We start from the raw sequence: 57,671 nt of genomic DNA, 5'->3' as shown, positions 1-57,671 counted from the left end.
TGTCAAAGATGGATACTGAAGCAGAAATAATTAGTCAACAAACTATTGATATCAATGGCGCACCACCTTATACGGTAGAGCTTAGCTACGACGCGAGCAAAATGGATCAACGTCATCGCTATAGCGTAATTGCACGTATCACTAATCAAGATCAGTTATTGTACGTTAGTACTACACATAACAATCCATTTGAGCAATCACAACAAGCACCTTATGAAGTAGTCGTGTCTAAAGTTGCGCCGCAAAAGCCTAATGTCGATTTAGTAAATACGTATTTTAAAGCTGTTACTATAAATGGCGTGCAAGTCACTGTTGAAACAAAAGAACCCTTTATTCAATTTAGTAAAGATAACAAAAGCCATGGCTTTTTAGGCTGCAATAATTTTGCTGGTAGTTATCAAGTAGATCAACAAGCACTGACATTCAGCCCGCAAGCTAGTACTAGAAAAATGTGCTCTCAAGGTATGGAACAAGAAACTGCAATGTCTGGCGTACTAGAAAATACTGCGACGTGGAATATTAATGGTGAATCACTCACCTTAAAAGATAAGCAAGGTAAAGTACTGGCAACCTTTAAAGCCGTGTATTTTAATTAACTCTAATCACTCTCTGTAATTAAACGCCCAGTGAGCTGGGCGTTTCAATGTTTATTCGGCAACTAATTGCTCGCTGCGATAAAAGCCTGATGAATCGCTTAATAAGGTAACTAGTTCAGGTAATACCTTATCCATAGTTTGTTTTAACTTCCACGGTGGATTAATTACTATCATCCCCGATGCAGTCATGCCATGCACGTCAGTATCGGCTTCAGTCGCTAATTCAAATAACTGAATATTACGCATACCTGAAGCAATCAATCCCTCTTCCATACGCTCAATTCTTTCTCTGTCGACCACCGGATACCAAATCATGTAAGTACCAGTAGCAAAGCGTTGATAAGCCTTCGTTAATGTTTTTACCACAGTGTCGTAATCGTCTTTAATTTCATAAGGTGGATCAATGAGTACACATGCTCTGCGCGAAGCGGGGGGTAATAACCCCACTAGACCCGTAAAGCCATCCTCGCCGCGGACACGAATTGAGCGCTTACCGCTCATGTTTTCTTGTAGTAATGCCAAATCTCGCGGATGTAGCTCAAAAAACCAACCTTTGTCTTGGCGACGCAAGAAATGCTCAGCAATTTTCGGCGAGCCCGGATAAAAAGCTAATTGTTCTGTGTCATTAAATGATTTAATTAAATCAATATAATCATTTAGTTCCTGATGCTCACTGCGATGTTGATAAAGCTTAGCAATGCCATTTAGGTATTCTTGCGTTTTTTGTGCATCAGCACTGGCTAATTCAAAAAAGCCAGCTCCTGAGTGAGTATCGATATAGTCCAATGGCTTATCTTTGAGCGTCTGGTAACTTAATACCTGAGCTAATACCAAATGTTTAACGACATCGGCTGGGTTTCCAGCATGAAATGAGTGTCTGTAACTGAGCATAATATAATTTCGCTTAAATAAACTCATTGAAGTTAGTTATATTCTACAACATAAAACGCCAAGGGTCATAAATTGCTGGCCATTAAGTGAACCACTTATGAACAAATTAGTCGCTAGCCTGAACAGCTTATTAACATTAAATAAAAATCAGCCAAAACACACGTAAATGCTGGCATATAAAGCAACTTTGCTTTACATTTGCATGACAATAATCACAGTTTTATGAGCGCCTTTATGAATAACGATACCCTTTCTCAACTAGAACAATTGATCGACCAATTAATTAGCCAAAATTCACAGCTACAAACTCAGGTTAGCGAGCTTAAAGATAAAAATAGTAAGCTAATCGATGAAAATGAAATTCTTCAACTTGAAGTACTTGAAAGTGAAGAAAAACAAAAAGACACCAGCACAACTTTAACGGGTTTACTTGAGAAGCTACAAAGCGCCCAACAGGCTAACTAATGTCTGAGCTGCAAAACCAGCGAGTCACAGTTGAGTTGCTTGGTAAAGAGCAGCAATTTGCTTGCCCAGCTGGGCAAGAGGATGCACTCATTGCATCAGCCAAATACTTAAATGATTTGGTTGATCAAATGAAGCAGCGCTCAACAGTGCGCAATGATCAAAAAGCCTTATTAATGGCAGCCTTGAATATTAGCCATGAGTTACTCGAAGCAAAAACACAGCAAAGCGTTACCCAACAGCAGCAGGATCAACTCATCGATAAGCTCAGTGCTTACTTAGGGCAATCGTCAGCCGAATAAAAAAAAGCGCACTCGCGCTTTTTTTATTATCTCGTGGATTCCAGTATCAATTAAAAACAAAATCAGCTAACTTGCCTATTTTATTTTCTCTATTTTGGCAATACTGTTATGACTCACCCTTTTTATATCCCCACTCAGTTAACTGCACTTTTATTGCTAAGCTTTAGTCTTGTTGCACCCCGCTCTGCTGTTGCAGCAACACAGTGGCAAACAATCTCACCTAACGTACAATTTTTAGAGCAGCAACGAGCCCTACGCTTTTATGACTCAAACCAAGTGCTCATTGAAGGTGATAAATGCGCGCTAATGTTTGATGCCAGTGGCGACTTTGCCGCTGTTGAAGCAACCGTTAAGCAACTAAAAAGCACCTTAAAAACCCCCTTGTGTTACTTAGTTGCTAGTCACTTCCACGACGACCATTTACTGGGCATGGCTATTTTGCAGCATCATTTCCCCGATGCTCAATTAATTGTCCATCAACAGCTTGCTACTGAATTTAGTCAACTCCAACAAACCTATACTAATAAACTTGATAGTTATGAAAAAAGTATCGAATTGAGTTTACAGCGTTTAGCCCAGCAGCCCGAAGCGCAACAACAGCACTGGCAAAACAAACTCAACTTAGCTAAGCAGCGATTATTACGATGGCGCCAATATCAACTACAACCACCACAAACTTACGTTGTTGATAGCTTAACCATTGAACTTGGCAACTACCCAGTCACGATTAACGCACACCAAGCCCATACTAATGGTGATTTAACTCTCAGCGCCGAAAATCATCGCATTTTAGTCGGTGCTGATGTGGTTGATTGGCTACCTTATCCCGGCCATGGTAATTTTAATAACTGGTTGCAAATACTCACACAACTTCACTCAGATCAGCGCATCAAGATAATCCTGCCTGGCCACGGAAGCGTACTAAAACGAGACGATTTACAGCAACCATTAAACTTTTTGCACGCGATACAACAGCATGTAACAAACTATCCAGAGCAAGATTTAGTGCAATTACAGCAAAGCTTTAATCAGCAGTTTGCGAAAGACTACCAAGTTGATGAGATAGCACGAAAAGCTTACCCGCTGTTTCTAGAGGCTGGACTTAAACGAGTTAAACAGTCAAAATAGCGCTCGCACGTGGATGTGCTAGACTTTTAAAAGGATATTAATTTAGTGATGTTTATGCGCAGTTACCTCTTAGCCCTGTTTGTGACTTTAATTTTACTATCCGGTTGCCAAACAACTGAGCCATATTCAGCGCCAAGTGATACTGTGCAAGCTCCGGTTATTTTTAATCACGTTAAACCGTCATCAAATAGCTCAGCACAACCCACAGATACCAAGCATAAAAAACAAAAAATAACATTAACAGCTCCAGCGCAACAAGCCGCTACATCACCTCAAGCGCACACTCGCAATAAAGATTTATGGCGACATATAGCCGACAACTTAACCATTCAAATTTACCTAAACAAAGCACTAAATAAACGGATTACCTGGTATACCAAGCAACCAAAATACTTACAGGTTGTCAGTGCCCGGGCTGCGCCTTATCTTTATCATATTGTTAGTAAAATAGAGCAACGTAAGTTACCCATGGAATTAGCTTTATTGCCTTTTGTAGAAAGTGACTTTCGCCCGACTATTAGCTCCTCAGAACAAGCTGTTGGGGTATGGCAATTAGTCGGTGCGACGGCTCATCACTTCGGCATAAAATCAGATCAATGGTATGACGGGCGCAAAGATGTTCTCGCTTCAACAGATGCCGCTTTGGCCTATTTAGAGTATTTACATAAGCGCTTTGATGGCGACTGGCTACATGCATTAGCGGCTTATAATAGTGGCGAAGGACGTGTAAAGCGCGCCATCGCAGAAAATAAAAAGCGCGGCAAAAGCACTGATTACTGGTCGTTGAAATTACCCAAAGAAACCTCTGAATACGTGCCAAAGCTAATGGCATTAAGCTACTTAATACAAAACCCTCAGCGCGGATTATACCGCCCTAAACTTGCCAACAAAGCCCTTACAACTGAGCTTAACGTTGGCCAGCAATTTGATTTTTCGGTGATCGCCAATTTATCTGGTATTGGTCGCAGCCAACTACACAAACTCAACCCTGGCTATTTAAAAAACCAAAGCTCACCTAATGGTCCTCATACTTTATTACTACCACTGCAACAGCAAAGCTTATTAAGCAGCCAGTTCTTTAAAAATAATTTCACTGGCGAATATACAGTGAAAAAAAATGATACTTTGTACTCGATTGCCCGTCGTTTTGGATTATCAGTTAACAAACTAAAAGCGATGAATAACAAAACCTCTAATTTAATCGGTATTGGTGAAGCATTGGTGGTTGGCCAACCTCGCACCATGCCAGACTCGTTAACTATCAATTATAAAATCAGTCCTTACCTTGAACAAACTGAAATAGCGATCCCCACTATCGCAATCCAATACCAGGTAAAGCCTGGTGATACTATCTGGGGAATCAGCCAACTTTATGATGTGCCGCATAGTGATTTAGCCCGGTGGAATAAACTTAGTGCCTCGAGTATTTTAACGCCTGGCACGCAGCTGGTGCTACATTTGCCGCAAGCAACAAAGGCCGTGTCACAATTGCATGACGAAGGTTTACTTTCAGAGCTTGCAAGAACCTTAAAGCAACCACACTAACCGAACCAGTAGTTTATAATCCGGCTTATTTAGCGTAAAATTAGCTTTTCATTACAGTTAAATTAAAGAGATCGGCATGCAAATTAGCAAAAACTCGGCAGTTGAATTTCACTACACATTAAGTGAAGCGGGCGAGCAACTAGAAACAAGTACTGGCAGTGAGCCGCTAACCTATATTCATGGTTTGGAAGGTATGCTTCCTGGTCTTGAAACAGCTCTTGAAGGCAAGGCTGCTGGCGATAGCTTCAGCGTGACACTTACACCGAGTGAATCTTACGGTGAACGTGTTGATGATCTTATTCAACGCATTCCTCTTAAACACCTTCAAGGTGACACTAAAGCATGGAAGCCAGGCATGACAGCAATGGTTAGCTCTAATCAAGGCCGTCATCAAGTAACGATCGTGAAAGTAGGTCGTTTCAATGCTGATTGTGATTTAAATCACCCATTTGCAGGCAAAACTCTAACGTTCGACGTGCAAGTACTTAGCGTACGTGAAGCAACCAGCGAAGAAGTATCACACGGCCATGTCCATAGCGAAGGCGGTTGTGGTCACAACCACTAAGGAAATTCCATGTCAAAGGTTGCTATCGTTACAGGCGGCAGTAAAGGTATAGGTCGTGCTGTTGTTAAGCGTTTTCTAAATAATGGTTACCAAGTACATAACCTTGATCTAGAACCTGCAGATTTAGGCACTTGGCACCACTGCGATGTGAGTAATGTTAGCGCAGTAAAAAAGGTTATTGCAAAGATTGCCAGTAATGGCAAATGTATAGATGTGTTGGTATCGAATGCCGGCCGTCATCTAAGCGCGACAATTGAAGACACTGACGAAGCAACCTTCGATAGCTTGTTTGCACTTAATGTAAAAGGTGCCTACGCGGCAATTCAAAGCGTGTTACCAAGCATGAAAGCGCAACAAAATGGGGTGATTATTTTAATTGCCTCAGATCAAGCCATCATAGCTAAAAACAACTCGTTTGCGTATAACCTGACCAAACATGCGTTAGCCTCAATGGCAAAAACCACCGCATTGGATTATGCCCAGTTTAATATTCGCACCAATGCAGTGTGCCCAGGCACCATAGAAACACCGCTTTTTCATAATGCTATCGACGCATATTGTGCTCGTAGTGGCGCCGATAAAGCCACTATAGTTGCCGAAGAAGGCGCATTACAGCCACTCGGACGATTAGGCCAAGCTGATGAAGTCGCAGCATTAGTTACGTTTTTAGCCAGTGATGATGCCAGCTTTATTACCGGCAGTTTGCAAACTATTGATGGTGGTTATACCGCGCAATGAGTGAACGCATTATTGACCCTCACGTACACTTTTTTAATTTAGTCCAAGGGCAATATGATTGGCTACAAGGTAACAATCCTGTGCCTTGGCCAAATTTAGATACGATTAAAGCGCCCATAAGTGTTAACCAATTACAGCATATAAGTCAGTTTGAAATTGCTGGCCTAGTACACATTGAAGCAGGCTTTGATAACCAGCACCCCATCAATGAACTACACTGGCTAGCTGAGCACTTAGGTGGCCACAATTATAAAGCTATCAGCTTTGCCAATATTAATAGTCATCCCGACGATTTTAATAATGCAATTACCGCTTTATCACACCCAAGCTTAGTGGGCATTAGAGATATCACTGAAGGCGCTGATGCCATGCGCTTAAGCCATGCTACATGCCATGATAACTTAGCGCTATTAGCCAGTAAGCAGCTGATATTTGAAGCTCAATTTGAAGTTGAAAAGCTCACGATTACCCAACAGCTAATCAACTACTGCCAACAACTTCCGCATTTACAATTAATAATAAACCATGCGGGTTTACCCAATAATCTGTCAATTTGGCAGCAGGGGATCAGCCAATTAGCGCAACTACCTAACTGCTGGATTAAATTTTCAGGCTTTGAGCTACTCACCGCGCAGCTGCAAACTCAGCAACAGCAGTGTTTTAACTTTATCCTGCAACACTTTGGTCAGCACCGCGTTATGTTTGCTAGTAATTTCCCTGTGTGTCAAATCAACGCGAGTTATCAACAGCGTTGGTCAAACCATTTTGAGCTGTGTAATACTCATAGTGTATGGCAACAACTTAGCTACAAAAATGCGCAGCACTGCTACCAAGTTTAATTAAAAACCGCTATATTGAGTTTATATTGTATAAAAAATAGATCATCACTATGGCTGTTTCCTCTATTCAAAAGCTCACTATTGGGCTTTTCAATGTTTCTTTTCTAGCGCTTCTTTCTGGCTGTGGTGGCGGTAGTACAATGACCGACAACAACAATAACAATAACAATAACAGCACTGGTGATGGCGACACTGGTAACAGAATCAATTGGACACAAGGTGTATTTCAACCCTCAAGTAATTTTTATCAACAATGCCAAGCATTAAACGAAAAGCACTGGCTGCGCTCATGGAGCAATGAAACCTACCTTTGGTATGACGAAATTATCGATCGTGATCCAGCGCTGACCCCTGCTGTAAATGAATATTTTAAATTACTAAAAACCGAGCAAATTACCGAGTCAGGCGCAAACAAAGACAACTTTCACTCTAGCCTGCCAACTGCACAATGGGAAGCCCAAAGCCAATCAGGAGTGACTTTTGGTTATGGTTTTAAAGTTAAATTAATCAGCTCTACAGCACCACGTCAAGGTGTGATCAGCTATACAGAGCCCAACTCACCTGCAAGTGCGCAAAATATTGCCCGCGGCTTTGAGATTTTAGAAATCGATGGTGTTGATTTTATCAATGCCAGCACGCAAGCAGAGGTCGATATCCTCAACGCGGGTTTATATCCAACTCAAACCGGTAAAAGCACTACCTTCGTATTCAAAGATATTAATACCGATGAAACCCGCGAAGTTATTTTAAACTCACAAACGATTACTTCTAGGCCAGTCACAAACGTGAAGACTTTAGCTGATGGCACTGTTGGTTACTTTCAATTTAATAGCCACAATGCAATTGCTGAAAAACCGCTTTATGATGCCTTTAATAATCTCAAAGCAAGTAATGTCACTGATCTGATTATTGATATTCGTTATAATGGCGGTGGTTTTTTACAAATGGCCAGTCAAGTTGCTTATATGATCGCAGGCCCCGCGAACACCAACGGTAAAGTTTTCGAAAAAACCATTTTTAACGATCAACACCCAACCTTTAACCCTGTTACTGGGCAGCGTTTGGAGCCTGTGATGTTCACCGATGAATTTGTTGGCTTTGCCGAGAACCCGGCATTAATACCAGGTACACCATTACCAAGCCTTAACTTAAAACGCGTTTATTTATTAACCACTAGTAGCACTTGCTCTGCCAGCGAAGCGATAATAAATGGCTTACGCGGCGCTGATATTGAAGTTATTCAAATTGGCGCTGGTACTTGCGGCAAACCTTATGGATTTTACGCCACAGATAACTGCGATACGACTTACTTTAGCATTCAATTTACTGGCGAAAACAATAAAGGTTTTGGTGAATATTCAGATGGTTTTGCGCCGCAAAACACCACTGACAATGCCCGCTTACCAGTACGCATAGCCGGTTGCGCCGTTGCTGATGACTTTAGCCACCAGTTAGGCGATCCTGAAGAAGCGGTACTAAAAGCCGCGTTGGGTTATCGTGATAATGGTAGTTGTCCAGCAGCCAGTTCAATAGCCAGTAAGCAAGGTTTTGCACCTGCACGCTTTGGCGATACCCCTGCAGTATTAGATACACGGGCTGGATCTCTTGCTGAGCAAAATAAAATACTGCCTTCGCATTAAGCGTTAGCATTAAACTCAAGGCAGAATTGTTATGCTAAAAGAATGTTCATTATCAATACTAACCGCGCTCTTGATCAGCGGCTGCTCTGTGCAAAGCAGTGAACCAACACCAAAATTACAGCATGCATTACTAACAGAGCCTCAAGGGGAACTGATTGCTCAAGGAATTGCTCGCCTAATGCGCTCAGAGAAGATTGCAGTAGCTAATGATGTGTTTATGAAGCGCAGCTTGATGGTCGTTGATAACGTCACTAAAACCGACGAGCTTGGCAACCCTATTATGGGTAAACAGCTAAACATGCCAGACCGTTTTGAATTACTGATAAAAAACAACCTATGCTTTGTACGTCATCTCGATAGCAAAGCCACCGAGCCGCTACCGGATGTACAATGCAAGGTGAATGATATCTAGGTGCTAGGTGCTAGGAAAATTTTAACGTTTTGAATTAGTAAGAAATAGTTTTAAATTTGCAAAAGCCAAAGTAGATAAACTTAATGAATAGCGAGCTGAAATTAGCTCGCTATTCATAGCTCGTAGCCTATGATTTTATTTGATCTCAACACGCTGAGAGCGCATCACGATTTCGTCGTTAAGTTCAATACCAATACCCGGCTCTTCAGACACTTCAAAGAAACCATTTTTAGGCTGTGGATCTTGCAAGCATAACTCACGGTTCCACTTTTTAATTGCATAAGTGTGATGCTCATGAATTAAGAAATTTGGAATAGCCGTTTCTAAATGTAATGATGCTGCGGTTGCAACGGGGCCGCCACAGACGTGAGCCTGAATACGCACATCAAAAATATCAGCGTAATCACACACTTTTTTAGTTTCAGTAAAACCACCACATAAACCGATATCTGGCTGTAATACATTAATACTTTGATCTTCTAAGTAAGGGCGCACACCCCAACGATTATATAAACGCTCGCCACCGGCAATTGGCACTGATACTTTATCTGCCACTTTGGCATGTAACGAATGATTTAAGTAGTTAACTGGTTCTTCATAAAACATACAGTCAAATTCTTTAGCGATTTCACCGATTTGAATAGCAGAGGTAACACCCGGTAAACTGTGGCATTCAAAAATGATATCCACTTCATCACCAACAGCTTCACGAATTGCCTGCATACGGGCGCGATATAGCTTCATTTCAGCACGTGAAATAATGTTAGTGCGGTCGTAATAAGTATTGCCGTCTTTATCATATTGGATCGGATCAACTTTAACGGCATCGTAGCCTTCAGCCACTGCTTTTAACGCCGCTTCTGCGTATTCTTGTGGATGTACCAGAGCTTTAAACTCAGTGTCCCAGTCAAACTGTAATTGCGAAGCATAAGTACGCAGCTTGTCGTTAACTTTACCGCCTAACAACTGATACACAGGTAAACCTAATGCTTTGCCCTTAATGTCCCATAAAGCGGTGTCTATCGCGCTCATTGCTGCATAGACTACTGGGCCCCCACCTAAACCCCAAAAGCTTTCACGCAGCATACGCGACCATAACTTTTCGGTTTGAAATGGGTCATGACCAATTAAGAAAGCATCAGCCATTTCTTTGATCATAGCAGCGGCAGCACTGTGTCCTAAATCATAAGCAAGGCCAGCTTCGCCAACCCCGCTAATACCTTCGTCAGTATGAATACGGACAAATACAGGAGTCCAAGCAGGTCTGTCTGGACAGTGGATATCAAAAACTTCAACGCGATTAACTTTCATGACAATTCCTTATTAACCAAGGCTTAGGTTATTTTGCAAAACTAGGGTCAAGACGATGGGCCTTACGTAACATCGCAGGCCAAGCTAATTGCCCACCGGTACTACCGCTGTGCACTACATTCGCTTGATTATAAATATTATCGATTATGGCTTGAGGTACTGGTGTAACAGCTTGGCCACTGGCTTGTAAAGCCAGCTGTATTTCACAAGCACGCTGTAAATCATAAAAACGCATAAATGCATCACCCACCGTTGGCCCCACAGTTAAACCACCATGGTTTACTAACAACATATGATTAGTATTAGCGAGATCATCTTGTAAACGTTTTTTCTCATCGCTATTAACTGCTAAGCCTTCATAGCCGTGATAAGACAATGACGGCAGTGAAAACATTGAATACTGACTAAGTGGCAGCAGACCATTTTGCTGCGTGGCAACGGCAATCGTTTCTTTAGTATGTAAGTGAATAACACAATGAGCGTCATCACGCACTTCGTGAATCGCGCTGTGAATCGTAAAACCAGCAGGGTTGATTGCAAATGGCGTGTCATCCAAAATATTTCCGGCCAAGTCCACTTTGACTAGGTTAGAAGCTGTTACTTCATCAAATGTGAGGCCAAACGCATTCACTAAATAATGGTCAGTCCCCGGCAAACGCGCCGATAAATGTGTGTAAATCAAATCACCCCAACGAAAATGCTCAACCAACCGATAACAGGCGGCTAAATCAACTCGTAACTGCCATTCTTGTGCAGAGACTTTATTTTTTAAATCAAGTTGTGGTAATTCAAACATTATGGGGCCTTATTTAAACGCGTTAAAAACAAAACACGAAATAGATGGATAGAAGTCTAAAGTAGTGTGCGTGGATGATCAATATTTAAAACAAAACAGCCACACCAAATTGGTGTGGCTGTTTTCGGTGAGCCCATTGATAACTCACACTCAGCAAAAATTATTTTACGTTTGCTAAGTAATCGGCAATAGCGACCATTTCTTCTTCAGTAACAGTCGCAACCATCGCTTTCATCGCTGCAGTCATGCCATTATTGCGCGCACCTGATTTAATGTCTTTCATTTGCGCCACTAAGTAGTCTTTATTCTGACCATTTAGTTTAGGATACATTGCCATGATCGGTGCCTTACCTTCAGGGCCATGACATGTTTGGCACATTTTTGCTGTATAAAGCGCAGCACCATCGGCAGCCATGCTGTTAAATGACATACTAGCAACCATAGAGAGGCTTGCACCTAAGAGTAATTTTGTTATCTTGCTCATTGTATTTTCTCTTCTTTTTGACGGTTTATAAAAATTGTTAGCTTAATTGTAGACCATAATAACGGATCTTTGTACATTACATATGTACGTAATTTATACACCAAGTAGATCACCAAACACGCTGTTCAAGTCATCTCTTAGGCTACCATACTAAATCATCTGGTACTTCAAAATCAGCGTATGGGTCATCAGCATCTTTGCCTTTGTCTTCTGGCTCTACATGAAACACGATGTACTTTTCATCAACTTCTGCCACTTTACGGGCTGGCTCATCTTCAAGTACAAAAAACTGCCCTTCCAACACACAAATTGCCAGTCGGCCACCTGATAAGGCTTTTTGCGTTTGTTCATTTACGTCGAGCTCTTTGACTTTATTTTCGTAAGTAAAATTGAAAGTCCGCTCACCACGTATCGAATCTTGATTATGATGTTCTAATATCTGCTTTACGCGGGCAACTTGCTCACGTTGCTTTAACTCACCTTGGCGAGCTTGATTTAATTCTTCTGCTTTTTTCTGCTGTTCTAACTTTGTTTGCTGAATATGCTTTTGCAGATCACTAGGGTTACTGGTCGCCCCTTTTTTTGGTTTTTTTTGTTGCTTACGCTTTTCACTTTTAGCAACTTTAGCTTTATGTGATGTGGTTAATCCTGCTTGTAGCAATTGGTCTTGTAATGAACCCATAGCTTTGTTCCATTAAAAACTGATATTAGCTTTATTTTATACCCAAACCACCCCAAGATGCGAGTTTCAGTTGGAATTAAAAGCGATTTAGGCAAGGCATTGATTGCAAGTAATAGTGGGTCTATTGCTAAAATCAATAACGTAGTATAAATCGCTTTTAAACCAACCCGTTGGGCGTTTCACAGGAACTTACTCTCAGCGTTGTTACTTCTTAAAAGGGACTGCCATTCTTGCAAAGTAACGCCTTGATATTAAGCCCCTGTGAAACGCTGAATTCTGCATCTTGAGGTGGTTTGGGTATAATCACCAATTAAAACAAATCATAGTGCTGTGACCATTAATCTAGCAAAGTGTTGTGATTGAAAACCTGATTTAGCGCAATAAATACTTATTTCTAGAATAAAAGTAACCACTTAAAGAACGCGTTGAGGTTGAATTTAATATCAATCAGGTTAAGCTGTGGTTTTTGTAGTAGGGCCAATAAAATGCGTTTCGGTCATTTATTAGTTTGCTCGCTGTTTATCTTTTTCGTGCTCTATGCACCGCAGCCATTATTAAGCTTATTTGCAGAGCAATTTTCAGTTAGTCCTGCAACCGCAGGTAGCTTGATGACGGCAACTATGCTCCCTTTGGCGATTGCCCCTTTGGTATACGGCTTATTACTGGCTAAACGTAACCCTTTAACAATTCTTCGCTACGCGATGCTAGTACTAGCTGTTACCTGTGTTGCTTTTGCCTATGCCCCCAGTTTTGAGTTATTACTGTTACTACGATTTTTACAAGGTTTAACCTTGCCTGCCGCACTCACCGCAATGACCACTTACATAGGCAGCACTTATCAAGCTGATAGTTTGCAAAAGAATATGACCTTCTATATTGGCAGTACAATTGCTGGGGGTTACTTTGGCCGAGTGTTAGCGGCTATTTTTGCTGATTTATGGACTTGGCAAAGCTTCTATTTTGTTATTGCCGCAGGTTTAATTAGCTTTGCACTGAGTATTCCACGTAATCAAACAGCCATTGTTAACAGCACTCTTTCCCCATTAAATTATTTAAAACAGCTCGCGAATGCTGCGGTATTAAAATTATATGGTGCGGTGTTTTGTATGTTTTTTTGCTTTGCTGCGTTATTAAATTATTTACCGTTCATTTTACAAGACACTTTTTTAATTACTAATACCCGTGATATTGGCTTAGTTTATAGCGGTTACTTGATTGGCGCCCTCGCCTCTATTGCGACTCCTTGGTTATTAAAAAAGAGTATTTCACCGTGGCATTTATTGTCTGCTATATTTGCTTTTTACAGCACTACACTAGTATTTTTGATGAGCTCACAATTAGTGATTTTTTTACTGGCATTCACTGGTTTTTGCGGCGCGATGTTTATTATTCATTCAACCGCAGCGCCGCTGGTTAATAAAATAAGCAGTGCACCACCGAGTGTCACTAATGGTGCTTATGTGTCATTTTATTATAGTGGCGGGGCTTTAGGCTCTTTTGTACCAGGCTTGGTATATCAACAACTTGGCCATATCGCATTTATGGCCTCGTTATTATTAGTCTGTATATGCGGATTAATTTTAGTAAGTTCGGCTTATCTAGCGGGTAAAAAAACCACTTTAGGTTGATGCCCTGTGGTGGCAAAAAAAGCGTCTAAATCGGCTTTTTTTAATAACCATGTTTGGGTGTTCTCAAATGGATGACAATGAAATAGATCACCAAACCATATGTCTTGGTCAAGCCATAAAGTGACATCATTTTGCTTATCATTCATCAAAGCAAGCATAGATACACATCCAGGTGCGACTTTTAAAAAGCGTGCTAAGCGCTCATCGGAGGCAAACCCTAAGCGTGACAAGCCTTGATATTTAGCCAGTGATTTTAAGTCTAACTGCTTGTCATGTGCGGTGATCACCAAAAAATGCTTTTTACCTTCGTTATCACGCAAAAATAAGTTTTTTAATCGCGTTCCGGGCCGTTCCACCATTAATTCATCTGCAGCAAGACTACTATGTAATGCAGGGTGTTCGATAACGTCATAATTGATATTTAAATGCGCTAACAGCGCCGCTAATTTACTTTTATCCGCTAACATTTATAAACAACGCCCCATCAAGCGTACACTTAAATCTCGCCACAATACTTCATTTATCTCATATTTATCGTTGCGACAATATTTTTTGTCATGCAACTCTTGTTTTAATAAGTGCACGGCTTGATCTTCTAATTCTAATTTTAAGCTATTTGATTCTTCAAAATATTCTTGCTCTGCAAAGTTTTTAAATTGCTGGCGTGTCAGTGGTCGATCTAAGTTTAAATTTGCGCGACTATTGGCTTTAACCGATACCACATAAGCAAAAATCTTATTACCTTGCTCATCTAATTTAGTGTGTAACTGTTTATTATTAATTTCAAAAGGCGGCTCATCACTTTGGCTAGCACAACCACAGAGTAAAACGAGTAACATCAACGCGTATTTTTTCATTATTAGTATCATTCCTGTTATCCAGTGACCGTTAGTCTACCAAAAATTCATTGTTTGCGTAAAAATTCAAAAAATATATAAATAATACTTGACCAAATTTAGAAATCTCATTAAAGTTCGTCCCGCTTGAAACGGAACCTCAAGTAGGTTACGAAATTCGTAACTTTAGGAATGTGGGGCTATAGCTCAGCTGGGAGAGCGCCTGCCTTGCACGCAGGAGGTCAGCAGTTCGATCCTGCTTAGCTCCACCACTTTCCTACTCTTCAATTTTTATCACTATGGCTCTGATGCCAAATTCAATTTTTAAATCTTTCTCATTTTAATCAAAAAACTGTTTATTTTATGTTAGTTATTTTTTAGCTATCAGTTGTGCGCTGCATGGTATTTACGATCAAAAATGCCGAGCATAAACTCGGCATTTTAATTTGGTTATTCGACTACCAATTATTCGCGAATTTGACCTACACCATTGACGAGGTATTTCTCCGTCGTTAATGATTCTAAGCCCATTGGGCCGTAAGCGTGTAATTTTGACGTTGCGATACCAATCTCTGCACCTAAACCTAACTGTGAGCCATCAGAGAAGCGTGATGAGGTATTAACCATCACTACTGAGGCATCAACACTGCGCTGGAACAATTCAGCCGCGGCTTGGTTTTTAGTGCAAATAACTTCCGTATGGTTTGAACCAAATTGCGCAATATGCTCAATTGCACCAGCAAAATCTGGTACTACACGAATCGCGATTTCTAAATCTAAATATTCTTCGCCAAATTCCTCTGGCGCAAGCACTGTTGCATCATCAAAATATTGTGCGGCTTGGCTATCTGCATTTATTTTTACACCTTCTTGGCGTAATACAACAGCACATAAATTTAAAAACTCATCGGCAACATCCTGATGAACGACAAGGCCTTCTAATGCATTACATACGCCAGTACGCTGAGTTTTACCGTTCAGTAGCAAGTTAATCGCCACTTCTAAGTCAGCGTCTTTATCTACGTATAAATGACACACACCTTTAAAATGCTGGATCACAGGAATTGTACTGTTATCTGTTACAAAGTTAATTAGCCCTTCGCCGCCGCGTGGAATAATTAAGTCAATGCTGTCACGTTGCTGCATCAATTCCATTAATAATCCGCGGTCTGGATCTGGAATAACGGAGATTAACGCTGCCGGTAAATTATGCTGCTCTAATACTTGATGCATGACACTCGCAATTGCTTGCGAGCTTTTAAGCGCCTCTTTACCACCACGTAAAATAACCCCATTACCTGATTTGAAGCATAACGCTCCAGCATCAGCGGTTACATTTGGACGCGCTTCATAAATCATACATACCACACCAAGTGGTACGCGCATTTTACGAATTTTAATCCCGTTAGGACGTTCAGTAATATCGCGTAATTGACCCACCGGATCATCAAGGCTTACAATCACTTCAATGCCTTCAGCCATCGCTTCAATACGTTCGTCATTGAGCGTTAAACGGTCAATCATAGCGGCTGCTAGATTGTTATCGCGGGCTGCGGCTAAATCACTTTCGTTCTCTTTAATAATAAATGCTTTTTGTTGGCGTAATGCTGCAGCCATATCCAGTAGCACCTGATTTTTGGTCTCGGTATCGAGTAAGGCTAACTGATGTGCCGCTTTTGCTGCCTGACGTGAAATATCTGTAATTAAACTCATGACTTCTCCAATAATGCGATATCTTTCTCTGAAATAACGGGACCAATCGAATCTTGCATCTTGTCGCTAAATTCGCTTTGTTCGTTATCTGCTATAAAATTCAATAAACAACTACTGTAATTTGCAGTTGCTTTGGCTAATCGAGTGCCGTCGCTGCTACGTACCAAAATGGTATCGCCAATTGCAAACTCACCATGCACTGCGACAATTTCATCGCCACGGATACAGCCAGTTTCACCTTCTAAAGACTCATCGTATGAACCTGCGACAACGACTTCACCTTGCTCACTTGCAGTATGAGTCATCCAGTGAACAGCTTCTTGCATCGGTTTTTCGTATGGTAAGAAAATAGTACCTGGGTTCTCACCTTCCAGCAGTTTTGTAAATGTCTGCTCTTTAAAACCATTAATTATATAAGTAGTAATACCATGTGAAGTCGCTTTTTCAGCTGCTTCAATTTTAGTTTTCATACCACCTGTACCAACCGCACTGGTAGCAGATCCTGCCATAGCATAGATTGATTCATCAATTGATTTAATTTCAGGCAGTAATATTGCATCATCGTGCAGATTAGGGTTTTTATCATAAAGCCCATCCACATCTGAAAAAATCATCAATGCATCAGCATCTGCTGCAGCAGCGACCATTGCCGATAAGTTATCATTATCACCGACTTTTAAATCATCAGTTGTCACCGTATCATTTTCATTCATGATTGGCAGCACACCATGATCCAACAAAGTGAAAACAGTTTCTCTAATACTCTCATAACGCTCACGGTCACGTAAGTCACCATGAGTTAATAAAATCTGCGCCGATGGGAAATCAAAAAAGCGGTCCCACATAGCCATCATTTCGGTTTGCCCTGCTGCTGCCATGGCTTTTTTCATTGCCACAGTGCGCTCTTGTGTCTTCGGAAATAAATGCGCGCCAGCGGCAACTGAGCCTGACGAAACTAAAATAACTTCAATTCCTTGACTACGACAACGAACAATAAACTGAGCGATGGTTAATAAATAGCGTGAGCGACAACCATCTTGATCAGGTGCAATCAATGCGCTACCTACTTTTAATACGATACGTCGCCAATTTAACTTTTGCATAAATGTTCAACTTTCCATTTTAACTGTGACTTACCCTAGTTTGGATAAATCTGAAAACAAACCACCTAGTGTTTACCTAGGTTACGAGTTAACAATTTGCACTTGCTTTTACTCACTTTCTTTAGCCAACACTTTTTAATACTCAGCCGGAAACGCTCACTTAGTTAATTAACAAAGTGCGTTAGATATAGCATAACTTTGGCTCAATCATTAAGACTGAACAGTTATAAAGTAAATAAAAAGTGTTGTTTATGCATCGCTGTAAAAAGCTGTGTGAAGCTTTTTTATTAACAACATACATAGAGCCTCTAAAGTCTGATACACCAACAGATAGGGTGATGACTCAAGGACCGAGATTTGCTCACCACGATGGGTGTCAAATATTGAGTAAGTAACAGTTCAACTCAAACAATATGAATCACAAAAAAATGTAATTTATGTTCAAATTAACTAATTACTAAAAATGAGTAAAATTGTACAAACTGCATTCAAAACAATTAACAAATTGATTTTTAAGCATATAAATATAGTAACCTCAATCTAAATTGTTGTAATTTAAAGCAACTTAAAAATAACTATATGTATTCGCTTAGACCTAACAAGTAACTAATTAGATGACTAATTGTTTGAGCACTAACTATATTACGCTACTTTTAGCCTAAAGATCAAGACTATATTTTATTCACTCGGCTTACTATTGCAGCCAATAAATTTTAAAGTCTTTAAGATTCAGTTGGTTAAACAGAGTTTAATTTGTTTCAAATATTTTAAAACCAATAAATTATCATTTCTTCTACAAATAAGTTCGTAAACAGCTAAAATTCTATTAGGAAAAATTAACATACACGTGTATACCCCTGTATTATAAGTATCGAAAGGTTTACTCCTAACTGTTGTAATAAATAAGGAATACTTCATCTATGTCAGCTATTTATATCGCAGGGATCGCTCTATGTTCGGTTCTCGCCCAATGGATAGCATGGGGTTTTCGTGTCCCAGCTATTTTATTTTTGTTACTTACCGGCCTGTTACTTGGCCCTGCTACGGGTTTACTTGATCCAGATGCACTGCTTGGTGATTTACTATTCCCTGTGGTCTCGCTCAGTGTTGCGGTGATCTTATTTGAAGGTTCTTTAACTCTACACTTTCGAGAACTCAAAGGTATTGGCAAGGTAGTCCGTAACTTGTGCTCTATTGGCATGATTACGACTTGTATAGTGATAAGTCTCAGTGCCTATTGGATTTTAGAACTCAACTGGCGTGTAGCAGCGGTGCTCGGTGCGGTATTGGTTGTGACTGGCCCAACAGTTATTGCACCGCTATTAAACTCAATGCGGCCAACCCAAGACATTGATCGCATACTACGCTGGGAGGGCATTGTTATTGACCCAATTGGTGCTTTATTTGCGGTTTTAGTATTTGAAGCGGTAATGCTAGTTGGTCAAGGTGAAGTGTTTATCCATACCGTAATCGCCTTGTTTAAAACCTTAGGAGTCGGTTTATCTATTGGCGTGGTCGCAGGTTGGCTTACAACGTTACTGATCCGCCGCGAATGGCTACCATTTGAATTACATAAATTCGGCATCTTAGCTCTGGTACTTATTAGCTTTACAGTCTCAAATCATTTGAGCCATGAGTCAGGTCTATTAGCGGTTACTGTATTTGGTATTTGGTTAGCGAACCAAGACGATTTAGAAATTGATTCTGTTTTAGAGTTTAAAGAAGATCTGTCTATGATCTTAATTTCAACCTTATTCATTTTGCTTGCTGCGCGTTTAGAATTAGCTGATTTAATGATGCTTGATGCCGATGTGTTTATCTTTTTGGCTATCGTATTATTTATCGCTCGCCCATTGTGTATTGCGATCTCCACTTTCGGTACTGAGCTACCAATTAAATCTCGCTTAGTACTCGCGTGGATTGCTCCGCGCGGTATCGTCGCAGCAGCGGTAGGCTCTGTTTTTGCTATTAGTATGATGGAAGCTGGTGTTGCTGACGCCGAGAAAATGGTGCCACTGATTTTTACCGTTATCATTATCACAGTAGTTCTGCAAAGCTTAACTGCGATCCCGATTGCGAAGCTATTAGGGGTTCGTCAGCCTTCACCTAATACTATTTTGATCATTGGTGCAAACCATGTCGCTCGTGCCATTGCTTGTGGGCTAAAAGAGCAAAATATTCAAGTACACTTATCAGATCCAGCTTGGGAAAACTGCCGCATGGCACGTATGGATGGGCTGCCTTGTTATTATGGTAACCCGCAATCAGAACATGCTGAACGTTACTTACCCCTGACAACTCTACGCAGCGTAATGGCGCTTTCGCCAAACCGCCATCATAATGCGCTAGGCGTGCAGTATTTTTCACATTTATTGAATGAAAAGAACGTCTTTTCATTGCGTTCTTCGACCTCTCACGCCAAAGCAAACAAAGACAGCGCGACGTTTCTATCTCGGCAAATTTTGTTTGGTGACAGCGGCTCTTATGCACGTTTAAGTAGCTTAATTGCCAAAGGCGGCAAGGTCAGTGTAACGCGAATTTCTGAAGAGTTTAACTGGAGTAAATACCAAGAGATGAACAGCGATGCAATTCCGTTATTCATCCTCAATGGTGACAAAGACAGTGATGATGATAGCCCGATCAAACTGCGTCCGTTTACTATTAATATGGAAAAACCGCCGCAAGAAGGTGAACGTGTCGTCGCGATGCTGCCACCAAAAATGTCGGTATTGAAAGATCCTAATAATGGTAAAAACAAAGAACCGAAAGAAATAAAAGAGTAAAACGAAAAAGGCTAGGTATCGCACCTAGCCCTTTTACTTTCAACTTGCTAGTTTTCTAACTCGCTAACTAATCTACTCAAACCTACAATGGCAATCGTGCACGCGCTACTACACTATCGGGCATTTTTTGCGCCAATTGGGCTAGCGAGCGTTCAATCTTTTTATGGGTTGCTTTATCTGCAACCATACTATGAAATAACCAACGATACGCGTCTTCGTAATCACGTGGACTACCATAGCCTTGATTAAATAAATTAACTAACCGCAATTGTGCTTTTAAATTTCCTTGTGATGAAGCTTCACGTAGATAAGTCACAGCAAGCGCTTTATCCTTTTGCACCAATCGACCCGTGTCATAGTATCGCCCGAGTTGCTCTAATGCCGCCGCTAAGCCTTGCTGCGCTGCTTGACGCATATAATACACACCAAGTTCTACATTACGATCAACACATACCGCATACGCCAGCATATCGCCATATAAAAATTGATAAGAAGGCAGTGCCATTTTATTGGCTCGTGCTTCGATATCTTGTACTAACTGGCAGTCATCTGCCTTTACTCGCGCAAGATGTGTATTACTATTGATCAAAGCAAGCAGCTCAGTTTCTGTATATAGTGGCACGGCAGCTATGGTCTCTTCAGACTTGGCGTGGCTTGCCAGCAAAAACGATAACGGCACTAATGATAAACAAGTTAACAAACGCATTTAGGTCACTTTAAATTAAAAACCATCTTGCTAAAGTTTATACAAAGATCGTTCCATAATGAAATTTATAAATAGCTTATTTATTATAAACACTATCCCCAGACACAAAAAAAGCTGCACAAGGCAGCTTTTTTAGTACTATCAGTAATTATGCAAACGGACTGCGTAATACTATAGTTTCTACACGGTCAGGACCTGTAGAAATAATATCAACAGGTACACCGGTGATTTCTTCAATGCGTTTGATGTAATCAAGTGCCGCTTTTGGTAGCTGCTCAACAGTAGTAGCACCCACTGTATTTTCAGTCCAACCAGGCATCTCTTCATATACTGGCGTTACTTTATCATAACCTTCAGCAGCAAGTGGCGTCACATTAGTGATAGTGCCATCTTCTAACTGATAACCAGTACAGATTTTTAGTGTTTCTAGACCATCTAACACGTCTAGTTTAGTTAAACAAAAACCTGAGATAGAGTTAATTTGTACTGCACGGCGCATTGCCACAGCATCTAACCAACCAGTACGACGTAGGCGACCTGTTGTAGCACCAAACTCATGGCCAACAGTACCTAAGTGCTTACCTACTGGGTCTTGTTTTTCAAGGCCATCGTAAAGCTCTGTAGGGAAAGGACCAGAACCAACACGCGTAGTGTAAGCTTTGATAATACCAAGTACGTAATCAAGGTTTAATGGACCAAAACCTGCACCTGTAGCAACGCCACCGGCAGTGGTATTTGAAGACGTTACATATGGATAAGTACCGTGATCGATATCAAGTAATGTACCTTGCGCGCCTTCAAACAAGATGTTGTCGCCCGCTAAACGCGTTTGATCAAGTAACTCAGTTACATCAACAACCATTGCTTTAAGGATATCTGCAACAGCCATTGCATCATCAAACGTCTGTTGGAAATCTACCGCATCTACTTTGTAATAATTTACTAAAGTGAAGTTATGGTATTCCAATACTTCTTTAAGCTTCGCAGCGAATAATTCAGGGTTGAATAAATCACCGATACGCAAACCACGACGGGCTACTTTATCTTCATAAGCAGGACCTATGCCGCGACCTGTTGTACCAATCGCTTTATTACCACGTGCTTTTTCACGAGCTACATCTAATGCGATGTGGAAAGGCAAAATAAGCGGACATGCTTCACTGATCAATAAACGTTCACGTACTGGTACGCCACGTTCTTCAAGCATGCCAATCTCTTTCATTAGCGCTTCTGGTGAAACAACAACACCATTACCAATCACACACTTAACATTGTCACGTAATACACCCGATGGAATAAGGTGTAAAACTGTCTTTTCACCTTCGATTACCAGTGTATGACCAGCGTTATGGCCACCTTGGTAACGAACTACTAAAGATGCTTTGTCTGTAAGGAGGTCAACTACCTTACCCTTACCTTCGTCACCCCATTGGGTGCCTAATACAACAACGTTTTTACCCATTGTAAATTCACTTAGAAAAAATTAGGACGAGATTTTACCAGATAATGAGGGGAAAGATCACCCCCGTTTAGGTTATTTTTTCTGCGCAGTCGTACCACGACCTTTGCAATAAAAATTAACTGGTTGAATAACATTAAGTTACTCATGAAAATTCATCTTACTAAAAGAAAAACCCTGCATACACAGGGTTTGGATTTGTGCTAGATTTAGAAAAAGATTACTGCGCTGCAGCACCTTTCATATATCTAAAGAAGTCACTGTCTGGTGATAATACCATTACGTCTTGCTTATCTTTAAAGGTCTTTTTATAGGCCTCTAATGAACGTACAAAACCAAAGAATTCAGCATCTTTATTGTACGCATTGGCATAAATAGCCGCAGCTTTTGCATCGCCTTCACCGCGAACGGTACGGGCATTACGCTCAGCATCAGCCAGCATTACTGTGACACGACGGTCAATGTCAGCGCGAATCGTTTCGGCTTTTTCTTGACCTTCAGAGCGATGCTCTTTAGCAACAGCAGTACGCTCTGCACGCATACGTTGGTAAATCGAATTACTCACTTCTGACGGTAAATTGATTTGCTTAACACGTACATCAAGTACTTCAATACCAAGCTCTTGAGCACTTTCAGAAGCTTGAACTAATGCTTCTTCCATTAACTCGCTACGCTCACCGGAAACAATCTCACGGATAGTACGTGAACCAAAGTTAGTACGTAGACCATTATTTACTTTTTGCTTAAGTAGTGCTTCAGCGTATTGCTTATCACCACGGGCACGTAAGTAAAAAGCACTAAAATCACTAACACGCCATTTAACGTAAGAATCAACGATTAAGTCTTTTTTCTCGCTAGTAACAAAACGATCTGGCGTACCATCTAAAGTTTGAATACGCGCATCAATACGGCGTACTTGGCTAAAGAAAGGCACTTTGAATTGTAAGCCAGGGCCATAAACAATTGCTTTATCATCACTGTCTTTTTGCACTTTACTGAATAGCATAACAATTGCTTTTTGCCCTTCAGGTACTACGAACACTGACGAAAAAGACAACACAACGGCCGCTAATAATATAACTAAACTAAAGTTTTTCATTGCGCTTATCTCCCGTCGTTAAAGCGATCAGCACCAAAGCGGTCTGAACTTGAGTTCACAGTGCTATTGCGCGATGTATTAACTTTATTGCGTAAGTCGTTAATATCACTTGAGCTCGGTAATGCAACACGGGTTGCGTTCCCTTGCTTATCCATGATTTTATCAAGCGGTAAATACATCATATTATTGCCGCCCTTAACATCAACTAGCACTTTTGAACTGTTACCTAGCACTTCTTCCATGGCATCAATATATAAACGCTCACGGGTTACACGCTTAGCAGCCTGATATTCAGGTAATAGCTTTTCAAAACGCGCGACTTCACCTTGTGCTTCTAAAATAATGCGCTCGCCGTAACCTTCTGCTTCTTGCGTCATACGAGTAACTTGACCACGAGCACGTGGTTCAATTTCACGCGCGTATGCTTCAGCTTCACGAATAAAACGTTGTTCATCTTCTTGTGCGGCAATGGCATCATCAAACGCGTCTTTAACTTCAGCCGGTGGGCGTGAGTCTTTAAAGTTAACGTCAGTTACGATCAAACCTAAGTTATACGGTTCGACGATTTTATTCAGTTCATCCCAGGTATTTTGACGCACAACCTCACGGCCATTCGTTAATACTTGGTCCATTTTTGAATGACCAACAACATAACGCAGTGCACTCTCTAGCGCTTCTTCTAAGCTAGAATCAGCATTAGTTACACTAAATTTGTATAGGAAAGGATCAATAACACGGTATTGCACCTGAAACTCAACGCTTACCACGTTTTCATCTTCAGTGAGCATAAAACCAGACGTCGATAATGAGCGAACGGCTTCAATATCAACCGGAATTACCGTTTCAATAAACGTCATTTTCCAACGCAGACCTGGATCTGCAATGCGGTCAAATTGACCAAAATGTAAAACGATGCCGCGCTCTGCTTCTTTCACGGTATAAATACCGCTCAATGCCCATACAATTGCAGCAATGATCAGTACAAATGAAAGACCAGCTCCACCAAGTCCGCCGCCGCCATTGCCGGATTTTTTACCGCCAAATAAGCCACCAAACTTGCTGCTGAATTTACGAAACACCTCGTCTAAGTCAGGTGGGCCTTGATCACGTCCGCCTTTTTTGTTCCACGGATCTTTGTCATTGCCATTATTACCCGGTTCATTCCAGGCCATAGCTATACTCCATTGTTATCTAAATAATTTAGGTAATTACGTTAAATCTAACAAAAATACCGCAGTTCTCATACTAAAAATGACATTGTGCGGTAGTTTTTTCGAATTACGAAATAAAAGCGTCGATTTCAGGACCAAACTCTTTTCTTAAACGATTCCATTCTACCATAGGCAGTCGAGTAGCAAGTAACCAATGACCCTGTTCATCAAAGTCTTCTTGATGCACGGCATTTAAATTGAACAACGCAGCACGTAAACGACCATATTGCGGAGCTAATTTAAGCGTATGAACAAACATTTTCTTTGCTAACAGCTCGCTGATAGCTTCAGACAATAGTTCACACCCTGCGCCACTGTGTGCCGACAACCATACTCTAATAGGCATGCCTTCATCGTCACGGTCAATACGTGGTTCAATATCTTCAAGCGCATCAATTTTGTTGTAAACCAACAATTGCGGCACTTCATCAGCTTCTATTTCTTTAAGAACCGATTGTACCTGTTCAATATTCTCTTTACGACGATGATCCGCAACATCGACCACATGAAGTTGTAAATCAGCTTCACGAGTTTCGGTTAGCGTCGCTTTAAATGCGGCAACTAAGTCATGGGGTAAATGACGAATAAAGCCAACGGTATCGGCTAAAATTATCGAACCAACATCTTCTATTTCGAGTTTGCGTAAGGTTGGATCAAGCGTCGCGAACAGTTGGTCAGCAGCATACACATTAGAGTTAGTAATGCGATTAAATAGCGTCGACTTACCCGCATTGGTATACCCTACCAACGACACCGTAGGAATTTCATTGCGGTTACGAGCACGTCTACCTTGCTCACGCTGCACTGCCACTTTCTCTAAACGCGCGCGAATACTTTGAATACGAACTCGCAATAAACGTCGATCTGTTTCTAGCTGAGTTTCACCAGGCCCGCGCAAACCGATCCCGCCTTTTTGGCGTTCAAGATGCGTCCAGCCTCGGATCAAACGCGTCGACATATGACGCAATTGTGCTAGCTCAACCTGCAACTTACCTTCATGGGTACGTGCACGTTGCGCAAAAATATCAAGAATAAGCGTCGTTCTATCAAGCACACGACATTGGCAAACGCGTTCTAAATTGCGTTCCTGTGACGGTCTGAGTTGATGATTAAAAATGACGACATCTGCGTTGTGGATTTTGACAATCTCAGCGATTTCTTCAGCCTTTCCGGTACCGACGAATAGTTTCGGATGTGGTGCTTGACGGCTGCCTTGCACAACCGCCAAACTGCTAACACCAGCAGAAGATACCAACATTTCCAATTCATGAAGATCTTCACGATCCCCTTCTTTTGGAAAGTCGATATGAACTAAGACTGCCTGTTCGCCGGCTTCATAACGGTCAAACAAACATTATGCTCCTAATTTAAAAATTTCCAGCTTCAGGCTCTTCACCGTCTTCGCTTCCTTGAATACCTTGGAAGTTAACAGCACGAGCAGGAACTACGGTAGAAATCGCATGTTTATACACCATTTGATTCACGGTGTTTTCTAGTAAAATAACAAATTGATCAAATGACTGGATCTTACCTTGTAGTTTGATGCCATTAACCAAAAAGATTGATACTGGAATACGCTCACGACGTAGCGCATTCAAAAATGGGTCTTGTAACGATTGGCCTTTTGCCATGTTATTTTCCTTCGTTCTAGGTGTTATTATAATTAAGTGGCTGAACTCATTTAACAAAGCTAAAAAATTTCAACTACTACTAGCTTAGCGAACTTACAACACGTTGCAAGTTTTCTTCATCACCCGTTGTTAACCACGTTACATCGGGCCAACCTCTTAGCCACGTCAATTGACGCTTAGCAAGCTGTCGTGTTGCTGCAATACCGCGAAAGACCATTTCATCGTAATCAATCTCGCCAGCAATGTAATCCCACATTTGTCTATAACCCACGCAACGAATGGAAGGTAAGTTAGGGTGTAAATCCTTACGTTGATATAGGGATGAAACTTCATTTTCAAACCCCTGCTCAAGCATTATTTTAAACCTTTGTTCAATTCGCTGGTGTAAATCGGCGCGATCATCAGGCGCAATAGCAAATTGATGAAAAGTATACGGTAAACTCGGCTGCTTACTTTTTTGTAATTCAGTCATTGTTTTACCCGTTAATCGGTAAACTTCAAGGGCGCGGTTAATACGTTGCGAGTCATTCTCGCTCATTTTTTGTGCCGCTTGCGGATCAATTATCTCAAGCTCTTTATAAAGTGCCGGCCAGCCATGTTGCTTGGCTTGTTGCTCAAGCTCTGCTCGTACTACCGGGCATGCTTCAGGTAATGGCGATAATCCATCAATTAACGCTTTAAAGTACATCATTGTACCACCAACTAATACAGGCACTTTACCTTGTTGGTGAAATTGGTCAATCTTTTCAATTGCATCACGACGAAAATCAGCTACTGAGTAACTTTCGCTAGGGTCGATTAGATCAATTAAATGGTGTGGCGCAAGCGCTAACTCATGTTGATCTGGTTTTGCCGTACCTATGTTCATATCTTTATACACTAAGGCTGAATCGACGCTGATTATTTCAGTTTTTAAATGTTGGCATAAGGCGATTGCTAATGCAGTTTTGCCTGCAGCGGTTGGGCCCATTAAAAAAATGACCGGTAAATTACTCAACTCGATAACCTTAATCTAACTGTGCTAAAAAATAACTTAAATCTATTTTAACTGCTTTTGCAGATAAACGCTGGATTGTTTGCGGATTATTTTGCATTCGCGTAACCGCCAAGGCAAAAGCTTGGCTGGCAAAAAAGCGCTCGGGCACTTGGCTAAGCTGCCAGTTTAGCCATTGCTCCACACTATTAAGCTCAGCCTTAGTGGCTTTTAATAGCGCATCTACGGCTTGGCTCACATCAAGCAGATACAAACTCTGTGGTAACTTTTTAACCATCACAAATTGCTTTTCAATCAATAACTCAAAGCCCAGCAAGGTAAACCATGATTGTTGCTGTGTTAAGCTTTGGCTGTCTTCTTTACTGATATTAACTCGCACAGGCAATAGTAAGGCTTTTCCTTCTAAGCTGCCTTGCTCAGCAATAAGCTCAAGCCAATCATTGACTAATAAATATTTAAAGTGTGAGCAATATAATTGCTGTTGCAGGCTAAATACACAACCGCCATCACTTTGTACCAGCAACGGCTGCGCACTTTGCGTCTGTAACAATGGTGCTACTTCTTGAGTAACGCCAATAGGTTGATCAAAATGGCTGGCGTGTTGCTCATTGACCCCTTGATAAAACGCACTCACATCTTGATGATTTGTCCGGCTCGCTTGCTTGCTTCGCTCGCTTGAACCTGCGTATCCACCACCACTAGGTGCTGGATTAGCACCGTAGCGAGCTTGCTCCGCTGGTTGTAAGTGCGACTTAGGATAATCAAACAAACTGCCTGCTGTATTGCTGGAGTGAGCGGGTGTTGCTGTATGCGCTGCTTTAGCATCGCTATGTTGCGAATCAACATGCTGAGTAACACCAGCAAACTCATCTTGAAGCGGCACCACGACTTGTTTAATTGCCTGCAGAATAAAATCATGCACTAAGCGACCTTGATGAAAACGCACTTCGTGTTTCGCAGGATGTACGTTTACATCCACTTGACGCGGATCAATGTCGATATAAATAACAAAGCCCGGTAGCTCTTCTTGGCCTGCGACTTCTTCGAACGCTTGGCGAATGGCATGAGAAATAAGCTTATCGCGCATCATACGATTATTTACATAGGTATATTGCGTAGTATTACTCGAGCCAACTGGTAGCACCCAACCATGTAGCTGCAAGCCTGTATCGCCTGACTCAATATATAACCCCTGCTCAGCAAAGGCTTTACCTGCAACCTGAGCGACCCGAGCAATAGCCTGTGCAGGGTCGGTTTTAGCACGATATTGACGCACTACTTTATCGTTATGGGTGAGGGTAATTGACACATCAAAACGGCTCAGGGCAATACGCTTTATTAACTCATCAATGTGAGTAAATTCGGTTTTTTCGGTGCGTAAAAATTTACGTCTAGCGGGCGTATTAAAAAATAAGTCTTTAACTTCAATGGTGGTCCCGTCAGGGTGAGCAGTGGGTTTAATCTGCACCGCCATATCTCGCCCCTGTGCAAATGCTTGCCAAGCCGCCTCTTGCTGTTTGGTTTTTGAGCTAAGTGTCAAACGCGATACCGAACTAATAGACGCCAATGCTTCGCCGCGAAAGCCCAAAGAACAAATATTTTCTAAATCATCAAGGGACTTTAATTTACTAGTAGCATGACGAGAAAGCGCCAACGTGAGCTCGTCTTTATCAATGCCTGAGCCGTTATCACGAATGCGAATAAGCTTATGACCGCCGCGCTCAATATCAATTTGAATACGTGTTGCGCCTGCATCTAGGCTATTTTCAACGAGTTCTTTGACCACAGATGCGGGTCTCTCAACCACTTCGCCCGCAGCAATTTGGTTAGCTAATCGCGCGGGTAATATTTCAATGCTCATACTGATCCTAACGATTTTAACTTTGCGGAATGTCTAACTCTTGACCAATAAACAAGGTATTAGATTTTAATTGATTGACTTGCTTAAGCTTACCTACTGATACCCCATAGCGACTAGCTAACAAACTTAACGACTCACCAGGGCGAACTTTATGTTTAGTGGGATATTGCGATTTTAACGACGCAAACAGCGAATCATCCGGAGGATTTTTCAGATAATAGCTTTTGATAGAAGTAAATATTGCTTTCGCTAAGCGCTCTTGGTGATTAGCACTTTTTAATAGTTTTTCTTCTCGCGGGTTTGAAATAAACCCAGTTTCGACCAAAATAGATGGAATATCTGGTGACTTTAATACCGCTAGGCTAGCCGCTTGCGGCTCTTTTTTATGTAACTTAGCGACCTTTTTAAGCTCATGAACCATGCCTTCAGCAACGCTGAAACCGGTTTTCATCGAATGATCCATCGACATATCCAACAGCGCCTGCGCCAAGTACTTTTCACTGGCCGTGTCTTTAATCACTCCAGCAGCACCACCGAGTAGCTCTGAATGTTTTTCTTTATCTTCTATCCATTTACCAATTTCTGAATTAGCACGACGAAGTGATAACACCCAAACAGAGGCGCCATTTGGTTGCGGGCTAGTAAATGCATCCGCATGAATTGAAACTAAAAAGTCAGCCTTTTTCTGCCTTGCACGGCTAGTGCGGGTATTAAGTTTGACAAAGTAATCTCCACTTCGCACCATTCGCGAAATCATCCCGCGCTCGGCATCAATCATCCGCTCTAAGCGTTTGGCAATTTGTAATGTGATATCTTTTTCATAAGTACCAGAAGGACCAATTGACCCAGGGTCTTCGCCGCCATGGCCCGCATCAATAGCAATAATAATATCGCGTTGTTGATTAAGCTCACGCTTTTTAACCCCAGTATTACTCGTTGCAGCTACTGGCTCTGCTTGATTTTTGTCATATAAGTCGACCACTAAACGATTTTTATAAGGTCCCGTTGGCGCCAATGCAAAAATCACCGGTTTAACGGCCCCTGTAAGCTCAAAAACAAATCGTACCCCCTGGCTGCTTTTCGCTTTCGAGTAACGTAGTTTACTGACGATTTGATGCTTACTGGGAATAGTTGGTAGGTCTTTTATTTTATCTGTATTTTCTAAATCGACCACTAAGCGCAGTGGATTTTTTAGCATAAAATAACTGAAGTCGGGCTTATCCGTTAAGTCGAATACTACCCGCGTACTATCTGGCGATGGCCACACCCGTACACTATTGATAGTATTTTGTGCATAGAGATTAGCACTGATTGCTAACAGCAAAAAAGCACCCATCCACTTTATGACAACTCGACTCATCGGTATCTTCACACCCTTGTTATTTGTTGTTATTCACTATGGTTTTTGAGTTTATCCACGATACTGTGACCACGCGGGCTAATACTTTGGATCTCAATTGCTCGTGCATCGCCGACATAACGTAAAGTAATATCTAAGTCTGGTGTTGGGATAAACTCGCCGCCTTTTTCAGGCCATTCCACCACACAAATAGCTGTTGGCGAAAAATAATCTCGAATACCCATGTATTCTAATTCTTCTGGGTCGCCTAAACGATATAAATCAAAATGATAAACATTGGCCGTTGCCAACTCATAAGGCTCCACCAGCGTATAAGTTGGACTCTTAACTTTGCCTTGATGACCAAAGCCTTGGATCACACCACGTGTTAAGGTGGTTTTGCCTGCTCCCAAATCACCGTGTAAGTAAATAACTGCCCCTTGCTCCATTAGCATAGCAAGTTGATTGCCCATTTTAACCGTTGCAGCTTCATCAGCGAGTTGAAAACCAACACAGTGCGTCATTCTAACCTCATGGATAGTATTAAAAACGATAACTTGTTAATCATACCAGATTATTTTACTAAGGCGAGAATCGACACTTATAGACACAAAAAAACCGGCAAAGTTGCCGGTTTTTTTTGTAATTAGGATTATAGACCTAATTTTTTCTCAAGATAGTGGATATTAGTACCACCATTTTGGAAATTTTCATCCGCTAAGATGCGCTTATGTAATGACGTATTAGTTTTAATACCGTCAATCACAAGCTCATTCAATGCATTACGTGCACGGGCAATTGCTACATTACGGTTTTCACCGTAAGTAATTAATTTACCGATCATTGAATCATAGTGTGGTGGCACTGTGTAGTCAGCATAAATATGGCTGTCCCAACGAATACCTAAACCACCTGCTGGGTGGAAACGCGTAATTTTTCCCGGTGACGGGATAAACGTTTCAGGGTCTTCAGCATTAATACGACACTCAATTGCATGACCACGGATAACGACATCGTCTTGCGTGAATGATAGTGGTTGGCCCGCTGCAATTTTTAACTGCTCTTTGATCAAATCAACACCGGTAACCATTTCTGTCACTGGATGCTCAACCTGAATACGAGTGTTCATTTCAATGAAATAGAACTCACCATTTTCGTATAAGAACTCAAATGTACCCGCACCACGATAACCGATTTCGATACATGCACGCGTACAACGCTCACCGATAAACTTACGCACTTCAGCAGTAATACCTGGTGCTGGCGCTTCTTCGACTACTTTTTGATGACGACGTTGCATAGAACAATCACGTTCACCTAAGTGAACAGCATTACCTTGCCCGTCAGCCAATACTTGAACTTCGATATGACGTGGGTTTTCAAGGAATTTTTCCATGTAAACCATGCTATTACCAAAGAACTGTTTTGCTTCTTGTTGCGTTAAAGCGATTGAGTCAATTAACTCAGCTTCACTGCGAACAACCCGCATACCACGACCACCACCGCCACCAGCGGCTTTGATGATCACTGGGTAACCGATACGTTTAGCGATTTGCATGTTGCGGTCTTTATCATCCGATACCGGACCATCTGAACCTGGTACACATGGTACGCCAGCTTTACGCATTGCTTCGATTGCAGATACTTTATCGCCCATTAGACGAATCGTGTCGCCGCGCGGACCAATAAACACAAAACCACTTTGTTCAACTTGATCAGCAAAATCAGCGTTTTCTGCAAGGAAACCATAACCCGGGTGGATAGCAACTGCATCGGTTACTTCAGCTGCCGCAATAATGCGCGGAATGTCTAAGTAACTTTCAGTGGCAGAAGGTCTACCAATACATATTGTTTCATCTGCAAGCAATACATGCTTAAGATCGCGATCCGCCGTTGAATGCACAGCAACCGTTTTGATCCCAAGCTCTTTGCAGGCGCGCAATATACGAAGTGCAATTTCACCTCGGTTTGCAATGACTACTTTATCTAACATTAGAGTTGGCCTTTTAGGTTGCGCTATTATTCAATGATGAATAAAGGTTGATCAAATTCTACTGGCTCGCCATTTTCAACTAAAATCGCTTTCACTGTGCCCGCTTTATCTGACTCAATTTGGTTCATCATTTTCATCGCTTCGATGATGCAAAGCGTATCACCTACTTTAACTTGTGAACCCACTTCTACATATGAAGGCGCTTCAGGAGAAGCTGCTTTATAGAAAGAACCTACCATTGGCGATAATACTTGATGGCCAGTAGGACCGGCAGGTGCTGCCGCTTCTACGTTTGCAGCTGTAGGGGCTGGAGCCGGTGCTGGAGCGTACTGTGGTGCATAATGTGGAGCGTAAGCAGGACCTGCACTCATATTATTACGATTGATACGTACTGATTCTTCACCTTCGGTGATTTCTAATTCAGCAATACCTGATTCTTCTACTAGTTCAATTAGTTTTTTGATCTTGCGAATATCCATGAACGACCCGCCTGTTAGTTTGTTAGTTTAAAATTAATTCGAGTTTTGCAACCGATTGACAGCAGCTTCAAGTGCTGCGCGATAACCCATTGCGCCTAATCCACATATCACGCCCTGCGCCACATCAGAAAAATATGAATGATGACGAAACGCTTCCCGCGTGTGCACATTAGTTAAGTGCACTTCAAAAAACGGGATATCAACAGCCAGTAACGCATCACGTAAAGCCACGCTTGTATGCGTAAATGCCGCTGGGTTGATAATAATGTAATCAATGACCTGCCATGCACTATGTATGTGCTCAATTAAAGCTTGCTCACTATTACTTTGAAAATGCGTTAGCTCAACATCTAGACCATGCGCAAACTCAGTTAGTTCGCTCATAATCTCACTCAGTGTTTGTAAACCGTATTTTTCTGGTTCACGCTTACCCAGCATGTTTAAGTTAGGGCCATTTATAACTAAAAGTTTAAATTTTGCAGCCATAATACGCGATAATCCTATAAATAATGAGTTAAGCCATTTTGATTAGAAATCCCCGCAAAATGTAGAGGGGAAAAACTAAAATAGCAAGTATTTCTCACGTTAACCACCTATTATAGCCAGTTCGATGTAAATAGCAGCAAAATACTGGTCTAATCACTAGTAGCCACCACAAAAACAAAAACGCCACTCATATAAAGTGGCGTTTAAAATAGCGGTGCGAAAAATGTTTATTTAGCGCTATTTCTCACTTTTGCTAAATGCTCAGCAAAGTCCTTGGCATTTAAAAAGCCCGTCACACGCTGTGCTGCAAGCTCTTCACCTTGTGTATCAAAAAACAAAATACTGGGTAAACCAAATACCGAAAACTCTTCCATTACAGCAATTGTTTTATCATCACTTTCGGTCAAATCAATTTTTAACAACTCAAAGTTTGCAAACTCACCTTGTACTTTAGCGTCAGGAAAAGTGTATTTCTCGAACTCTTTACACGCAACACACCAATCTGCATATAAATCGACCATCACTAAACGACCATCACTGTTTGCATCATTTATTGCTTGTTTGAGCTCAGCTAAGTCAGCAACTAATTTAAAGCCGCGCTCTTGTTGCTCGCCATTTGCGGCACTAACAACTTGCGCTGTTGGCCATATATAGTTTTTAGTTAAGCTCACACCGCTAACAACTAATAACGTTGCAACAAACCACAATGCAGTTTTTAACTTACCTTGTGTTTGAGCGCTCTGCCAATGATGTAAATACAAGGCCGTTGCTAATGCTAATAAGCCCGCCATAAGTAATATGATGTCTGCATCGACAATACGTTCAAGCAAGATCAATGGCACTACCAGCATGATAAAACCAAACAGGGTTTTAACTTGTTCCATCCAGCCGCCTGCTTTTGGCAATAATTTACCGCCGGAGGTGCCTAATAACAGCAGCGGAATACCCATCCCTAAACTCAGCACATACAAAGTTAAGCCGCCAACTAAATAATCGCCGCTTTGCGCAACAAACAATAGCGCAGCTGATAACGGTGCAGTGGTACAAGGTGACGCAATTAAACCCGATAAAACCCCCATTAAAAACACGCCAATGTAGTTGCCGCCTTTTTGATTATTACTTACTTGTGTGAGCTTATTCATCATGCCGCTAGGGAGCTTTATTTCGTACCAACCAAACATCGACATAGCGAGTAAAACGAATAATAAACTAAAACTAATCAATACATATGGGTGCTGCAAATAACCTTGCACTTGACCACCAAGTGATGCAACCACAAGGCCCAGCGCCGCATACGTAACGGCCATACCCTGCACATAAACAAAAGAAAGCGCAAAAGCTTTTTTAGTGGAAAGATTTTTTTGTCCTGCAATTAGGCTCGACAAAATAGGAAACATCGGAAATACACATGGCGTAAATGCCAAGCCAATACCGACCAAAAAGAAAATCGCTAAGTTCGCTAACAAACCTTGCGAGGCCAGTTTTTCAGTAAAGTTTAATTCTTTTTCTAAGTCATCTTCTTGCGTTACAACATCTTCTGTAGCAGCCGCTGATTCAGCGCTAAGCGCAGCTAATGCATTGCCTGCTGTTGCATTATCAGTTGCAGGGATTTCACCGGCAATCATACTCAATGGAATGGTGATGATTTCTGGCGGGTAACATAGCCCTGCTTCAGCACAGCCTTGATAACGTACTTTAATTACGCCACCTTCAGCTATATTACTTAGCTTGCTGATCACACTCAGTGAATCAAAAAACACTGCTGTTTTGCCAAAGAACTCATCTTCAATGATCACGCCTTTACCAAGATCAGGCACTTCAATATCAGCACCTTTACCAATAATTTCTAGCTTCTTTTTATATAGGTAATAACCTGGCGCAATATCCCAACCAATAAAAAGAGTGCTGCCTTGCTGATCAAAATCAAATGAAAATGCCTGATCAACAGGTAAAAATGTTTGCTCTGCGGGCTGCAGCAAATCACTTAATAAATTATTAGTTGCAGCCTGTGCTGGCATTAACGACAGCGCACAAAGCAATAAAAGAAAACAACGCATTAATTAAGTACCTCATCCATCCAATTAAAATAGGCTAAATTGCCAGTGGCCACATCAATAACCTGTATTTCAGGAATTTCATAACTATGTAATTGCTTGATAGTTTGAATCAATTCATTCATTTTTTCTGACTTTGTTTTAATTAATAATTTACACTCGGTTGCATAAGCAACCTCTCCTTGCCACATATAAACAGATTCCACATTTGGAAGAATGTTCACACACGCAGCTAATTTAAGCTTAACTAATTGCTCAGCCATGGAGCGTGCCTCACTTACATCTGCGCAAGTGGTAAAAATAAGTCGAAAATGAGTCGTCATATTGAACCTTTGATTGATTGCTCTGCCCAATGCCATAGTAGCTGATAGCTAAGGCAAAGTGTAGTTAACCTAAACTGCGGATAATAAATCGCTTAATCAGAGTTCAGGCTATTTAGCCAACACAGCTTTACCACTAGCCTTGAAAAAAGACCTGATAACCCACATTTATATTTCATCAACTCAACTGAGTGATCACTATTTAGAGAGCCTTATGTTTAGATTTTTGTTTTTATTATTTATTCTCGTGCCAATTATTGAAATTGCGTTGTTAATTCAAGTAGCTGATGTAATTGGTGGATTCGCCACTATTGCACTGGTTATTGTAACCGCAATATTCGGCGCAAAATTAGTTAGAACACAAGGTATGGGCGCACTGCAAAATGTGCAAACACAAATGGCGCAAGGGCAAATGCCAGCCAAAGAATTATTTACCGGTTTATGTGTGATTATCGCCGGCATATTATTGCTAACTCCAGGCATTATGACCGACGTATTCGGTTTTTTATTATTGACCCCGGCCATTCGCAATAAACTAGCTGCAGGCCTTGCTAGTCAAGCAACGGTGCGTATGAGTGCAGGCATGCAACAAGGTCCAACAGCATTTAATCAGCACACTCATGCAGAGCCAGAACCTCGCAAAATGAGTGAGCCGACCACTATTGATGGTGAGTACGAGAGAAAAGATTAAAAATTTTAATTTTTATCACTTGGGTTTTGAAGCAATACCCCCATTACTGAGTACAACTAAATCAATTGCCTTGAACCACAGGGTTTAATGCAAACTGGTACATATAAAGCTTTTTTCTGTCCTGTTCAGAAACTGTTAGGAGAACTAAATAAAATGAACATTCGTCCTTTACATGATCGCGTGATCGTTGAGCGCCTAGAAGAAGAAACCAAATCTGCTGGCGGTATTGTATTAACTGGTTCTGCGGCTGAGAAATCAACCCGCGGTAAAGTTATTGCAGTGGGTAATGGCCGTACTCTAGATAACGGTGATGTGAGAGCATTAGAAGTTAAAGTCGGTGACACTGTGTTATTCGGCTCATATGTTGAAAAAGCTGAAAAGATCGAAGGTCAAGAGTACCTGATCATGCGTGAAGACAATATTTTAGGCATTGTAGGCTAAAGCTACTTTTCGTTTAACAAACATTCAGAATTCAGAGGAAATTAATCATGGCAGCAAAAGAAGTACTTTTTGCAGGTGACGCACGCGCTAAAATGCTAGCTGGCGTAAACATCTTAGCAAACGCAGTTCGTGTAACTTTAGGTCCTAAAGGCCGTAACGTAATCCTAGACAAATCATTTGGCTCTCCAGTGATCACTAAAGATGGTGTATCAGTGGCAAAAGAAATCGAACTTGAAGACAAGTTTGAAAATATGGGCGCACAAATGGTTAAAGAAGTTGCATCTAAAGCAAACGATGCAGCCGGTGACGGTACAACTACTGCAACAGTATTAGCACAGTCAATTGTAAACGAAGGCTTAAAAGCGGTTGCTGCGGGCATGAACCCAATGGACCTTAAGCGCGGTATTGATAAAGCAATCATCGCAGCTGTTGCTGAGCTAAAAGAACTTTCAGTACCATGTGCCGATGCAAAAGCAATCGCTCAAGTGGGTACTATTTCAGCTAACTCTGATAAAGAAATTGGCGACATCATTGCAGAAGCAATGGAAAAAGTAGGCCGTAATTCAGGTGTAATCACTGTTGAAGAAGGTCAATCACTTGAAAACGAACTAGATGTTGTTGAAGGCATGCAGTTTGACCGTGGTTACTTATCTCCATACTTCATCAACAACGCAGAAAAAGGCGCTGTTGAATTAGATAACCCATTTATTCTACTTGTAGATAAAAAAATCTCTAATATTCGTGAGTTGCTACCTACATTAGAAGCCGTTGCTAAAGCAAGCAAACCATTACTTATCATTGCTGAAGACCTTGAAGGCGAAGCACTAGCTACTTTAGTTGTTAACAACATGCGCGGTATCGTTAAAGTATCAGCAGTTAAAGCACCTGGTTTTGGCGACCGTCGTAAAGCAATGCTACAAGATATCGCAGTATTAACTGGTGGTACGGTTATCTCTGAAGAAATCGGCCTGGAACTTGAAAAAGCAACAGTTGAAGATTTAGGTACTGCAAAGCGCGTAGTTATCACTAAAGATGATACAACTATCATCGATGGTGCAGGCGAAGAAGCTGGCATCAACGGTCGCGTTGCGCAAATCAAAGCACAAATCGAAGAAGCAACATCAGACTACGATAAAGAGAAACTACAAGAGCGCATGGCTAAACTTGCCGGCGGTGTTGCGGTAATCAAAGTAGGTGCTGCTACTGAAATCGAAATGAAAGAGAAAAAAGACCGCGTTGAAGATGCACTTCATGCAACTCGCGCTGCGGTTGAAGAAGGCGTAGTGCCTGGTGGTGGTGTTGCACTAGTACGTGCAGCAAGCAAACTTGTTGATTTAGTTGGTGACAACGAAGATCAAAGCCACGGTATCAAAGTAGCACTACGTGCTATGGAAGCACCACTTCGTCAAATCGTTACCAACGCAGGTGACGAAGCGTCTGTTGTTATTAACGCAGTTAAAGGCGGCACGGGTAACTTCGGTTACAACGCAGCAACTGGCGAATACAACGACATGATTGAAATGGGTATCCTAGATCCAACAAAAGTAACGCGCTCTGCACTACAATTTGCAGGCTCGATTGCTGGCCTTATGATCACCACTGAAGCAATGGTAGCTGAAATCCCAAAGGATGAAGCTGGCGGCGCTGATATGGGAGGCATGGGCGGCATGGGTGGTATGGGCGGCATGATGTAATTCATCTCCTAACCATCTAGCTAAAATAAAAACCCAGCTTCGGCTGGGTTTTTAGCTTTAAGAGCAACGATAAAGTAGCAAATAAAATGACTCCAGCGTATTGCAGTGCTTTTTAACTGTATGCCAAAACCATACTCAGAGTTAATTTTATTTATAAGACATAATTAAGGATATTAAGATGAATAAAAAGCCTGAACTGATCATCTCGTCACTCGATGCTGATAGATTGTATGATTTAATGGAATCATTACCAGCAGGAAGCTTTGCTGGCGAAAAAGAACTTGAAGCTGAACTTGGCCGCGCAACAATCGTTGAGCCAAAAGATGTGCCTTCGACAGTGGTTACTATGAACTCAACGGTAAACTTTATCGTTGAATCGACCCAAGAAGAATTCACTAAGACCTTAGTGTATCCAAAAAATGCTGATGCAAGTGCTGATAAAATATCAATTTTAGCCCCTGTTGGTAGCGCCTTACTTGGTCTATCGCAAGGTGATGAAATTGAATGGCCAAAACCAAGTGGCGGTCTCATAAAAGTAAAAATAAAAGCAATCACTTATCAGCCAGAACGAGCCGGTGAGTTACATCGATAATATTTAGTGTTATTAAAAACCCAGTGAAAGCTGGGTTTTGTTTTTAAAGATAATAAGTTTAAAACCTAGCGCCAGCCACACGTAAGTCCAGATTTATCGGGAAAAGCTTTCTGACTGAAGTCAGATCTACTGATAAATCTAGCACCGCACTTAACGTACCAGTCTTTTGTCCTCGGGTTATATTTTCTTATATGCTAAAAAGCATCTTTAAGCACTGCATTATTTCAAGTTAGGACAATGACAAACATAAAACAGCATATAGGTAGCATGGCATTAGTTGTAGGGAATTATGATGATGCGATTGCATTTTACACTCAAAAACTGGGGTTTGATTTAATCGAAGATACTGATCAGGGTAATGGTAAACGCTGGGTATTAGTATCACCACCGAACTCTAATGGCACTAATTTATTACTCGCACAAGCAAGTACTCAACAGCAGTTAGAGGCTGTGGGCAACCAAACTGGCGGCCGAGTGTTTTTATTTTTACATACCAATGACTTTTGGCGAGATTATGAATTAATGCAAAAAAATGGCGTTAACTTTAATGAACAGCCCCGCGTAGAAGAATACGGCACCGTTGTGGTATTTGAAGATTTGTATGGTAATAAATGGGACTTACTACAATTAAATTAAAAGCAGTCAGTGAGAGGTCACTAATCGCGATAAATCACAACCTACTGGCTTAATATGGAACCTCTGGTTGACTTGATATTGCTCAATTAACCCTCATTAACTAACTATTAGTAACCATATTAAACACAAATGGATTTATTAGATAAGGTCAGTCTTGGAACATTACTGCTGCATTGGCTTGTAGTGAGCATATTATTGCTGATTGTGTTTTGGGCCATGATGAAAATTATTGCTGATTGTGTTTTGGGCCATGATGAAAATTGTCGCTTGGGGTAAAACCATGTCACGAGGGGCTTTTTTATTTTTGTCGTTCTTTGCGCTTATTTCGTTATTCCCTATTCCACCCCCGCAACTTGAGAATGTACAAAAAGCCAAACAAGAGCAACGTAAACGCAAAGAAGACTCCGGCGATCCACCAGAAGAGGACGAAGGTGAAGCATCGCGCTGAGATTCTCAGCTAACGATGCTTGAAAAACACTATCAATGAATCACATTATTGCTGACTAATTTGATATAAACGCTGTGCTTGGCTATTTGAATCTTTGCTGACGCTACGAAATTCTTCAGCATCACTGGCATTTTGCACAGAGATCTCACGAATTCGCTCTGCCAAGTTTTTCACATTTTCGGTTACTTGTGATTGCTCTTCAGTCGCTACAGCAATGCTTGATGAACGCTCTTTAATATCATTAAACGCGGTAACAATACTTTCATACTGTGCACGTGTTGTTGCTGAGCGCTCGTTCACCACCTCAGAGTATTCACGGCATTGCCCAATAACGTTAACCCCTCGACTAGCGGCTTCTTGCAATTGGCTGATCATGGTTTCAATCTCGCCAGCCGATTGCTGAGTACGATGTGCCAAGGTTCTAACTTCATCAGCCACTACCGCGAAACCACGTCCTGATTCACCTGCTCGAGCGGCTTCAATGGCAGCATTAAGCGCAAGTAGATTAGTTTGTTCTGAAATATTCATGATCACATCAAGCACCGAGCCCACTTGTTTTGAGTCTTGTGCAATCCGTGAAATGGCATCTGATGATTCCGTTAATTTATCAAATAATAACTGGATTGATTCGGCATTCTTCTCAATAACATCAAAACCAGAATTCACTAAATCAGCTGATTGCGTAGTAATATCTGCAACGCTCAAAACATCTTGTGAGGCTGATGAGGCTGCTATCGACATTTCATGAATTGCCTCAGCCAACATGTTGTTTTCTTCCATCAACTCTTGGGTACGAATTTGGCTGTTATTACTTAAGGTATCCATCGCTTCAGCGTTGTTTTTAACCGCAGCGGCTTCTGCTTGGATCTGTTCTAAAATCTTAATCAGATGATCGCCATAATCATTAATCGCTTCGCATAAGTGGCTCATTTCATCACTTCCGCGCACCGCCAGTTTTGAATTCGTGCGACCTTGCACCAACATTCTAACTTGCTCTGTGGTGGTGTTAATTTGCTGCACCAGGCGATTACCAAAAATCAGTAATACTGATACAAAAGCGAGAATAAGGGCGATAAATGAACTGTATAAATAATAAGTGAGGGTGTTAACGGTTTTCTTGGCAATTGCGGCAGGAATAATAACCCCGGAGCGCCAATTTTGCTCTGCCAATGAGTAAGTTACTAAAATAGATTGGTCATTATTAACCACACCACTGGCAAATTCAGCAACAGTTGTATTACTGTTTTGCAAGGCGCTGACCAACGGCTTTAAGCTACTGTCTTTACTGGCAACCTGAGTAAGGCTCATCATTGCTAAATTAGTATTGCGTATCGATGGAATCGATACCAGTTGCTCGGCGCTATCTAAAATAAAGTTATAGGTGCCCGTAGCATTGTTCTCTGCGATCAATGAGCTTTCGATAGATGCCAGTTCAACGTCTAAAGTGGCAACCCCCCAAAATTGGTTATCACGGATTATTTTCACGGAACAGGTAACCATCGGTACATTCGATACCGTGTCTACATAAGCTTCGGACCAAACGCACTCACCCCGATTAGCGTTAATGGCATTTTTATACCAGGTTTCTTGTTGATACGCGCTGCTGTCGGGCTGGTTATAATCATCTAAAAGTTTATATTGGCCATTACCTGTTTTCGCCCAGAAAAGAGATGCCTTTGCTGCTGAAGGCAGCATTTTATTCGGCTCAGGCCAAATACCACCACCCGCAATACCTTTGCCACTTGCAATCAAAGGAGCAATATTTTCAATAAAGGCCGCTTGCTGCAATGGCAAAGTCTCGGCTACCACGGCTAAGCTTTGCGTTAAGGTGGCACTTTTAGCTAAATCTTTTGCTAACGATTCGCCGATCACCTTTGCTTGTAATTTTGCGCTGGATATAGCGTCATTTTTAATGATTGGCGTAACAACTAGCTGCATTATTCCTGACAGAATAATTAAAGCAAACAACAGCAGCAGAAAACTCCCTAGGTACATTTTTTTTTGTATCAACATCTTCTTTTTACCTCAGTAGTAAATAATAGCCGCGCAAATTAGAGTATAGGGACTGTGCTGTATTTAGCAAAACGAGTTCCTAAAAATAGTGACCAAAAAGTATATTTAACCGCTATTTACCATTAATGAGCTGCCTGACAATCGCAAATAAATCACTTGGCAACATGCCGCGCTCCCCTTCGCGTTCTGCCAAAATATCGGCTGCTTTAGCGTGCAATGTCACACCGTAACATGCGGCTTGATCAACAGCGAAACCTTGAGCAAGTAACGCACCTATGATGCCGGTAAGCACATCACCACTGCCACCAACGGCAAGCGCTGGATTACCATTTTCGCACAACCAAGTTTGCTGCCCGTTGGCGATCAGGCTACCCGCGCCTTTCAGCACACTGGTACTGGTATAACGTTTAGCTAAATCCGTAGCAGATTGAAAGCGATTTGCTTCAATCTCAGCAATTGAAACTTTCATTAGCCGTGAGGCTTCACCAGCATGCGGGGTTATTATGCAATTTTTAAGGCGATACTCTAAAACATGCTTAGCCAACAAATTTAAGCCATCAGCATCAATAACTAATGGTAAATTATTTGCTAAGCAATATTGTATAACCTGCTCAAATGCGATTTGCGCCCAACTATCCTGACCAAGACCTGGACCAATAATGACACAATTTGCCCATGCAAGGGCTGCGGATAAACTGTCGCAACTGACCATTAATTCAGGGCGACCACGACTAACGACTTGTACACTGCTTTGATGAGTATAAACACGCACCATTGCAGCACCTGTACGAAGTGCTGCTTCACTTGATAAACGAATGGCCCCGCTAGTACCTTGATTCCCACCGACGCATAACAGCTTGCCGTGGTTCCCTTTATGGCTATTGCGACTTCGTGCAGCAAGTGGTTTGAAACTAGTGATATTGATAAGTGTTGCGCTAGCATCCACTAACTTGGTAAATGATTCTGCGATCCCTAAATCATTAAAAATGATTTTTCCTGCAGCACTTCGCCCGGCACCGGTTACTAAGCCTTGTTTAATCCCCACAAAAGTAACGGTAATAGTAGCCTGAATAGCGATGCCAAGTGGCTGCCCGGTGTCGGCGTCTATGCCTGAAGGTAAATCAATTGCCACTATTGCGCTAGGTTGCGCGTTGGCATCTTCAATCATCGTTAAAAATGGCCGACGAACTTGACTATTAATTCCGGTACCTAACAAACCATCAATAATAATATCGGCATTATTGAGGCGACCTTGCGTGTAACTTTCAACTTCGCCCCCCAATGCTTGCCAACGTTGCTGAGCTGTAAGCGCATCCCCGGTGAGATGTCTACTGGTATCGGCTGCAAGTACAATGACTTCTTTACCGGCTTGCTTGGCAAGGCTTGCCACAATATAGCCATCGCCCGCATTATTACCATAACCGACCAGAATAAAGTAGCGCTGAGCATTCGGAAAATGCTCGATACACTGCGAGAATACCGCATGCCCTGCGCGCTCCATCAAAGTGAACATGCTAACGCCTGCCAAGGTCGCTGCTTTTGCTTCGTGCTCCCTCACCTGCTTTGCCAAAAATAGTTGCTGTGCTAGGCCTTGATTCTGCATATTGATCCATAATAGAAGACGGGCTGTTTACTTAGACTATTAGCCACAGCTGCTAGCGTCAAGGAATGTCGTCACCAACATTTTCAGGCTAATTTAGGAGGTATACTTAGGAAGGATGGTCTTTTCGTTTGCTTTTGTTGCTGCATTTAGCAACTTTAATAAAAAACGGCGCGCAATTTACATTGCGCGCCGTTTTTTAAAACTTACTAATTAAGTGAGTTTATTCTGCTTCCGGCAGGTTACGGCCGTAAAAGATTTCTTGCATTTCACGTGTTAATTTAGAACGAATTGCTTCTTCTTCGTCTTCAGATAAATCACTCGTAGTAACACCAAATAAATAAGTATTTAGGTCTGTTTCTTTTAGCATCATCTTAGTGTGGAACAAGTTTTCTTGATACACATTCACGTCCATCATTTGGTACGCTTCTTTGGTATCTTCGGTCATGTAGTTTTGAATTGAGTTGATCGCGTGATCGATATAGTGCTTAACACCATCTACGTCACGGGTAAAACCACGCACTCGGTAGTCAATTGTTACAACATCTGACTCTAAGCTATGAATTAGGAAGTTTAACGCTTTTAATGGCGAAATAATGCCACAGGTTGATACTTCGATATCGGCACGGAAAGTACAAATACCATCATCAGGGTGAGCTTCAGGATAGGTATGAACGCAGATGTGGCTTTTATCTAAATGAGCAACAACTGTTTCAGGTAATGGTCCTGGTGCTTCATCAACTTCATAAGTTTGCTGCTGCTCAATTGGCTCTTCTGAGATCAGAATTGTTACACTAGCACCTTGAGGATCGTAATCTTGACGCGAAACATTTAAAATATTCGCACCGATAATGTCTACTACTTCACCTAAAATATCGGTTAGTCGATCAGCACTGTACTGTTCGTCGATATATTCAATATATTCTTTACGTTGTTGCTCAGTCTTTGCATAGCAAATATCGTAAATACTAAAGCTTAAACTTTTGGTTAAGTTATTAAAGCCATGAAGTTTAATTTTATCGAAGGGTTTGTTCATGATAAACCAACCTATAAACAAGTGAAATCTGCCAGAGCAGAATGAAAAGTTCGCGGATTTTATACGAATTTCACCTCAGGAAAAAGCGTTATTTTCCCTGTTCTTGTATAACTTCGTGTGTGTGGGTAATTTCTACTGTTTTATCAAGCATTAATGCTACTGAACAATACTTCTCTGCAGATAGTTGAACGGCACGCGCAAGGTGCTTTTCTGAAACGTTATCGCCAGTCACAACAAAGTGTAAGTTAATCTTAGTGAATACTCGCGGAGCGGACTCTGCGCGTTCAGCACTCAGTTGCACTTGCACATCTGAAAACTGTTGTTTAGCTTTTTTTAGAATACTGACTACATCAACCGATGAACAGCAGCCAACTGACATTAATACCATTTCCATTGGGCTTGGTGCGGCGCTATCGCTACCAGCATCAAACACAACATTGTGACCAGAATTAGAACGCCCTAAAAAAGTATCGCCTTCAACCCATTTCACATTCGCTTGCATTTTATTACTCTCAAAGAAGTTATTTCCTTGATTGTAAGGAAGTCACACGCAGTTGCAAATTAAAAACGATAATTGGAATGATCAGGCACTTTCGACAACTGCGCTATCAAAGAGGTTTTTTACCAATGCGGCAAATTCATCGATAAATGCATGTTGCTCTATTGTCACTTGATTACTGGTGACGCTGCTGAGGACTTCTTGTAAGTCGTATACAATGCCATCTACTTCACGCACGATTTGACTACGTTGTTCAGTAGAAAGCTCTGTGTGTTGCTGGCATAACAACATGACATTTTCAGCAATATCATCTTCTATTAGCTCCATAATAGTAGGAGCGCCTGGTTTTATTTCGCCGGACTTCTCAAATAATGCTAAATTTTGAGTAAGATACATGATGAGGTCATCATATCCTTGCCTATCTAAAACCATAATTATCCACACCTAATTAAAACGACTGTATTGATTTAAGCAGAAAGCGCTTTTAATTGCTACCTTTGAGCATTAACCAATACAAAAAAAGCAGCCTTGGCTGCTTTTTTAGTTATTTATTACTATTTGACCAAAATCGATTAATCGATTTTTAAGCCAGGGCTTAATGTTGCTGGCATTGTTACTTTTTCAAGTTCAACAGAGGCAACTGGGTATGCGCAATAATCAGCTGCATAGTAAGCACTTGCACGATGATTACCTGATGCACCAATACCACCAAAAGGAGCTGCACTTGAGGCACCGGTGATTGGGCGGTTCCAGTTAACAATACCAGCACGGATACGACGTAAAAAATGGTCGTAATCTGCCGCATTATCACTGAGTAAACCCGCAGACAAACCAAAGCTGGTATCGTTGGCTTTATCAATCGCACTATCAAAATCTGTAAAGCGGAATACTTTTAATAGTGGACCAAAGTGCTCTTCATCTGGGAAGTTAGCAACATCTGTACACTCAATAATACCAGGCGTTACAAAACCTGTATTTTCAGTATGCTTAAGCTCAACCAATACTTCAGCACCAAGCTCAACGAGTTGTTGCTGTGCTTTTACCATACCAGCGGCCGCAGCTGATGAGATCATCGAGCCCATAAACGGTTGCTCTACATCATCGTAGTTGCCCACTTTGATGGCTTTAGTCGCGGTAATTAAACCGGCTAAAATAGCATCGCCTTGCTCACCTGCTGGTAAAAACAGCTTGCGTGCACAGGTACATCGTTGGCCACTTGAGATAAATGCTGATTGAATAATATCGTGAATAACGGCTTTAGTATCAGCAACATCAGTAATAATCAGTGGATTGTTACCACCCATTTCTAATGCTAAGATTTTACCTGGTTGACCGGCAAACTGCTCATGCAGAATATGGCCTGTGCGTGATGAACCGGTAAAGAATAAGCCATCAATACCTTTGTGAGCAGCAAGAGCCTTACCTGTGGCTACTTCGCCTTGTACTAGGTTAATAACCCCTGCTGGTAAACCTGCTTTTTCCCATAACTTAAGCGTTAGCTCAGCAACAGCTGGAGTTAGCTCCGATGGTTTAAACACCACGGTATTGCCCGCCAAAAGTGCAGGCACAATATGGCCATTAGGTAAATGACCAGGGAAGTTATAAGGGCCAAATACCGCCACTACACCATGTGGTTTATGGCGGATCATTGCACGACCTTGCGGCATTGGGTTTTCTACGTCGCCAGTGCGCTCTAAAAATGCTTTTTCAGAGATAGCTATTTTACCGACCATAGCACCCGCTTCAGTGCGAGTTTCCCATAACGGCTTACCCGTTTCTTGGGCTATTACAACAGCAAGCTCTTCGCTGTGCTCTTTTAGGGTTTCGGCAAAAGTTTTTACAATCGCTAAACGTTCTGCAAATGATTTATCAGCCCAGCTATAAAATGCTGCACGCGCAGAGTTAACAGCGGTGTCTACTTGCTCACTGGTGGCTGAGTTTGCTTGCCAAATAATTTCGTTATTGGCTGGGTTTACTGAATTAAATGCATCGCCTAGGCCTTGCGACCATTGACCATTAATAAATTGTGCAGGATGAGTCATGTACTTTCTCCTAAATTATATACGTGTTGCGGTAACTATATCGCCAGCTTGTAAGTGCAGTGCATCGGCCATTGCCTGTGGCAAAGTCAACTCAGAGCTTGTTTCATCAAGGTTTAGTTGTGCAACGGTTGCTCTAAAATCATTGAGTTTGTCATTCGCTAGCATGATAGCCGTCTCGCCGCTGTTTTCACCGATTTTTACGGTAAAGTTTTTGGCATTACGAATAGTTGCAATATTATCTACTTTTGCTTCTACCGTTGGGCCAGCATCAAAAATGTCAACGTAGCCATTAAAGGTGAAGCCTTCTTTTTTCAGTAGTTCAATCGCAGGGCGCGTATTATTGTGCACCTTGCCGATCACGGCTTGCGCCTCTTTACTTAATAAGTTGACGTAAATTGGGTACTTTGGCATTAGTTCAGCAATAAACACTTTTTGGCCGATACCGGTTAAGTAATCAGCTGTTGGAAAATCCATCGAGAAAAAGTGTTCTTCTAACCATTGCCAAAATGGACTACTGCCGTGTTCGTTAGAAACACCGCGCATTTCTGCAATTACGGTTTCAGCAAAGCGTTCTTGGTGCTGCTTGATAAACATAAAACGTGCTTTTGAAAGCAGCTTACCGTTATTATTTTTACGGTAACCATCTTTTAAAAACAGCGTACAAAGCTCAGTTGCTCCAGTGTAATCATTACACAAGGTTAAAATATCAACCGCTTTATAAACATTCAATGTACGAGATGAATGAATAGCTTTACTTAAATGATAGTGATAAAACGCATCATCTAAACCAACCGCAGCTTCAATTGCTGAAGTACCGACTACTTCACCTGTTTCGCTATCTTCAAGAACAAACAAGTAACCTTCATCACCCGGATGAGATGCACTTTTTGCGAATGAGCTTATTGAATGAGCTATCTTCTTTTGTAATAACTCTTCGTTATTAGGTAAAGAGGTAAAACCATGTCCTGATTCGTGGGCAATTTTCAATAAAGCTGGGTAATCACATTGCTGGATTGGGCGAAGGATCATCATGAGTCCGCTTGCTCCCTTATAAATAACGGTAAATTAAGAATATTAGGGCAAGCTTGCTACTTGCCCTTATTATGATTAGAGGTGTTGATTAACCGTTCACAACGTTGGCTACGGCTTTTTCAAAGCGTGCCATCCCTTCACGGATATCCGCTTCAGGGATCACTAAAGATGGAGTAAAACGCACCACATCGGCACCCGCGACTAACGACATCACACCCTCAGCGGTTCCTGCTACTAAAAACTCTTTAGCACGACCTTTAAACTGCTCATTAACCACAGCACCAATTAATAAACCTTGACCACGAATTTCCGAGAAAACGTTGTACTTATCGTTAATTGCAGTTAGTAATTCATTAAACAATGCTGACTTTGCTTTTACGCCAGCTAATACTTCTGGTGTATTCACAGTATCAAAGGCTGCTTCACCAACAGCACATGCCAACGGATTGCCGCCATAAGTAGAACCATGAGTACCGACTTTAAGGTGCTTAGCAATCTCTGTCGTGGTGATCATTGCACCAATTGGAAAACCGCCGCCAAGTGCTTTTGCAGTAGTTAAAATATCAGGTACTACATTTAACCCTTGGTATGCGTAAAGATCGCCAGTACGACCGACACCAGTTTGTACTTCATCAAAAATAAGCAATGCGTTATGTTTAGTACATAACTGGCGTACACCTTGAGCAAACTCGTCAGTAGCAGAGATAATGCCGCCTTCACCTTGTAATGGCTCCATCATTACCGCACATGTGTTATCAGAGATTAGTGCTTCAAATGCGGCTAAATCGTTATAGTCACAATGTACGATATCTCCCGGCTTAGGACCAAAACCATCAGAGTAAGCAGCTTGACCGCCCACGGTTACAGTAAAGAATGTACGGCCATGGAAACCTTTATTGAAAGCGATGATTTGCGATTTTTGCTCACCAAAATTTTCAAGCGCAACACGACGCGCTAATTTTAGTGCGCCTTCATTTGCTTCTGCGCCTGAGTTGGCGAAATATACTTTTTCAGCAAATGTAGCATCTACCAATTTTTTAGCTAAACGAAGTGCTGGCTCATTAGTCATTACATTTGATAGGTGCCAGATTTTTTCGCCTTGCTCTTTTAATGCTTTAACCAATGCTGGATGACAATGACCTAGACAGTTAACAGCGATACCACCGGCAAAATCGATATATTCACGACCTTGCTGATCCCATACACGTGAGCCTTCGCCACGAACAGGAATAACGCTTGAAGGTGCGTAGTTAGGAACCATTACTTGATCAAATAATTCGCGATTGACTGTCATTTTATATCCTCTTAATTGTGATCCTACAGAAAGTTTAAAAAATAGGCTTGATGATAGACTGTTGTACCATCTCCTTTGGCGTAAATCAGCATAGCTCACATCGCCAAAAAATACTCTCTGGTTCAATTTTCAGATAATCATTATTTCAGAGTTTTTCGTTATTGTCTCTTATAAAACTTTCATGTAGCCCTTGTTATTAAAGGCTTTGAGATATAATTTCAGAGATAGTGAATAACTATCTGAATAACGAATTATGGGGTTGTTTATTCTATATCGCTGCCCCACCACCCACCAGGCAGAGCTTTGCAAGATAAAATATGGGTAAGAGTAGATATTAATGATGAATGAATAGTCGTAAAAAAATTAACAAAAAATTTATGAAATAAGGGCGTGTTGACCTTTCAGGATTAAAATTTGTTCAAATTAGGGGCGATTTAATCACGGCGCGAGATTTGTAACCTAGTGGGCTAAGTAAAAATTGAGCAAAGCTTCCGCGTCCTGCTCACGCCCCTTACTTACATCCATGTAAGTAACAAAGAGTTAATCGCCCCTAGGAAGAACCCTTCGGGCAGCGCGTGTTTGGCATTGATGCTGCGTTATCGCCTATTTATGGGGAACAACCACACTACATAGGCTCTGCCTTGCCTAAATACCAAACACACTGCTGCAAATTCAACCTCGAAAGATAAACACGCCCTAGTCAATTTTAATATGAAAGTGCTGCAAATTGGTTTTTTCAAGCTGCTCTAGTTCCTGTTTTGATAACCCAACGTAATCAAACCAGAGTGATTTTTCATCACTTTCCACCAGCTGATGTTCGCTCAAAGTAACACATTGACTATAACAACGTGCCTTTTGCATTAACATCGCTAATGGCAATAGTGAATCCCCTTTGGACACACCATTAATCAACTGCGATAACACAGCATTAAAAGGTAAATACCGAAACGCCATTTTATCAATCACCGTCGCCGTGACTTTTAGCGCATGCTGATTAAGTAAAGTACTTAAAAATAACGGATCAGGTTTTAACTCTAACAATGCGGTGTGAAGATCTTTATGTTGGTCTTCTCGGGCAAGGGTTACTTTGCGCTGCCACACTCGTTCGAATGTACGTAAATAGAGTCGAATCAAAGCTATCTTGCCAACATCGAGTAACATACCCAAAGTAAATGCATGTACTTCATTAATACCATTGAGCTTAGCCAACTCTTGCGCCGCAATCGCGCAAGCCATTGAGTTATCGCGTAGGCGACGCTTCAATAATGGAAATGGTTCGGTGCTGTGTGGCATCCAATGACGTACCGCAAAGGTAGGCACTACAAACTGTAAGTTGTCTAAACCAATATAACGCAGAGCTAAAGAGGGATTATCAACTTTTACCGAAGTATGTTTATTGCGCTGCGCGCGATAATAAGGCAAATTCACAAAAGCAACTAACTCACGTCCTAACCAAGTTAAATCTTTAACTAATGGCTCAAGGCGCCCTACCGATGCTGATTTTACCGCAAGTATGTCTAAAATCGCGGGGACATTATCTTCAATACCAATGGTTTCATGTAGTACCGTATCAATATCGGCTAACTGCTTGTTCATGGCGGTATCAATAACTTGATGTAACTGCTGGCTGGCTTGAGCGCGGTACTTATGATGCGAAGTACTGGAGAGTTTACGTATTTTTTGCGCAGCAACTTCAACCTCAAGTAAGGTGCGCTGCTTCATCGCCTCACCATAATTTATATCTAGAGTATGAATATAGCCAATTTGACGTTGCGCAAAGCTATGTCCAAGCAACAAATCATGGGCTCGTTGCTCTAATGCCTTAGCTGTCCTTTGTTGGCGTATTTCATCTGTCATTAATAGTTATCTTTTATAAATAAATTAAGGGAAGCTACTACGTTTGTTAGCATAAGCCTAGAACCGAGTTAAAAAGTTAGCAAGTAATTCAAGTCCTCGCTGCGTTAAAATTGCCTCTGGGTGAAATTGTACCCCCTCTAACGCTAAGCTATTATGAACTAAGCCCATTATTTCATCTAACTGGCCACTTTCAGTTTCGGTCCAAGCGGTGATCTGCAACTCATCAGGAATGCTATCTTGTTCAACAACCAACGAATGATAACGGCAAACTGTTAATGGATTTGGTAAGCCGGCAAATACACCTTGATTAGCATGATAAATTGGCGATGTTTTGCCATGCATCACTTGCTTTGCCCTAACAATGTTCGCACCTAATGCTTGTGCTATTGTTTGATGACCTAAACAAATACCTAAAATTGGAAATTGACCTTTTAGTTGCTCAATAAGCTCCAAAGATATACCCGCTTCATTTGGTGAGCATGGGCCGGGAGATATCACGATATGCTGAGGGTTTAACTGGGCAATTTGACTAACCGAGATCTCATCATTGCGCTTTACTAGCACCTCTTGATCTAAACGTTGAAAATACTGTACCAAATTGTAGGTAAACGAGTCGTAGTTATCGATCATTAAAAGCATGTAATAAAGCACTCAAAATAGAAATTGTTTGCAGGCAACTGCCTGCGTTCATATTCTAACTTAAGCCCGCACGAGTGTCAGTGTTTTGTATTCAGGCAAAGGGAAATTACTTTAATAACGATAATACTGAGATTGATGTTGATTTATTTTAAATCAGCCCAAGCTCTATTGTATTGGCAAAACGCCTCAGAGCATTTAATTTGACTAAAACCCATGCGTGTTTATCTATCGAGATTAATATGTAACACGCTTTAATAAGGAGCGACCTATGTTAGGCGAAGATCATTCATTAACTAAAGATTTCCCTGAATACCAAAGCACAATCACTAAGCTCAACACTGATAATGAAGAGTTCGCGGCAAGGGCAAAGCAATACAATGCAATTGATAAAGAAATCCGTGTCCTGGAGTTACAAGATGCCCCTATTGATGATGAAGCAATGCATCAATTAAAACACGATAGAATGGCATTAAAAGATTGGCTCCATCAGCAATTAGCTGATGCTGCCAACTAATAATTATATTATATATATCTGGCGCTTATTTAAAACTAAGCGCCAGCACTGAGCGTTAACTCCCTTTCACTCATCCTATTTGCCTAAAATTACATCCATTATGGTGCAAAAGCATTGCTATTCGTTTAGCTTAGAGACAAGCTATCTTTATCTAAGTTAAATAACATTATATTTTATGTGCAAATACATACTCTCGATTGACCAAGGAACGACGAGCTCTCGCGCCATCTTATACACCAAAGATGCCGAGGTTTTTGGCACAGCCCAACAAACTTTCCCGCAGCACTTTGTGCAAAATGGTTGGGTTGAACACGATCCTGTAGATATTTGGCAAACCGTATTAGCGAGCGTTAAAAACGTATTGGCGCAGCAACGGGTAACGGCTGCCGACATTATTGCCATAGGCATTGCTAATCAACGAGAAACCACCTTAGTGTGGAGTAAAAAAACCGGGCAACCTATTTACAACGCGATTGTGTGGCAAGACCGACGCACTAGCCAGTACTGTGATAGTTTGCGCGATGCTGGGCACAGTAAAACCGTCAATGATAAAACCGGCTTATTACTCGATCCGTACTTTTCTGCCACCAAAATTCGTTGGATCTTAGATAACGTCACTGGCGCTAAAGAGCAAGCACAAGCAGATGAGCTGGCGTTTGGTACGGTAGACACCTACTTACTATGGCAATTAACCGATGGTAAAGTACACAAAACCGATGCAACCAATGCCTCTCGCACATTACTGTTTAACATTCACCAGCAATGCTGGGATGAAGACTTACTCGCCTTATTTGATATTCCAGCCTCGATGCTACCTGAAGTAATGGACTCAGCGGCTGACTTTGGTGTTACTAGCAGCGAGTTATTTGGTGGTGAAATTCCAATTAGCGGCATAGCGGGTGATCAGCAAGCCGCTTTAATTGGCCAAGCTTGTTTTGAAGAAGGTATGGCAAAAAGCACCTACGGAACAGGCTGTTTTTTAATGCTTAACACCGGCGATAAAGCACTAAAGTCAAACAATCGCTTATTAACCACCATCGCATATAGACTTAACGGCAAACCTACGTATGCCATTGAAGGCAGTATTTTTATGGCAGGTGCCACCATGCAGTGGATTGTAGAGGGCTTGAAATTATTAGAAAGCGCGGGAGAAAGTGAAGCCCTCGTCAAAGGTGTTCCCTTAGATCATGGGGTATTTTTAGTGCCCTCTTTTACAGGTTTAGGCGCTCCCTATTGGGATGCCAATGCCCGAGGTGCTATTTTAGGGCTTACTCGAGATTCAGGTATTAGTACGATTGTCGCTGCAGCTTTGCAATCAGTGGGTTATCAAACTAAAGATTTACAAAAAGCGATGGAAGGGGATGGCTTGCGCCCCAGCATCTTGCGCGTTGACGGCGGTATGGCTAATAATAATTGGGCTATGGAGTTTTTAGCTAATATTTTAGGTGCGAGTGTTGAGCGGCCCACCTTAACCGAAACCACCTCGCTTGGCGTCGCCTATTTAGCAGGCCTGCAAAGTGGTGTTTATGAATCAACAGCGCAACTGGCAACTATGTGGCGATGTGACCGCCGCTTTGAGCCAACAATGAGCAGCGATGAGCGTAACGATTTATATGCAAAATGGCTACATTGTATTGCGCAAGTGACGCTTGCTAATAATCCGCAGAATGACGGCTAATCGCGTTAATATAATCTGGCATTAACAACTAACTTTAAGGTTCACCCGTGCAGTTACTCGATAACGAATATGATTTACTTGTCATTGGCGGTGGCATTAATGGTGCTGGTATTGCAGCAGATGCAAGTGGTAGAGGCTTGAAAGTATTATTGTGTGAGCAAGACGATTTAGCCTCAGCCACCTCATCAAACAGCAGTAAGCTTATTCATGGCGGGCTGCGCTATTTAGAGCACTATCAATTTAGGTTAGTAAAAGAAGCATTGCTAGAGCGTGAAGTGTTATTAAAAAAAGCACCGCATATTATTTGGCCGCTCTCGTTTAGGCTTCCTCATCAGTCACATTTGCGGCCGCCATGGATGATCCGCCTAGGATTATTTATTTACGACCATCTAGGAAAACGAGACACGCTACCCGCTTCCAAGTCGATTATTTTCACAAAAGACAGTGTGCTAAATGCATCAATTACACAAGGGTTTGAATATGCTGATGGCTGGGTAGATGACGCGCGTTTAGTGATCTTAAACGCCCTTGCCGCCGAACAACACGGAGCAACCATAGCAACACGTACTCGTTGTATAAAGGCACAGCGCAATATTGAACATTGGGATGTAACTCTAGCGCAACAAACGACCCAGCAGCAACTACAAATCAAAGCCAAATGCATTGTTAATGCCGCAGGCCCTTGGGTTGCTTCATTGTTTGATAATGTATTTATTCAGCCATCACCACAGCATATTCGCTTAGTCAAAGGCAGCCATATCGTGGTGCCACGTATTCATCACGAGCCATGTGCCTATATTCTCCAAAATGAAGATCAACGTATTGTTTTTGTCATTCCCTTTGAAGATGACTATTCTCTCATTGGCACTACTGATGAAGAATATACCGGCAACATTAAAGATGTAAAAATTAGCAAACAAGAAATTAGTTACTTAATCAATATTACTAATCATTACTTTAAAACTCCGATTGAAGCGACTGATATAGTACATACATTCAGTGGCGTACGGCCATTACTCGATGACCACTCAGCAGATGCTCAAGCTGTAACCCGCGATTATAAGCTGATATTAAATAATGATGATAATCAGGCTGCTTTGTTAAGTGTGTTTGGCGGAAAAATAACTACTTATCGAAAACTGGCAGAAAATGCTGTGGACAAACTCGCGCTATTTTATCCTCATATGACTGAAGCGTGGACAAAAAGCGCGCCGTTACCAGGCGGAGATTTTAGTGAAAAAGCGACGTTAATAACGCAACTACAAGTAAAATACAATTGGTTGCCTGAGTTATTATTAAATAGGCTGGTACGCTCCTATGGCACGCTAACTAATGCACTGCTAGGTAATTGCAGTGCATTGGTTGACTTAGGTTGTCATTTTGGCCATGGTCTATACGCTCAAGAAGTCGATTACCTAATTGCCAAAGAGTGGGCAAAAACCAGCGATGACATATTGTGGCGTAGAACAAAGCTCGGGCTACGCTTTAGTAAAGCGCAAGTCACCGCTTTAGATAACTACTTGCGCACCTTAAATTACTAACTACACATTAAGAAGCTGCAATAAAATGCTCATTTAAGGCTGCTTTTTCAATACTAGATAAAGCTTGCTTAGCTTTAGCGGCAAAGTCGTAACGTACCAGCACTGTTTTACCGATTGCGCAGCATTTATCTTGCTGCCACGCCTCTTGGCGAAGCACAAATGAGCTGCTGCCAATATGCTCTACCGATGTTTTAATACTTACTTCATGCGAGTAAAACAACTCACCTACAAACGACACCTCAATTTTAGCAATAATAAGCTTCCAATCGTGAGGATTTAAATCGGGGGTAAAAAATTTAAAAATAGGTGCACGTGCGGCTTCAAACCAAACAGGGAGTACGGTATTGTTGATGTGTCCGAGTGCATCCGTTTCGCTAAAGCGCGGCATCACTTTTTCAGTAAACATAATAATCCAATAATAATTAAACAGGTAACTCATGACGGACTTTATCCGCGTGTATGACAACGCGCTCAGTAATGACTTTTGCGATAACTTTATCACCACCTTTTCGCAAAGCCCGCATATAAAACAAGGGATGACATCAGGCGGCATAGATCTTAATAAAAAAGATAGCCACGACTTACACTTAAACAATCATCCTGAATACGCTGAGCAATTAAAACATATTCAACAAACTACTGCACAATATGTTTTTAACTACATTGAAGAACATATTTTTATAATGATTGGGGCGTTTGGTTTAAAAGTGTACCACCCCCAAACAGGACAACCTGTTGATTTAACGCAAGCTAATTTTGACGAGGTAGGTAAACCGCAATTACCTTTATTGGTACAGCAAATTTTTCGACTCGGTAATATCCAAGCGCAAAAATACGAAGTTAACAAAGGCGGCTACCCGTATTGGCATAGTGAAGTGTACCCACAGTTACACCATAACGAAGCACTGCATCGAGTATTGTTATTTATGTTTTATTTAAACGATGTTGAAGAAGGCGGTGAAACCGAGTTTTATTATCAAAATCGTAAGATAGCTCCGAAAAAAGGCACTATGGTGATTGCCCCAGGCTACTTTACTCATACTCATCGCGGTAATAAACCTGTGTCGAATGATAAATATATTTTAACGTCGTGGGTGCTGTTTAACCGCGCAGAACAAATATACGGGCAGCCACAGGCCTAAGCGGTAAGCGGTAAGCGGTAAGCGGTAAGCCCAACTGCAAGAAGGCTGGTGTGCAAAAAGTGCATTGAAAATTGTGATCGAACGATTGATCTCGCAATTCAATGCAATGCAGGATCCCTATATCAAACGCATTTTCAGCGCTACCAGAGATGGTATGCGGCATTATTTTTATCTAGTTATATTTTTATAAACAACA

At 41.5% G+C, this 57,671-nt stretch carries 57 protein-coding genes and 1 tRNA gene (1 of these 58 running past the window's edge); 23 read left to right on the top strand and 35 right to left on the bottom strand.

Going from position 1 to position 57,671, the window contains the following annotated elements; genetic code table 11:
• A protein-coding gene (locus tag H5186_RS10330) for an META domain-containing protein (protein WP_145238168.1) crosses the window boundary here: on the top strand, positions 1 to 596 show its 3' portion. 220 nt of this gene lie to the left of the window's left edge; only the last 596 of its 816 coding nucleotides appear in the window; the start codon falls outside the window, past its left edge; the stop codon is at positions 594 to 596.
• A 51-nt stretch (positions 597 to 647) separates the two neighbouring features.
• Here the strand turns inward: H5186_RS10330 and H5186_RS10325 are convergent, their stop codons facing one another.
• Positions 648 to 1,487, bottom strand: a complete 840-nt coding sequence (locus H5186_RS10325; protein WP_149980512.1) for a 23S rRNA (adenine(2030)-N(6))-methyltransferase RlmJ — start codon at positions 1,485 to 1,487, stop codon at positions 648 to 650.
• Positions 1,488 to 1,721: 234 nt separating this feature from the next.
• Here H5186_RS10325 and zapB point away from each other — a divergent pair, with 234 nt between their 5' ends.
• The 9 genes from zapB (at position 1,722) to H5186_RS10280 (ending at position 9,118) form a co-directional block, all read left to right on the top strand.
• On the top strand, positions 1,722 to 1,952 hold the full coding sequence (gene zapB, locus H5186_RS10320; RefSeq protein WP_145238165.1) for a cell division protein ZapB: 231 nt from the start codon (positions 1,722 to 1,724) through the stop codon (positions 1,950 to 1,952).
• Entirely contained in the window at positions 1,952 to 2,251 is a 300-nt protein-coding gene (locus H5186_RS10315) for a cell division protein ZapA (protein WP_149980511.1), read from the top strand. The genes zapB and H5186_RS10315 overlap by 1 nt, the downstream gene beginning before the upstream one ends.
• Before the next feature lie 108 nt (positions 2,252 to 2,359).
• Complete coding sequence (locus H5186_RS10310) at positions 2,360 to 3,379, top strand: MBL fold metallo-hydrolase (RefSeq protein WP_149980510.1); 1,020 nt, start codon at positions 2,360 to 2,362, stop codon at positions 3,377 to 3,379.
• 54 nt (positions 3,380 to 3,433) lie between these two features.
• On the top strand, positions 3,434 to 4,924 hold the full coding sequence (locus H5186_RS10305) for a LysM peptidoglycan-binding domain-containing protein (RefSeq protein ID WP_182794435.1): 1,491 nt from the start codon (positions 3,434 to 3,436) through the stop codon (positions 4,922 to 4,924).
• 76 nt (positions 4,925 to 5,000) lie between these two features.
• The gene (locus H5186_RS10300) at positions 5,001 to 5,489 is read left to right on the top strand and encodes a peptidylprolyl isomerase (RefSeq protein WP_149980508.1); all 489 of its coding nucleotides are present in this window, start codon (positions 5,001 to 5,003) and stop codon (positions 5,487 to 5,489) included.
• Between the two features lie 9 nt (positions 5,490 to 5,498).
• A complete protein-coding gene (locus H5186_RS10295) occupies positions 5,499 to 6,227 on the top strand; it encodes an SDR family NAD(P)-dependent oxidoreductase (RefSeq protein WP_149980507.1) in 729 nt (242 codons plus the stop codon).
• Entirely contained in the window at positions 6,224 to 7,066 is an 843-nt protein-coding gene (locus H5186_RS10290; RefSeq protein WP_149980506.1) for an amidohydrolase, read from the top strand. The genes H5186_RS10295 and H5186_RS10290 overlap by 4 nt, the downstream gene beginning before the upstream one ends.
• 50 nt (positions 7,067 to 7,116) lie before the next feature.
• The gene (locus H5186_RS10285; protein WP_182794434.1) at positions 7,117 to 8,706 is read left to right on the top strand and encodes a S41 family peptidase; all 1,590 of its coding nucleotides are present in this window, start codon (positions 7,117 to 7,119) and stop codon (positions 8,704 to 8,706) included.
• A 31-nt stretch (positions 8,707 to 8,737) separates the two neighbouring features.
• Positions 8,738 to 9,118 carry a hypothetical protein gene (locus H5186_RS10280; RefSeq protein ID WP_149980504.1) on the top strand — a complete coding sequence of 127 codons (381 nt, stop codon included), beginning with the start codon at positions 8,738 to 8,740 and terminating at the stop codon, positions 9,116 to 9,118.
• 135 nt (positions 9,119 to 9,253) lie between these two features.
• Here the strand turns inward: H5186_RS10280 and H5186_RS10275 are convergent, their stop codons facing one another.
• From H5186_RS10275 to H5186_RS10260, 4 genes are all read right to left on the bottom strand, one after another.
• Complete coding sequence (locus H5186_RS10275; RefSeq protein WP_064668182.1) at positions 9,254 to 10,429, bottom strand: mandelate racemase/muconate lactonizing enzyme family protein; 1,176 nt, start codon at positions 10,427 to 10,429, stop codon at positions 9,254 to 9,256.
• 28 nt (positions 10,430 to 10,457) lie between these two features.
• Positions 10,458 to 11,225, bottom strand: a complete 768-nt coding sequence (locus tag H5186_RS10270) for a class II aldolase/adducin family protein (protein ID WP_182735552.1) — start codon at positions 11,223 to 11,225, stop codon at positions 10,458 to 10,460.
• Between the two features lie 160 nt (positions 11,226 to 11,385).
• Positions 11,386 to 11,709, bottom strand: coding sequence for a c-type cytochrome (locus tag H5186_RS10265; RefSeq protein ID WP_145238134.1), 324 nt, complete (start codon positions 11,707 to 11,709; stop codon positions 11,386 to 11,388).
• Between the two features lie 142 nt (positions 11,710 to 11,851).
• Positions 11,852 to 12,391 (bottom strand): DUF2058 domain-containing protein, encoded by a 540-nt coding sequence (locus tag H5186_RS10260; protein ID WP_149980503.1) that lies wholly within the window; start codon positions 12,389 to 12,391, stop codon positions 11,852 to 11,854.
• Positions 12,392 to 12,876: 485 nt separating this feature from the next.
• Between H5186_RS10260 and H5186_RS10255 the strand changes: the two genes are divergently transcribed.
• Positions 12,877 to 14,019, top strand: coding sequence for an MFS transporter (locus tag H5186_RS10255; RefSeq protein WP_145238127.1), 1,143 nt, complete (start codon positions 12,877 to 12,879; stop codon positions 14,017 to 14,019).
• On the opposite strand, the gene H5186_RS10250 is transcribed toward H5186_RS10255, so the two are convergent.
• Together H5186_RS10250 and H5186_RS10245 are read right to left on the bottom strand one after the other, a co-directional pair.
• On the bottom strand, positions 13,986 to 14,486 hold the full coding sequence (locus H5186_RS10250) for a prolyl-tRNA synthetase associated domain-containing protein (protein WP_145238125.1): 501 nt from the start codon (positions 14,484 to 14,486) through the stop codon (positions 13,986 to 13,988). The genes H5186_RS10255 and H5186_RS10250 overlap by 34 nt on opposite strands.
• Positions 14,487 to 14,876 carry a hypothetical protein gene (locus tag H5186_RS10245; protein ID WP_145238122.1) on the bottom strand — a complete coding sequence of 130 codons (390 nt, stop codon included), beginning with the start codon at positions 14,874 to 14,876 and terminating at the stop codon, positions 14,487 to 14,489.
• 175 nt (positions 14,877 to 15,051) lie between these two features.
• Here H5186_RS10245 and H5186_RS10240 point away from each other — a divergent pair.
• A tRNA-Ala gene (locus tag H5186_RS10240) sits at positions 15,052 to 15,127 on the top strand.
• Positions 15,128 to 15,320: 193 nt separating this feature from the next.
• Here the strand turns inward: H5186_RS10240 and H5186_RS10235 are convergent.
• The gene (locus H5186_RS10235) at positions 15,321 to 16,568 is read right to left on the bottom strand and encodes a glutamate-5-semialdehyde dehydrogenase (protein WP_145238119.1); all 1,248 of its coding nucleotides are present in this window, start codon (positions 16,566 to 16,568) and stop codon (positions 15,321 to 15,323) included.
• Complete coding sequence (gene proB, locus H5186_RS10230; RefSeq protein WP_145238116.1) at positions 16,565 to 17,671, bottom strand: glutamate 5-kinase; 1,107 nt, start codon at positions 17,669 to 17,671, stop codon at positions 16,565 to 16,567. The genes H5186_RS10235 and proB overlap by 4 nt, the downstream gene beginning before the upstream one ends.
• Before the next feature lie 920 nt (positions 17,672 to 18,591).
• Here proB and H5186_RS10225 point away from each other — a divergent pair.
• Complete coding sequence (locus H5186_RS10225; RefSeq protein WP_182761362.1) at positions 18,592 to 20,454, top strand: sodium:proton antiporter; 1,863 nt, start codon at positions 18,592 to 18,594, stop codon at positions 20,452 to 20,454.
• Positions 20,455 to 20,536: 82 nt separating this feature from the next.
• On the opposite strand, the gene H5186_RS10220 is transcribed toward H5186_RS10225, so the two are convergent.
• The 15 genes from H5186_RS10220 to cutA form a co-directional block, all read right to left on the bottom strand.
• Positions 20,537 to 21,160, bottom strand: a complete 624-nt coding sequence (locus H5186_RS10220; RefSeq protein WP_149980501.1) for a tetratricopeptide repeat protein — start codon at positions 21,158 to 21,160, stop codon at positions 20,537 to 20,539.
• A 148-nt stretch (positions 21,161 to 21,308) separates the two neighbouring features.
• Positions 21,309 to 22,622 carry an adenylosuccinate synthase gene (locus H5186_RS10215; RefSeq protein WP_182718929.1) on the bottom strand — a complete coding sequence of 438 codons (1,314 nt, stop codon included), beginning with the start codon at positions 22,620 to 22,622 and terminating at the stop codon, positions 21,309 to 21,311.
• A gap of 217 nt (positions 22,623 to 22,839) precedes the next feature.
• Entirely contained in the window at positions 22,840 to 23,718 is an 879-nt protein-coding gene (gene hflC, locus H5186_RS10210; protein ID WP_149980500.1) for a protease modulator HflC, read from the bottom strand.
• Between the two features lie 5 nt (positions 23,719 to 23,723).
• Positions 23,724 to 24,890, bottom strand: coding sequence for an FtsH protease activity modulator HflK (gene hflK, locus H5186_RS10205; RefSeq protein WP_149980499.1), 1,167 nt, complete (start codon positions 24,888 to 24,890; stop codon positions 23,724 to 23,726).
• Positions 24,891 to 24,996: 106 nt separating this feature from the next.
• On the bottom strand, positions 24,997 to 26,280 hold the full coding sequence (hflX, locus tag H5186_RS10200) for a ribosome rescue GTPase HflX (RefSeq protein ID WP_149980498.1): 1,284 nt from the start codon (positions 26,278 to 26,280) through the stop codon (positions 24,997 to 24,999).
• A gap of 16 nt (positions 26,281 to 26,296) precedes the next feature.
• Positions 26,297 to 26,560 (bottom strand): RNA chaperone Hfq, encoded by a 264-nt coding sequence (hfq, locus tag H5186_RS10195; protein WP_064668197.1) that lies wholly within the window; start codon positions 26,558 to 26,560, stop codon positions 26,297 to 26,299.
• 79 nt (positions 26,561 to 26,639) lie between these two features.
• Positions 26,640 to 27,557, bottom strand: a complete 918-nt coding sequence (gene miaA, locus H5186_RS10190) for a tRNA (adenosine(37)-N6)-dimethylallyltransferase MiaA (RefSeq protein ID WP_149980497.1) — start codon at positions 27,555 to 27,557, stop codon at positions 26,640 to 26,642.
• Positions 27,558 to 27,567: 10 nt separating this feature from the next.
• A complete protein-coding gene (gene mutL, locus H5186_RS10185; protein WP_182794433.1) occupies positions 27,568 to 29,415 on the bottom strand; it encodes a DNA mismatch repair endonuclease MutL in 1,848 nt (615 codons plus the stop codon).
• A 16-nt stretch (positions 29,416 to 29,431) separates the two neighbouring features.
• Positions 29,432 to 30,775: an N-acetylmuramoyl-L-alanine amidase gene (locus H5186_RS10180; RefSeq protein ID WP_182718927.1), complete on the bottom strand. Its 1,344-nt coding sequence runs from the start codon at positions 30,773 to 30,775 to the stop codon at positions 29,432 to 29,434.
• A gap of 29 nt (positions 30,776 to 30,804) precedes the next feature.
• Entirely contained in the window at positions 30,805 to 31,278 is a 474-nt protein-coding gene (tsaE, locus tag H5186_RS10175) for a tRNA (adenosine(37)-N6)-threonylcarbamoyltransferase complex ATPase subunit type 1 TsaE (protein WP_145238089.1), read from the bottom strand.
• A gap of 128 nt (positions 31,279 to 31,406) precedes the next feature.
• The gene (gene accC / locus H5186_RS10170) at positions 31,407 to 32,747 is read right to left on the bottom strand and encodes an acetyl-CoA carboxylase biotin carboxylase subunit (RefSeq protein WP_145238085.1); all 1,341 of its coding nucleotides are present in this window, start codon (positions 32,745 to 32,747) and stop codon (positions 31,407 to 31,409) included.
• A gap of 26 nt (positions 32,748 to 32,773) precedes the next feature.
• Positions 32,774 to 33,226: an acetyl-CoA carboxylase biotin carboxyl carrier protein gene (gene accB / locus H5186_RS10165; protein ID WP_182794432.1), complete on the bottom strand. Its 453-nt coding sequence runs from the start codon at positions 33,224 to 33,226 to the stop codon at positions 32,774 to 32,776.
• A 33-nt stretch (positions 33,227 to 33,259) separates the two neighbouring features.
• Complete coding sequence (gene aroQ, locus H5186_RS10160; protein ID WP_145238079.1) at positions 33,260 to 33,712, bottom strand: type II 3-dehydroquinate dehydratase; 453 nt, start codon at positions 33,710 to 33,712, stop codon at positions 33,260 to 33,262.
• A 227-nt stretch (positions 33,713 to 33,939) separates the two neighbouring features.
• Positions 33,940 to 35,769, bottom strand: a complete 1,830-nt coding sequence (locus H5186_RS10155; protein WP_182718925.1) for a protein-disulfide reductase DsbD — start codon at positions 35,767 to 35,769, stop codon at positions 33,940 to 33,942.
• Positions 35,769 to 36,089, bottom strand: a complete 321-nt coding sequence (cutA, locus tag H5186_RS10150; RefSeq protein ID WP_145238073.1) for a divalent-cation tolerance protein CutA — start codon at positions 36,087 to 36,089, stop codon at positions 35,769 to 35,771. Before cutA ends, H5186_RS10155 begins: the two co-directional genes overlap by 1 nt.
• A gap of 211 nt (positions 36,090 to 36,300) precedes the next feature.
• Between cutA and H5186_RS10145 the strand changes: the two genes are divergently transcribed.
• From H5186_RS10145 to H5186_RS10120, 6 genes are all read left to right on the top strand, one after another.
• Complete coding sequence (locus H5186_RS10145) at positions 36,301 to 36,777, top strand: FxsA family protein (protein ID WP_182718924.1); 477 nt, start codon at positions 36,301 to 36,303, stop codon at positions 36,775 to 36,777.
• Between the two features lie 153 nt (positions 36,778 to 36,930).
• A complete protein-coding gene (locus tag H5186_RS10140; RefSeq protein WP_145238066.1) occupies positions 36,931 to 37,218 on the top strand; it encodes a co-chaperone GroES in 288 nt (95 codons plus the stop codon).
• Positions 37,219 to 37,265: 47 nt separating this feature from the next.
• Complete coding sequence (groL, locus tag H5186_RS10135) at positions 37,266 to 38,912, top strand: chaperonin GroEL (protein ID WP_145238063.1); 1,647 nt, start codon at positions 37,266 to 37,268, stop codon at positions 38,910 to 38,912.
• A gap of 178 nt (positions 38,913 to 39,090) precedes the next feature.
• Positions 39,091 to 39,504 (top strand): nucleoside diphosphate kinase regulator, encoded by a 414-nt coding sequence (gene rnk, locus H5186_RS10130; RefSeq protein WP_145238060.1) that lies wholly within the window; start codon positions 39,091 to 39,093, stop codon positions 39,502 to 39,504.
• Between the two features lie 237 nt (positions 39,505 to 39,741).
• Complete coding sequence (locus H5186_RS10125; protein WP_149980488.1) at positions 39,742 to 40,140, top strand: VOC family protein; 399 nt, start codon at positions 39,742 to 39,744, stop codon at positions 40,138 to 40,140.
• 250 nt (positions 40,141 to 40,390) lie between these two features.
• A complete protein-coding gene (locus H5186_RS10120) occupies positions 40,391 to 40,588 on the top strand; it encodes a hypothetical protein (RefSeq protein ID WP_182740568.1) in 198 nt (65 codons plus the stop codon).
• 45 nt (positions 40,589 to 40,633) lie between these two features.
• Here H5186_RS10120 and H5186_RS10115 read toward each other — a convergent pair whose 3' ends face one another.
• From H5186_RS10115 to H5186_RS10070, 10 genes are all read right to left on the bottom strand, one after another.
• Positions 40,634 to 42,601 (bottom strand): methyl-accepting chemotaxis protein, encoded by a 1,968-nt coding sequence (locus H5186_RS10115; protein ID WP_182718917.1) that lies wholly within the window; start codon positions 42,599 to 42,601, stop codon positions 40,634 to 40,636.
• 112 nt (positions 42,602 to 42,713) lie between these two features.
• The gene (locus tag H5186_RS10110) at positions 42,714 to 44,204 is read right to left on the bottom strand and encodes an NAD(P)H-hydrate dehydratase (RefSeq protein WP_182794431.1); all 1,491 of its coding nucleotides are present in this window, start codon (positions 44,202 to 44,204) and stop codon (positions 42,714 to 42,716) included.
• A gap of 220 nt (positions 44,205 to 44,424) precedes the next feature.
• Positions 44,425 to 45,237 carry an adenosylmethionine decarboxylase gene (speD, locus tag H5186_RS10105; RefSeq protein WP_145238045.1) on the bottom strand — a complete coding sequence of 271 codons (813 nt, stop codon included), beginning with the start codon at positions 45,235 to 45,237 and terminating at the stop codon, positions 44,425 to 44,427.
• An 88-nt stretch (positions 45,238 to 45,325) separates the two neighbouring features.
• Positions 45,326 to 45,739, bottom strand: coding sequence for an OsmC family protein (locus H5186_RS10100; RefSeq protein WP_145238042.1), 414 nt, complete (start codon positions 45,737 to 45,739; stop codon positions 45,326 to 45,328).
• 81 nt (positions 45,740 to 45,820) lie between these two features.
• Positions 45,821 to 46,168 (bottom strand): DUF3802 family protein, encoded by a 348-nt coding sequence (locus H5186_RS10095; RefSeq protein ID WP_149980484.1) that lies wholly within the window; start codon positions 46,166 to 46,168, stop codon positions 45,821 to 45,823.
• 140 nt (positions 46,169 to 46,308) lie between these two features.
• Entirely contained in the window at positions 46,309 to 47,778 is a 1,470-nt protein-coding gene (gene astD / locus H5186_RS10090; RefSeq protein WP_182794430.1) for a succinylglutamate-semialdehyde dehydrogenase, read from the bottom strand.
• Between the two features lie 15 nt (positions 47,779 to 47,793).
• Positions 47,794 to 48,810, bottom strand: a complete 1,017-nt coding sequence (gene astA / locus H5186_RS10085) for an arginine N-succinyltransferase (protein ID WP_145238033.1) — start codon at positions 48,808 to 48,810, stop codon at positions 47,794 to 47,796.
• Positions 48,811 to 48,898: 88 nt separating this feature from the next.
• A complete protein-coding gene (locus H5186_RS10080; protein ID WP_149980483.1) occupies positions 48,899 to 50,104 on the bottom strand; it encodes an aspartate aminotransferase family protein in 1,206 nt (401 codons plus the stop codon).
• A gap of 696 nt (positions 50,105 to 50,800) precedes the next feature.
• On the bottom strand, positions 50,801 to 51,961 hold the full coding sequence (locus tag H5186_RS10075) for an HDOD domain-containing protein (RefSeq protein ID WP_145238027.1): 1,161 nt from the start codon (positions 51,959 to 51,961) through the stop codon (positions 50,801 to 50,803).
• A gap of 57 nt (positions 51,962 to 52,018) precedes the next feature.
• On the bottom strand, positions 52,019 to 52,600 hold the full coding sequence (locus H5186_RS10070; protein ID WP_182718914.1) for an aminodeoxychorismate/anthranilate synthase component II: 582 nt from the start codon (positions 52,598 to 52,600) through the stop codon (positions 52,019 to 52,021).
• A 268-nt stretch (positions 52,601 to 52,868) separates the two neighbouring features.
• On the opposite strand from H5186_RS10070, the gene H5186_RS10065 reads away from it, so the two are divergent.
• The 3 genes from H5186_RS10065 to glpD all read left to right on the top strand — a co-directional run bounded on the left by H5186_RS10065 (position 52,869) and on the right by glpD (position 56,333).
• Positions 52,869 to 53,114, top strand: a complete 246-nt coding sequence (locus tag H5186_RS10065) for a YdcH family protein (RefSeq protein WP_145238021.1) — start codon at positions 52,869 to 52,871, stop codon at positions 53,112 to 53,114.
• A 175-nt stretch (positions 53,115 to 53,289) separates the two neighbouring features.
• Positions 53,290 to 54,792 (top strand): glycerol kinase GlpK, encoded by a 1,503-nt coding sequence (glpK, locus tag H5186_RS10060; protein ID WP_182718913.1) that lies wholly within the window; start codon positions 53,290 to 53,292, stop codon positions 54,790 to 54,792.
• Positions 54,793 to 54,839: 47 nt separating this feature from the next.
• Positions 54,840 to 56,333 (top strand): glycerol-3-phosphate dehydrogenase, encoded by a 1,494-nt coding sequence (gene glpD, locus H5186_RS10055; protein ID WP_182794429.1) that lies wholly within the window; start codon positions 54,840 to 54,842, stop codon positions 56,331 to 56,333.
• A 7-nt stretch (positions 56,334 to 56,340) separates the two neighbouring features.
• On the opposite strand, the gene H5186_RS10050 is transcribed toward glpD, so the two are convergent.
• Positions 56,341 to 56,739: a thioesterase family protein gene (locus H5186_RS10050; protein ID WP_182718911.1), complete on the bottom strand. Its 399-nt coding sequence runs from the start codon at positions 56,737 to 56,739 to the stop codon at positions 56,341 to 56,343.
• 31 nt (positions 56,740 to 56,770) lie between these two features.
• Here H5186_RS10050 and H5186_RS10045 point away from each other — a divergent pair, with 31 nt between their 5' ends.
• Complete coding sequence (locus H5186_RS10045) at positions 56,771 to 57,475, top strand: 2OG-Fe(II) oxygenase (RefSeq protein WP_145238009.1); 705 nt, start codon at positions 56,771 to 56,773, stop codon at positions 57,473 to 57,475.
• Positions 57,476 to 57,671: the final 196 nt, after the last annotated feature.

The sequence above is a fragment of the Pseudoalteromonas sp. SG41-2 genome, assembly GCF_014164535.1.
Taxonomy (GTDB): Bacteria; Pseudomonadota; Gammaproteobacteria; order Enterobacterales; family Alteromonadaceae; genus Pseudoalteromonas; species Pseudoalteromonas rhizosphaerae.
This window is presented reverse-complemented; position numbering and strand designations above follow the sequence as displayed.

Bases quoted from the DNA above. Each gene is read 5' to 3' on its own strand.
- H5186_RS10325 (WP_149980512.1), bottom strand. From the start codon at position 1,487: ATGCTCAGTTACAGACACTCATTTCATGCTGGAAACCCAGCCGATGTC.
- zapB (WP_145238165.1), top strand. From the start codon at position 1,722: ATGAATAACGATACCCTTTCTCAACTAGAACAATTGATCGACCAATTA.
- H5186_RS10315 (WP_149980511.1), top strand. From the start codon at position 1,952: ATGTCTGAGCTGCAAAACCAGCGAGTCACAGTTGAGTTGCTTGGTAAA.
- H5186_RS10310 (WP_149980510.1), top strand. From the start codon at position 2,360: ATGACTCACCCTTTTTATATCCCCACTCAGTTAACTGCACTTTTATTG.
- H5186_RS10305 (WP_182794435.1), top strand. From the start codon at position 3,434: ATGCGCAGTTACCTCTTAGCCCTGTTTGTGACTTTAATTTTACTATCC.
- H5186_RS10300 (WP_149980508.1), top strand. From the start codon at position 5,001: ATGCAAATTAGCAAAAACTCGGCAGTTGAATTTCACTACACATTAAGT.
- H5186_RS10295 (WP_149980507.1), top strand. From the start codon at position 5,499: ATGTCAAAGGTTGCTATCGTTACAGGCGGCAGTAAAGGTATAGGTCGT.
- H5186_RS10290 (WP_149980506.1), top strand. From the start codon at position 6,224: ATGAGTGAACGCATTATTGACCCTCACGTACACTTTTTTAATTTAGTC.
- H5186_RS10285 (WP_182794434.1), top strand. From the start codon at position 7,117: ATGGCTGTTTCCTCTATTCAAAAGCTCACTATTGGGCTTTTCAATGTT.
- H5186_RS10280 (WP_149980504.1), top strand. From the start codon at position 8,738: ATGCTAAAAGAATGTTCATTATCAATACTAACCGCGCTCTTGATCAGC.
- H5186_RS10275 (WP_064668182.1), bottom strand. From the start codon at position 10,429: ATGAAAGTTAATCGCGTTGAAGTTTTTGATATCCACTGTCCAGACAGA.
- H5186_RS10270 (WP_182735552.1), bottom strand. From the start codon at position 11,225: ATGTTTGAATTACCACAACTTGATTTAAAAAATAAAGTCTCTGCACAA.
- H5186_RS10265 (WP_145238134.1), bottom strand. From the start codon at position 11,709: ATGAGCAAGATAACAAAATTACTCTTAGGTGCAAGCCTCTCTATGGTT.
- H5186_RS10260 (WP_149980503.1), bottom strand. From the start codon at position 12,391: ATGGGTTCATTACAAGACCAATTGCTACAAGCAGGATTAACCACATCA.
- H5186_RS10255 (WP_145238127.1), top strand. From the start codon at position 12,877: ATGCGTTTCGGTCATTTATTAGTTTGCTCGCTGTTTATCTTTTTCGTG.
- H5186_RS10250 (WP_145238125.1), bottom strand. From the start codon at position 14,486: ATGTTAGCGGATAAAAGTAAATTAGCGGCGCTGTTAGCGCATTTAAAT.
- H5186_RS10245 (WP_145238122.1), bottom strand. From the start codon at position 14,876: ATGAAAAAATACGCGTTGATGTTACTCGTTTTACTCTGTGGTTGTGCT.
- H5186_RS10235 (WP_145238119.1), bottom strand. From the start codon at position 16,568: ATGAGTTTAATTACAGATATTTCACGTCAGGCAGCAAAAGCGGCACAT.
- proB (WP_145238116.1), bottom strand. From the start codon at position 17,671: ATGCAAAAGTTAAATTGGCGACGTATCGTATTAAAAGTAGGTAGCGCA.
- H5186_RS10225 (WP_182761362.1), top strand. From the start codon at position 18,592: ATGTCAGCTATTTATATCGCAGGGATCGCTCTATGTTCGGTTCTCGCC.
- H5186_RS10220 (WP_149980501.1), bottom strand. From the start codon at position 21,160: ATGCGTTTGTTAACTTGTTTATCATTAGTGCCGTTATCGTTTTTGCTG.
- H5186_RS10215 (WP_182718929.1), bottom strand. From the start codon at position 22,622: ATGGGTAAAAACGTTGTTGTATTAGGCACCCAATGGGGTGACGAAGGT.
- hflC (WP_149980500.1), bottom strand. From the start codon at position 23,718: ATGAAAAACTTTAGTTTAGTTATATTATTAGCGGCCGTTGTGTTGTCT.
- hflK (WP_149980499.1), bottom strand. From the start codon at position 24,890: ATGGCCTGGAATGAACCGGGTAATAATGGCAATGACAAAGATCCGTGG.
- hfq (WP_064668197.1), bottom strand. From the start codon at position 26,560: ATGGCAAAAGGCCAATCGTTACAAGACCCATTTTTGAATGCGCTACGT.
- mutL (WP_182794433.1), bottom strand. From the start codon at position 29,415: ATGAGCATTGAAATATTACCCGCGCGATTAGCTAACCAAATTGCTGCG.
- H5186_RS10180 (WP_182718927.1), bottom strand. From the start codon at position 30,775: ATGAGTCGAGTTGTCATAAAGTGGATGGGTGCTTTTTTGCTGTTAGCA.
- tsaE (WP_145238089.1), bottom strand. From the start codon at position 31,278: ATGACGCACTGTGTTGGTTTTCAACTCGCTGATGAAGCTGCAACGGTT.
- accC (WP_145238085.1), bottom strand. From the start codon at position 32,747: ATGTTAGATAAAGTAGTCATTGCAAACCGAGGTGAAATTGCACTTCGT.
- accB (WP_182794432.1), bottom strand. From the start codon at position 33,226: ATGGATATTCGCAAGATCAAAAAACTAATTGAACTAGTAGAAGAATCA.
- aroQ (WP_145238079.1), bottom strand. From the start codon at position 33,712: ATGGCTGCAAAATTTAAACTTTTAGTTATAAATGGCCCTAACTTAAAC.
- H5186_RS10155 (WP_182718925.1), bottom strand. From the start codon at position 35,769: ATGCGTTGTTTTCTTTTATTGCTTTGTGCGCTGTCGTTAATGCCAGCA.
- cutA (WP_145238073.1), bottom strand. From the start codon at position 36,089: ATGACGACTCATTTTCGACTTATTTTTACCACTTGCGCAGATGTAAGT.
- H5186_RS10145 (WP_182718924.1), top strand. From the start codon at position 36,301: ATGTTTAGATTTTTGTTTTTATTATTTATTCTCGTGCCAATTATTGAA.
- H5186_RS10140 (WP_145238066.1), top strand. From the start codon at position 36,931: ATGAACATTCGTCCTTTACATGATCGCGTGATCGTTGAGCGCCTAGAA.
- groL (WP_145238063.1), top strand. From the start codon at position 37,266: ATGGCAGCAAAAGAAGTACTTTTTGCAGGTGACGCACGCGCTAAAATG.
- rnk (WP_145238060.1), top strand. From the start codon at position 39,091: ATGAATAAAAAGCCTGAACTGATCATCTCGTCACTCGATGCTGATAGA.
- H5186_RS10125 (WP_149980488.1), top strand. From the start codon at position 39,742: ATGACAAACATAAAACAGCATATAGGTAGCATGGCATTAGTTGTAGGG.
- H5186_RS10120 (WP_182740568.1), top strand. From the start codon at position 40,391: ATGATGAAAATTGTCGCTTGGGGTAAAACCATGTCACGAGGGGCTTTT.
- H5186_RS10115 (WP_182718917.1), bottom strand. From the start codon at position 42,601: ATGTTGATACAAAAAAAAATGTACCTAGGGAGTTTTCTGCTGCTGTTG.
- H5186_RS10110 (WP_182794431.1), bottom strand. From the start codon at position 44,204: ATGCAGAATCAAGGCCTAGCACAGCAACTATTTTTGGCAAAGCAGGTG.
- speD (WP_145238045.1), bottom strand. From the start codon at position 45,237: ATGAACAAACCCTTCGATAAAATTAAACTTCATGGCTTTAATAACTTA.
- H5186_RS10100 (WP_145238042.1), bottom strand. From the start codon at position 45,739: ATGCAAGCGAATGTGAAATGGGTTGAAGGCGATACTTTTTTAGGGCGT.
- H5186_RS10095 (WP_149980484.1), bottom strand. From the start codon at position 46,168: ATGGTTTTAGATAGGCAAGGATATGATGACCTCATCATGTATCTTACT.
- astD (WP_182794430.1), bottom strand. From the start codon at position 47,778: ATGACTCATCCTGCACAATTTATTAATGGTCAATGGTCGCAAGGCCTA.
- astA (WP_145238033.1), bottom strand. From the start codon at position 48,810: ATGATGATCCTTCGCCCAATCCAGCAATGTGATTACCCAGCTTTATTG.
- H5186_RS10080 (WP_149980483.1), bottom strand. From the start codon at position 50,104: ATGACAGTCAATCGCGAATTATTTGATCAAGTAATGGTTCCTAACTAC.
- H5186_RS10075 (WP_145238027.1), bottom strand. From the start codon at position 51,961: ATGACAGATGAAATACGCCAACAAAGGACAGCTAAGGCATTAGAGCAA.
- H5186_RS10070 (WP_182718914.1), bottom strand. From the start codon at position 52,600: ATGCTTTTAATGATCGATAACTACGACTCGTTTACCTACAATTTGGTA.
- H5186_RS10065 (WP_145238021.1), top strand. From the start codon at position 52,869: ATGTTAGGCGAAGATCATTCATTAACTAAAGATTTCCCTGAATACCAA.
- glpK (WP_182718913.1), top strand. From the start codon at position 53,290: ATGTGCAAATACATACTCTCGATTGACCAAGGAACGACGAGCTCTCGC.
- H5186_RS10050 (WP_182718911.1), bottom strand. From the start codon at position 56,739: ATGTTTACTGAAAAAGTGATGCCGCGCTTTAGCGAAACGGATGCACTC.
- H5186_RS10045 (WP_145238009.1), top strand. From the start codon at position 56,771: ATGACGGACTTTATCCGCGTGTATGACAACGCGCTCAGTAATGACTTT.